The sequence below is a fragment of the Rhodovulum tesquicola genome (assembly GCF_024128855.1).
GTDB classification, from domain to species: Bacteria; Pseudomonadota; Alphaproteobacteria; order Rhodobacterales; family Rhodobacteraceae; genus Rhodovulum; species Rhodovulum tesquicola.
The window spans coordinates 1-53,595 of record NZ_JAMYDV010000018.1 but is presented as its reverse complement, the minus strand read 5'-3'; the positions used below and the strand labels follow the sequence as shown (position 1 = coordinate 53,595).

The following is a 53,595-nucleotide window of genomic DNA, read 5'->3' as shown; positions in this document are numbered from 1 at the left end:
TCGTCGCCTGCTTGTGAAGAGAAATCAGCATCCTCGCCCCGCGTCCCGAACCTCACCCAGCAACGATCTTGCCATGAAGAGCGCAGAGCGGCGAGGGTCTATGTGATCGTCCGGGATGGGACAGCTACATTCAAGAGCGCAATCAAGGAAAAGCATGGCAAGCTCAGAGTGGGTGAAACCCACCACCCCCGCCCCCCCCTCACACCGGCTCCCCGCTCGGCCCCTTGTCCTCCAGCCCCTCGATCACCTTGGCCAGCCGCAGCTGCGCATAGGTCTTCAGCACGTCGTTGATCAGCCCCTGGTAGCCCCGCCCGTTGGCGCGGTAGAACTTCGCCACCGGTTCCTCCAGCAGCAGGGTGACCTTCACCTTCTTCGGCGTCGCCGGGTAGATCTCGGGCAACAGGTGCCAGGCCTCGGGGACGTGCAGCGCCTGCATCTCGCGGCCATAGACGAACATGTGCAGCCGCATCACCGCCTCTTGTGCGGCGGCCAGGTCGCGCAGTTCGCGCTTGCCCAGCCGCCGCTCGGGGCGCGGCCGGATCGGGTGGGGGTCCATCATGTGGTCGGGGTCGAACATGTGATCGGTCATGGCGCCAGACTGCCCCAGCAGGGTTAACGCGCCCTGTGCGGGCCGTGCGCCGGGTCCGATGAAAGTCCGATGGAATTCCGATGGAAATCCGATCTGACCGGCGGCTTGACCGGGGGGCGGCGAAATCATGTTGCAAAACGGCGGCCGATGAGGCACTATCTCGTTGCGAGTTCACGACTTTCGACCACTGTCTACCTTCACTGGCTGCAGTTCCTCGATCGACACATGACTGCGCCGGCCCGCTGCAATGGTGCGAGCGGAAGACCACGAAGGAGACGACGGATGGCCACTGGCACCGTGAAATGGTTCAACGAAACAAAGGGTTACGGCTTCATCGCTCCCGATGGCGGCAAGAAGGACGTGTTCGTCCACATCACCGCCCTGGAACGCGCCGGCCTCCGCACCCTGGCCGACAACCAGAAAGTGACGTTCGACATCGAATCCGGCCGCGACGGCCGCGAAAGCGCGACGAACATCTCGCTGGCCTGATCGCCAAGGCATTGAATTGACGGCAAAAGGGCGCCCCTCTCGGGCGCCCTTTTCGCATGCCGCGTTGACCGGAAACGGGACTCGGTGTAGGCCCAAGCGGCGTGACAGGGAGCGGCCGGGGGGCTGCGCGAAAACGGTCCAGCCCGCGCCGGACCGTGCGTCGGACAAGGGGGGATATCCATGAAACTCAATCACTTGGCCGCAGCGCTGACCGCGAGCGCCGCCACGCTCTGGGCGGCCGGGGCAGCCCTTGCGCAGGACCACAGGTTCAAGCTGCACCATTTCCTCGGCGCCAATTCGCCCACCCAGACCGAGACGCTGGAGCCCTGGGCCCGCGCGGTCGAGGAGAAATCCGGCGGCAAGGTGAAGATCGAGATCTACCCCGCCATGACGCTGGGCGGGCGCCCGCCCGAGCTGATCAACCAGGTGCGCGACGGGGTCGTGGATCTGGTCTGGACCGCGAACGGCTATACGCCGGGGCTGTTCCCGCGGACCGAAGTCATTGAATTGCCGTTCGTTTATCTCAACGATCCCGGGGCTGCGAACCTTGCCCTGCACGAGATGTTCGAAACCGATCTGAAACCCGATTTCCCCGGGGTCGAGGTGATGTTCCTGCATGTCCATGCCGGCCATGCGATCGTGATGCGCGATGCCGCGATCCGCAGCCCGGCCGATTTCGCGGGCCGCAAGATGCGCATCCCCACCCGCACCGGCGCCTGGGTGCTGGAGGCGCTGGGCGCGGTGCCGGTGGCGATGCCGGTGCCCGACCTGCCGCAGGCGATGTCGAAGGGCGTCGTCGAGGGCGCGCTGATCCCGTTCGAGATCGTGCCCGCGCTGAAATTGCAGGAACAGGCCGGGCAATATGTCGAACTGGCCGACCGCACCCGGCTGGGCACGCTGTCCTTCCAGATGTCGATGAACAAGGCGCGCTGGGACAGCCTGCCGCCCGAGATCCAGCAGGCGTTCCGCGATGCCTCGGGGCCGGACTGGCTGGCCGAACTGGGGCGCATCTGGCGCGGCACCGAGGATGGCGGCATCGCCATGGCCGAGGCCGCGGGCAAGACCCATGTCACCCTGACCGACGAGGAAACCGCCGCCTTCCGCACGGTGCTGGAGCCGGTGGTGGAGCGCTGGATCGCGGATGTCTCGGCCAGGGGCATCGACGGGGCGGCGCTGGTCGACCGGGCGCGGGACCTGATCGCGAAGCACGGGACCGAGTGATGAGCGACGCCGCGCTGGCCGGGCGGCGGGGCTTCGCCGCGCTGGTCGCGGCGCTGGTCACCGGTTGGGCGCTGATCGGCGGGCTGGTGCTGGTCGCGGTGATCGCGATGAACGTGGTCTCGGTGATCGGCGGCCTGGTCTGGAAGCCCTTTGCCGGCGATTTCGAGATGACGCAGGTTGGCGTCGCGGTTGCGGTCTTCGCCTTCCTGCCCTGGTGCCAGTTGACCCGCGCCAATGTCAGCGCCGACATCTTCACCATGCGCGCTTCGCCGCGCTGGGTGGCGCGGCTGGGGCTGGTGGCCTCTGCCGTGGCGCTTGTCTTTGCCGCGCTGCTGCTGTGGCGGATGTCGCAGGGCATGGCCGACCAGCGCGCCTATGGCAGCACCACCACGATCCTGCAATTCCCGGTCTGGATCGCCTTCGTGCCGGTCCTCGTCTCGCTGGCGCTTCTGGCGCTGGCAAGCCTTGTGACGCTATTCGAGGATGCACGCGCCGCGCGCCGGGGCGCCGATGGCTGAGGCGCTGTCGCTGGGGCTGACGGGGCTTGCGGCGCTGGTCGTGCTGATCGCGCTGCGCATGCCCATCGCCTATGCGATGATCCTGGTGGGCGGCGTCGGGATCGTGGCGCTGAACGGGCCTGCGCTGATGCTGAACCAGCTCAAGACGCTGGCCTGGGGGCAGTTCTCGATCTACGACCTGTCGGTGGTGCCGATGTTCGTGCTGATGGGCGCGCTGGCGGCCCGCGCGGGGCTGTCGGCGGCGCTGTTCCGGGCGGGCAATGCCTGGCTTGGCTGGATGCGCGGCGGCACGGCGATGGCGGCGATCGCGGCCTGCGCGGGGTTCGGGGCGGTCTGCGGCTCGTCGCTGGCGACCGCCTCCACCATGGGCAAGGTCGCGCTGCCCGAGTTGAAACGCTCGGGCTATTCGGGCGCGCTGGCGACCGGCACGCTGGCGGCGGGGGGCGTTCTGGGCATCCTGATCCCGCCTTCGGTGGTGCTGATCGTCTATGCGATCCTCGTCGAGGCGAATATCGTCACGATGTTCCTGGCCGCGATGCTGCCCGCCGCGCTGGCCGTGGTGCTGTTCCTGCTGACCATCGCCGCCTATGTCGCGATCCGCCCCGGCGCGGGGCCTGCGGCGGGGGCGGCGGATCGGGCCGAGTTCCGCGCGGCCACGCTGGGCGTCCTGCCGGTGCTGGGGATCTTTGCGCTGGTGCTGGGGGGGATCTATGCGGGGTTCTACAACCCCACGCCGGGGGCCGCGGTGGGAGTGACGCTGGTCTGGCTTTACGGCGCGCTGCGCGGACGGCTGCGGCTGGGCGAGATGCGCGCCGCCCTGCTTGAGACCGCCTCGATCACCGGGATGATCTACCTGATCCTGCTGGGCGCGGAACTGATGAAGATCTTCCTGTCCCGCGCGGGCCTGCCGCAGGCCGCGGCCGAGTGGATCCTGGCAACGGGCATGGCACCGATGGCCGTTCTGGTTCTGGTGCTGCTGGCGCTGATCCTGCTGGGCTGCCTTATGGACAGCCTGTCCATGATCCTTCTGGTGGTGCCGTTCTTCTGGCCGGTGCTGGTCGCGATCAATGGCGGGCCGTGGCAGGGGGCCGAGGGCGCGGGCTTCGGGATGAGCACCGAGGATCTGAAGATCTGGTTCGGCATCCTTGCGCTGGTCGTGGTGGAACTGGGGCTGATCACGCCGCCGGTGGGGATGAATGTCTTCGTGATCTCGGCCATGGCGCGGGACACGCCGATGATCGACACCTTCAAGGGGGTCGCGCCGTTCTTCGGGGCGGAACTGATCCGGGTCGGGCTGTTGCTGGCCTTTCCGGCATTGGTGCTGTGGCTGCCGCGGATGGTCGGCGGATAGAAGGTTGCGGGGCGCAGCGGAGCGGGCTAACGGACGGCCCTGACAAGCGGAGGGGGCCATGGGTCATGTCGTTCTGGTGACGGGGGGCGCACGGTCGGGCAAGAGCACCCGGGCCGAGGCGCGGGTCTCTGCCCTGCCGGGCGAGCGGGTCTATATCGCCACCGCCCGGCCCGACGATGCCGAGATGCGCGAGCGCATCGCCCGCCATGCCGCCCGGCGCGGCGCGGGCTGGGTCACGGTCGAGGAACCGCTGGACCTGGTCGGTGCGCTTGACCGGACCGACGGGCGCGGGCCGCGGCTGGTCGATTGCCTGACGCTGTGGCTGTCGAACCTGATATTCGCGGGCCGCGACTGGGAGCCCGAGGCCGCGGCGCTGGTCGCGGCGCTGGCGCGCCAGCAAGGCCCGGTGGTGCTGGTCTCGAACGAGGTGGGCATGGGGATCGTGCCCGAGAACGCGCTGGCGCGCGCCTTCCGCGATGCGCAGGGTTGGCTGAACCAGCGCGTTGCGGGCGCGGCGGACGAGGTGGAATTCGTGGTCTCGGGCCTGCCGCTGAAGGTCAAGTAGGCCGCCCTGCGTCTATATGACTGCGGCTCATAATCATCGTGACGAAGATGAGGTGGACTGCGGGCGGGCGACAGTCTAGATGCCGCACATGACGCAGCACGCCCGACCCCCCGCCCGCCCTGCCCTGTCGCCCGTCTTCGACGCGATCCGCGATGCCGCGCGTGAACGGATCCTGATCCTCGACGGGGCGATGGGCACCCAGATCCAGAAGCTTGGCCTGAGCGAGGGCGATTTCACCGGCTGCGGCGGGGGCTGCGCCTGCCATGTGCATTCCGACAAGCCGCAGAAGGGCAATAACGACCTGCTGAACCTGACCCGGCCAGACGTGATCGAGGACATCCATTACCGCTATGCGATGGCCGGGGCGGATATCGTCGAGACCAACACCTTTTCCTCGACCGCCATCGCGCAGGCCGATTACGGGCTGGAGGATCGGGTCCTTGCCCTGAACGAGGCGGGCGCGCGGCTGGCGCGTGCCGCGATGGACCGGGCCGAGGCCGAGGATGGGCGGCGCCGCTTCGTGGCGGGCGCGCTGGGTCCGACGAACCGCACGGCATCCATCAGCCCGGATGTGAACGACCCGGGCTATCGCGCGGTCAGCTTCGACGATCTGCGGCTGGCCTATGGCGAGCAGTTGCGCGGGCTGATCGCGGGCGGCGTCGATCTGATCCTGATCGAGACGATCTTCGACACGCTCAACGCCAAGGCCGCGATCTTCGCCTGCGAGGAGGTCTTTGCCGAAACCGGCCTGCGGCTGCCCGTGATGATCTCGGGCACGATCACGGATCTGTCGGGGCGCACGCTGTCGGGCCAGACGCCCACCGCCTTCTGGCATTCGGTGCGCCATGCCCGGCCGCTGACCGTGGGGCTGAACTGCGCGCTGGGGGCGGATGCGATGCGCCCGCATCTGGCGGAACTGGCGGGCGCGGCCGACACGCTGGTCTGCGCCTATCCGAACGCCGGGCTGCCGAACGAGATGGGCGAATACGACCAGACGCCCGACGAGATGGCCGCGCTGATCGAAGGCTTCGCGAAGGACGGGCTGCTGAACGTCGTTGGCGGCTGCTGCGGGTCGACCTATGACCACATCGCGGCGATCGCGCGTGCGGTCGAGGGCCACGCGCCCCGCACGGTGCCGCAGGTCGCCCCCCGGATGCGGCTGTCGGGGCTGGAGCCCTTCACGCTGACGCCCGACATCCCCTTCGTGAACGTGGGCGAGCGGACCAATGTCACCGGCTCGGCCCGGTTCCGCAAGCTGGTCAAGGAAAAGGACTATGCCGCCGCGCTGGATGTCGCGCGCGATCAGGTCGAGAACGGCGCCCAGATCATCGACGTGAACATGGACGAGGGGCTGATCGACTCCGAGGCCGCGATGGTCGATTTCCTGAACCTCGTCGCCGCCGAACCCGATATCGCGCGGGTGCCGGTGATGATCGACAGTTCCAAATGGGAGGTGATCGAGGCCGGCCTGAAATGCGTTCAGGGCAAGCCCGTGGTCAACTCGATCTCGCTGAAGGAGGGGGAAGCGGCATTCCTGGAACAGGCGCGACTGTGCCGGGCCTATGGCGCGGCGGTCGTCGTGATGGCCTTCGACGAGGCGGGACAGGCCGATACCGAGGATCGCAAGGTCGAGATCTGCGCCCGCGCCTATCGGCTTCTGACCGAGGTGGCCGAGATGGCGCCCGAGGACATCATCTTCGACCCCAACATCTTCGCGGTGGCCACCGGCATCGAGGAGCATGACAATTACGGCGGCGATTTCATCGAGGCCGCGCGCCGCATCCGCGCCGATTGCCCGCATGTGCATGTCTCGGGCGGCGTGTCGAACCTGTCCTTCAGCTTCCGCGGCAACGAGCCCGTGCGCGAGGCGATGCATGCGGTCTTCCTGTTCCATGCCATCAAGGCAGGGATGGATATGGGCATCGTCAATGCCAGGCAGCTGGCGGTCTATGAATCTATCGACCCCGAATTGCGCGAAGCCTGCGAGGATGTGGTTCTGAACCGCCGCAAGGACGGGACCGAGCGGCTGCTGGAGATCGCGGAACGCTACCGCGGCCAGGGCGGCGGCGCGGCGCGCGAAAAGGATCTGCGCTGGCGCGAACTGCCCGTGGACAAGCGGCTGGAACATGCGCTGGTCAACGGCATCACCGAGTTCATCGAGGCCGATACCGAGGAGGCGCGGCTGGCCGCCACCCGCCCGCTGGACGTGATCGAAGGCCCGCTGATGGCGGGGATGAACGTGGTGGGCGACCTGTTCGGCGCGGGCAAGATGTTCCTGCCGCAGGTGGTGAAATCGGCCCGCGTGATGAAACAGGCGGTCGCCGTGCTGTTGCCCCACATGGAGGCCGAAAAGGCGGGCTCCGGTCGGCAGGCGGCGGGCAAGGTGCTGATGGCGACCGTGAAGGGCGACGTGCATGACATCGGCAAGAACATCGTCGGCGTCGTTCTGGCCTGCAACAATTACGAGATCATCGACCTGGGCGTGATGGTGCCCGCCGAGAAGATCCTCAAGGTCGCGCGCGAGGAAGGGGTGGACGTGATCGGCCTGTCGGGGCTCATCACGCCCTCGCTGGACGAGATGGTTCACATGGCCGCCGAGATGGAGCGCGAGGGATTTGACATTCCGCTGCTGATCGGGGGCGCGACCACCAGCCGGGTGCACACGGCCGTCAAGATCGCGCCCTCCTACCGGCGCGGGCAGGCGATCTATGTCACGGATGCCAGCCGCGCGGTGGGCGTTGTCTCGTCGCTGCTGTCCGAAGGCCAGCGCGAGGGCTATGTGACGGGCATCCGCGAGGAATATCGCGACATCGCCGAGAAACATGCCCGCGGCGAGGCAGCCAAGGCGCGGCTGCCGCTGGCGACGGCGCGGGCGAATGCGCTGCGGTTGGACTGGGCGGGCCATGTGCCGGTGCGGCCCGCGATGCTGGGCACGCGGGTTCTGGACGACTGGGATCTGGCGGAACTGGCCCGCTATATCGACTGGACGCCCTTCTTCCACAGCTGGGAATTGCGCGGGGTGTTCCCCCGCCTGCTGGACGATCCCGAGAAGGGCGCGGCGGCGCGTGCGCTTTTCGACGATGCGCAGGCGATGCTGGCCAGGATCGTGGCCGAAGGCTGGTTCCGGCCCCGCGCCGTGCTGGGGCTTTGGCCTGCCAACAGCGTCGGCGACGATATCCGGGTTTATACTGATGAGACGCGGCGCGACGTGCTGGCCACCTTCCACAGCCTGCGCCAGCAGACAGCAAAGCGCGACGGCGTGCCGAACCTCGCGCTGGCCGATTTCGTGGCGCCCGAGGGCAGCGTCCCCGATTATGTGGGCGGCTTTGCCGTGACCACCGGGGCCGAGGAAATCGGGATCGCCAAACGCTTCGAGGACGCGCATGACGATTACAGCGCGATCATGGTCAAGGCGCTGGCCGACCGTTTCGCCGAGGCGCTGGCCGAGCGGCTGCATGAACGGGTGCGGCGCGAATTCTGGGGCTATGCGCCCGACGAAGCCTTTGCGCCCGAAGACCTGATCGGCGAGCCCTATGCAGGCATCCGCCCTGCCCCCGGCTACCCGGCCCAGCCCGACCATACCGAGAAGCGCACGCTGTTCGAGTTGCTCGACGCCGAGCGCGCGGTGGGCATCCGGCTGACCGACAGCATGGCGATGTGGCCCGGGGCCTCGGTCTCGGGGCTTTACATCGGCCATCCCGAGGCACGCTATTTCGGTGTCGGCAAGGTCGAGGCCGACCAGGTCGCCGATTACGCCGACCGCAAGGGCATCCCCGTGGCCGAGGCCGAACGCTGGCTGGCGCCAGTGCTGAACTACCGGGCGGACGCGGGAACGGCACAGGCCGCCGAGTGACGCCCGCAGAGTGAGCAGCGCCGGGTCCAGCGGCGCTGCTGCACCGGGCATGGCGCCGGTTCGCGATTGAAATCGCCGCCGTGCCCGTAGCTTATTCGCAGGGATTGCCGCAGCCGGAGAGTGAGTCGCCCATGGGCCTTGAGCAGATCTTCGTCCTTGTGCTGCTGGCCGTGGTGTTCCTGAGCTTCGTCAAGGAGGTCTACCCGCCCGAGGTCACGGCGCTGGGTGCGTCTGCGGCGCTGCTGGCGACGGGGATCCTGGAGAGCCGCGATTTCCTGAAGGTCTTCAGTTCTCCGGCGCCAATCACCATCGCGATGATGTTCATCATCTCGGCTGCGCTGGAACGCACCGGCGTAGTGGCGATGCTGGGCGATCTGCTGAAACGGCAGGCGCGCGGCTCGCTCTTGCGGGCGATGCTGCTGATGATGGTGGGGGCGATGGGGGCGTCGGCCTTCATGAACAACACGCCCGTCGTGATCCTGCTGACGCCGGTGATGATCTCGGTCGCGGCCTCGGTCGGGGTGGCGCCCTCGCGGCTGCTGATCCCGCTGTCCTTTGCGGCGATCTTCGGCGGCACGCTGACGCTGGTGGGCACCTCGACCAACATCCTGATGAGCGGGGTTGCCGAACAGGCCGGCCAGCCCCCGCTGAGCATGTTCGAGATGACGCTGCCGGGGCTGGTCTTCGCGTCGGTGGGCATGCTTTACATGATGATCGCCGGGCGCTGGCTGCTGCCCGACCGCGCCTCGCTGTCAAGCATTCTGGGCCAGGAGAGCAAGCGCCGGTTCATGGCGCGCCTGCTGATCCCGCAGGGGTCGAAATATGTCGGCAAGCCGCTGAAGGAGCTGCCCTTCAACCGGGCCGAAACGCGCATCCTGGACGTGGTGCGCGGCGAGGTGTCGATGCGGCGGACCATGGCGGAACTGACGCTCGAGGCGGGCGACCGGGTGGTTCTCAAGACCGGCACGGGCGAGATCCTGGGGCTGAAGGAAAACGGCCAGGTCGAATTCCGCGACATGGACGACCAGGGCCTTGCCCCGGTGACCGCCGAGCAGACCATCACCATGGAGGCCAGCGTCGGCCCGAAATCGCATCTGCGCGGGCGGCCGATCAAGGATCTGAAGCTGCGCCGGAAATACGGCGTCTACCTGATGGCGGTGCACCGCGCCGAGCAGAACATCTCGCAGGACCTGCCCGAGCTGCGGCTGCAATTCGCCGACACGCTGCTGCTGGAAGGTCCGCCCGAGGGCATCCAGCGGCTGATGGAGGATGGTGGCATCATCAACCTGTCCGCCCCGTCCGAACGCGCCACGCGGCGGTCCAAGGCACCGATCGCCATTGCCACGATCCTGGGCGTGATGGGGCTGGCGGCGTTCGACGTGATGGACATTGCCGGGCTGGCGGTGATCGGCGCGGTGATCGTGATGATGACCCGCTGCGTCGATCCCGAGGAGGCATTCGACGCCATCGACTGGCGCATCCTGTTCCTGATCTTCGGCATGCTGGGGCTGTCGATGGGGCTGGAACAGACCGGCGCGGCGCAGGTGATCGTCAAGGGCGCGGTGGGCGCGGTCGGGGGGCTGGGGCCGCTGGCGGTTCTGGCCGCGGTCTATGTGCTGACCAGCGCGTTGACCGAGATGGTGTCGAACAACGCGGTGGCGGTTCTGGTCGGTCCCATCGTGATCGCGCTGGCGGTCGAGCTGGGCTTTGACCCGCGCCCCTTCATCCTGGCGGTGATGTTCGCCGCCTCGGCCAGCTTCGCCACGCCCATCGGCTATCAGACCAACACCTTCGTCTATGGCGCGGGGGGCTACAAGTTCAGCGATTTCATCAAGGTCGGCCTGCCGCTGAACCTGATCTTCGCGGCAACCGCGGTTCTGGTGATCCCGCTCTTCTTTCCGTTCTGACGCAGGGGCGTCGGCGCGACCGGCAAGGCGAAGGGGATCGCGGCCGACGGGAACCCTTGCCGAAATCCATATTTCGAATATTCTCGAAATATGGAAGAAGTGATTCCCACCCGCCTCGCCGCCCTCGCCCATCCGCACCGGCTGGCGATTTTCCGGCTGTTGATGCGGCGTTACCCCGACCGCGTCGCCGCCGGCGAGATTGCCGAGGCGCTGGGACTGAAGCCCTCGACGCTGTCGGCCTATCTCGCGTCGCTGATGCGGGCGCGGCTGGTGACCCAGACGCGGGACGGAACATCGCTGCGTTACTCCGCGGATGTCACGGCAGTGAGACAGACCTTCGATTACCTCTTCCTCGACTGTTGCCGTGGGCGGCCGGATCTCTGTTCGCCCATGGTCTCTCCCCTCCAGACAGGAGCCATCCCGATGGCCGACCCGAAATACAATGTGCTCTTCATCTGCACCGGCAATTCCGCCCGGTCGATCTTTGCCGAGTCGATCCTGCGCAAGGAGGCGGGTGATCGGTTCAACGCCTTCTCGGCCGGCACCATCCCCAATTCCGAACTGAACCCCTTTGCCGTCAAGGTGCTGACCGACAAGGGGCACGATGTCTCGGTGCTGCGCGCCAAGAACGTGGCCGAGTTCATCGGGCCGGACGCCCCGCATCTGGATTTCGTCTTCACCGTCTGCGACCAAGCCGCGAACGAGGAATGCCCCCCCTGGGAAGGCCAGCCCGTGACCGCCCATTGGGGCATGCCCGATCCGGTCAAGGCCGAGGGGACGGATGCGCAGAAAAGCCTGGCCTTCCAGCACGCCTATGGGGCGCTGAGAAACCGCATCGTCACCTTCGCCGCCCTGCCCTTCGCCACGCTCGACCGCGTCGCGCTGCAACAGGCGGTGGACGACATCGCCCGCGACGTGGCGGGGCTGTCGGAATGACGGTCTACGCGCTGAACGGTCTCGGCCGGATCGGCAAGCTGGCGCTGCGCCCCCTGCTGGAGCGCGGCGCACGGATCGCCTGGATCAACGACGCGGTGGGCGATCCGGCGATGCACGCGCATCTGCTGGAATTCGACACGGTGCATGGCCGCTGGCCCGCCAGTTTCGGCCATGACGCCGACAGCGTCAGCGTGGACGGCGTGCGGCTGCCCTTTGTCGGGGCGTCGCGGATCGAGGATCTGCCGCTGTCGGGCGTCGACGTGGTGATCGACTGCACCGGGGTCTTCAAGTCCGAGGCGACGCTTGCGCCCTATTTCGCGGCGGGCGTCAAAAAGGTGGTGGTCTCGGCCCCGGTCAAGGACGGGGATGCGGCGAATATCGTCTATGGCGTCAACCACGCCACCTATGACCCCGCCCGGCACCGGATCGTGACCGCGGCCAGTTGCACGACGAACTGCCTGGCCCCGGTGGTCAAGGTGGTGCATGAGGCGATCGGCATCCGGCACGGGGTCATCACCACGATCCATGACGTGACCAACACCCAGACCATGGTGGACCGGCCCGCCAAGGACCTGCGCCGGGCGCGGTCGGCGCTGAATTCGCTGGTCCCGACGACAACGGGCAGCGCCACGGCGATCACGCTGATCTATCCCGAACTCAAGGGGCGGCTGAACGGCCATGCGGTGCGGGTGCCGCTCTTGAACGCCTCGCTGACCGATGCGGTGTTCGAGGTGGAGCGCCCGGTCACGCCCGATGAGGTCAACGCGCTGTTCAGGGCCGCCGCCGAGGGGCCGCTGAAGGGCATCCTGGGCTACGAGGACCGGCCGCTGGTCTCGGCCGATTACGTCAACGATACGCGGTCGGGCATCGTGGACGGGCCATCGACGATGGTGGTCAACGGCACCCAGCTCAAGGTCTATGCCTGGTATGACAACGAGATGGGCTACGCCCACCGTCTGGTCGACGTCGCGCTGATGGTGGGGGCCAGCCTGTGAGCCGCCCCGAGGGCCTGTCGGCCTATGTCGCGGTGACCGCGGCCTATTGGGCCTTCATGCTGACCGATGGCGCGCTAAGGATGCTGGTGCTGCTGCATTTCCACATCCTGGGCTTTTCGCCGCTGCAACTGGCCTATCTTTTCGTGCTTTACGAGATCGCGGGGATGGTCACGAACCTGTCCGCGGGCTGGATCGCGGCGCGGTTCGGGCTGACCTCGACGCTTTACGCGGGGCTTGGGCTTCAGGTGGTGGCGCTGCTGGCGCTGGCGCAGCTTGATCCGGGCTGGGCGATCGGACTGTCGGTCGCCTATGTGATGGCGGTGCAGGGGGCATCCGGCGTGGCCAAGGACCTGGCCAAGATGTCGTCCAAATCCGCGGTCAAGCTGTTGGCGCCCACCGAGAATGGCGGGCTGTTCCGCTGGGTGGCGCTGCTGACCGGGTCGAAGAATGCGGTCAAGGGGCTGGGCTTCCTGCTGGGCGCGGCACTTCTGGCCACACTGGGCTTCGTCTGGGCGGTGCTGGCGATGGCGGCGGTGCTGGCCGTGATCCTTGTGGCCGTTCTGGTCGCGATGCCGCCGGGCCTGCCGAAGGGGCGCAAGGGGGCGAAATTCTCCGAGGTCTTCTCGAAATCCGCAAATGTGAACTGGCTGTCGGCGGCGCGGGTGTTCCTGTTCGGCGCGCGCGACGTGTGGTTCGTCGTCGGCATCCCGATCTATTTCTACGCGGTGCTGTCGGACGGCACGACCGAGGGCAATCGCGCCGCCTTCTTCCTGATCGGCACGTTCATGGCGGGCTGGATCATCCTTTACGGCGCGGTGCAGGCCGCAGCCCCCCGCCTGCTGGGCGCGGCAAGGCGGCCCGAGGCCGAGCTGATCGGCGCGGCACGGCGTTGGGCGCTGATCCTGCTGGCAGTGCCCGCGCTGCTGGCGCTGGCCGCCGCGTTTGCCCCCGGCCCCGCGCCCTGGCTGACCGCCTGTCTTGTCGCGGGGCTTCTGGCCTTTGGCGCGGTCTTCGCGATCAACTCCTCGCTGCATTCCTACCTGATCCTTGCCTTCACGCGGGCCGAGCGGGTGACGATGGATGTGGGCTTCTACTACATGGCCAATGCGGGCGGGCGGCTGATGGGCACGCTCTTGTCGGGGCTGACCTATCAGGCGGGGGGGCTGTCGCTGATGCTGGGCACGGCGGCGGCGATGGTCGCAGCCTCGGCGCTGGCGGCCGGGCGGCTGAGACCCGAGCCAGCGGCTGAATCCGGCTAGAGGATCGGCGCGAAGAGGCGTGCCACCCGCGCGGCGCTGCGCTGCAGCGGGTTCGCCGCCTCGGCCAGCCGCTTGGTGTGGGGCTCGCTGAGGGCGAAATCGGCCTCCAGCATCGCCGCGACCGTCCGGGCGAAATCGCGCTCGAAGACCAGCGCCGTCACCTCGAAATTCAGCCGGCAGGACCGGTTGTCAAGGTTCAGCGTGCCGACCGAGGCCATCGCCTCGTCCACCACCAGAACCTTCTGGTGCATGAAGCCGTCGGTATAGCGGTAGATGCCCACCCCGGCCTCCAGCATCTCGTCGAAATAGGCGAAGGCGGCCAGCCAGACCAGCCAGTGATCGCGCCGGGCCGCGACAAGGATGCGCACATCCACCCCGCGCAGCGCGGCCAGCGACAGCGCGGACAGGATGTCGGTATCGGGCACGAAATAGGGCGAGGCGATCCAGATGCGGTGCTGCGCGGCATGGATCGCGTTGCAGAAATACAGGCTTCCGGTCTCCAGCCGGTCGGCGGGACCGGGGGCAACGATCAGGACATCGAGATCCTGTGCCACGGCGGCGGGCTGCCAGTCGTGATCCAGCCGTTCCTCGGTGGCCCAGAACCAGTCCTCGGCAAAGATCAGCTGCAACTGCGCGACGGCCGGGCCGGATAGCGCCAGATGGGTATCGCGCCAGCGCCCGATGCGCGCGTTGCGCCCCATGTATTCGTCCCCGACATTGTGCCCGCCCAGAAAACCCTCGCGCCCGTCCACCACGACGATCTTGCGGTGGTTGCGGAAATTCACCTGGAACCGGCTGTGCGGACGGCGCAGCGAGTGGAAATCGGCCACGACCACGCCGGCCTCGCGCAGCGCGGCGTTGAACGCGGCGGGCAAGCGGTGGCTGCCCAGCGCATCGTAAAGCAGCCGGACGGTGCAGCCCGCCCGCGCCCGCGCGATCAGACGGCGCTGCAACTCGCGGCCCAGATCGTCGTCGCGCAGGATATAGGTCTGCACCAGAACGAAGCGTTCGGCCCGGTCGATGGCCTCGAATATCGCCGCATAGGTCGCGGTCCCGTCAACCAGCGGGCGCACCCCGTTGCCGGAAACCGCGCGCAGTCCCGCAATCGCCTCGAAACCTGCCAGCGCGCGTTGCAGATCCTTCGGCAGCTTAGCGGTGTCGGTGAGGCGGGCCGTCTCGAAATCCGGCAGTGCCGCGATCGAGGTCTGCGAGGACAGCCGCGCGGTCATGTAGCCCGGCAGCCGCCAATGGCCGAGGAACAGGAAGATCGGCAGCGCCAGATAGGGGGCGGCGATCAGGAACACCACCCAGCCCACCGCGCCCTGCGGCGTGCGCGAAATCCGGATCGCCCGAAGCGCCGCCCAGATCGCCGCGGCCTCGAGCGCCAGCACAAGGACGGGGATGAGAAGCTCCAGCATGGAACGATGCTGGCCCCGGGGCGGGCGGAAGGCAAGCGCAGGGTGGTCGCGGGTTCAGTCCGGCGCGTGCGCCATGTCGGCCCAGATCGGCAGGTGATCGGAACTGATCCGCGCGCGCGGGCTTTCGTGGACGCCTGCCGCGGCCAGCGCCAGCCCGCGCCCATGCGCGATCCGGTCAAGCCCGGCGCGCGGGCGGCTGGCGTGAAAGGTCTTGCCCGGCGCGACGATCCGGAAGCGGTCCGCCAGCGGCTCGAATCCGCGATCCTCGGACCATTCGTTGAAATCGCCCAGGATCACGGTGCGCGCGCTTTCATCCTCGCAGAAGCGCGCGCCGATGGCCTCGAGCTGGCGCCGTCGCCAGCGCCTGAGCAGCGCCAGATGCACGCCGACCAGCGTGATCGCGCGCCCGTCCGGCTGGCCGATCCGCACCATCACCGCGCCGCGCGGCTCGAGCCCCGGCAGGGTGATCCGCTCGCTGGCCATGACCGCGGTGCCGCGGCGCACCAGGACCGCGTTGCCATGCCAGCCTAGGCTGACGCCGTTCCGGGCCAGATCGACGACGACCAGATCGGTCTCGCGCTCGATCAGCATGCGGGGCAGCGCGGCGGGCCGGTCGCCGAGCCGCCTGTCGGCCTCCTGCAGGACGACCGCATCGGCATCGATCTCGTTGATCACGTCGAGCACGCGCCCGGCGTCGCGCTTCCAATCGAGCCCGACCGCCTTGCGTATGTTGTAGCTGGCCACGCGCAGCGCGTGCATTTGCGGGGCGGATACCGGGAACGTCGCGGCGAGGCTCATGCGCGCAAAGGTAGGCTTGCGGGCGGTCGAAAACAACCGGTGCGCAGAACTCCGGCGGCCCGAGCGCGAACCGGCCGCAATCGCCCCGGACCGTTGCGAAACGGGCACCCGTTCGGGGCTTTGCGCGACTTTGGAACCGGCAGGGCTGCGAAACATCCCCGGACTTTCCCGAATTCCGCCGCAATCGCCATGCCCGGGGCCATGATTTGGTCCAGCTTTTCGGGAACACTCCACGCATATCCGAGAAGGCAAGGTGTCTTTCGCCCCCGTTGAACCCCGAATCGCGCAACCAGGCCGCCAAGATGAATGCAGTGCCCCAGATCACGATGCCCCTGCAGCTGGATGGCCCGGCCGAGGAGTTGCAGCCCGGCACCGAGCTTCTGCACGGCCAGTACCGGATCGAGCGTTTCCTGAACTCGGGCGGGTTCGGCCTGACCTATCTGGCTCGCGACAGCCTCGACCGCATCGTGGTGATCAAGGAGTGCTTTCCCGAGTCGCTGTGCATGCGGGCCGGACAGGACGTGCATGCCCGCTCGCGCAGCTTCAGCCAGGAATTCCATTCGATCGTCGATCTTTTCATCGACGAGGCGCGGCGGCTGGCGCGGCTGAACCATCCGGGCATCGTCGGCGTGCATCAGGTGTTCTCGGACAACACCACCGCCTACATGGCGCTCGACTATATCGAGGGCAAAAGCCTGCTCGAGATCATCGAGGATCCGCGCGAGACGCCCTCGCCCCAGGCAATCCGCGAGATCCTGATCAAGGTGCTGGACGCGGTCGCCTTCGTGCATGACCAGAGCCTGCTGCATCGCGACATCTCGCCCGACAACATCCTGCTCGACCTGTCCGGCAACCCGGTCCTGATCGATTTCGGGGCGGCCCGCGAACGCGCCACGCGCAGCAGCCGGGTGCTGTCGCGTCTGCAGGTGGTCAAGGACGGCTATTCGCCCCAGGAATTCTACGTCGCCGGCATCAAGCAGGGTCCGCCCAGCGATCTCTATGCGCTTGCGGCGACCTTCTGCCACCTGATCACCGGCAAGGCCCCGCCCGACAGCCAGCAGCGGATGGCCGCGCTGGCCGCGAACGAGCCCGATCCCTACCAGCCGCTCAAGGGCCGGGTGCCGGGCTATGCGCCCGCCTTCCTCGGCGCGATCGACAAGGCGCTGAACGTGGTGCCGAAGGAACGGCCGCAATCGGCGCATGAATGGCTTGCGATGATCGAGACCGGCCCGCGGCAGGCGGCCGAGGGACGCGTCCTGCCGATGGACGAAGAGGTGATGGTGTCGATCTCGCGGCTGGTCGAGGAAACGAACCGCGCGGTGATGGAAGCCCGCAAGCGCGCCGAAAGCGAGCCGCAGGCCCGTCGCCCGGAGCCGCCGAAACTGCCCGAGCGCAAGCCCGCCTTTGCGTGGCGGTCGCTTTACGACGACGAGGACGAGGACGCGAGCGCGTCCGTGAGCACAGTTCCGGAGCCGGATGACAGCGCGACCGGGCACGAGGACGAGGACGGCGGCCGTGCAGCCAGGCGCCGCAAACGTCATCTCGGCGCGGGCGGCTTCGGCCTGTTGCTGGGACTGGCGCGCAGGCTTACCGCGCGGCCCTGAGCGGGCCGGGCGACAATCGCAGCAAGTGGAAGGCAGGGAAGGCAGAGGCATGAAGTTCCTCAGACGCAAGAACGGCGACAAACCGCACGCCGACGAGTTCAATGATTATGTCGAGCCGTTCCCCCCGCTTCGCCGCAGCACGCCCGAAGCGCCGGAGGCCGAGCCGCAAGCCACGCCGCGCGGAGCCGCGCGGGCGGTGACGCGCACCCTCCAGCCGCAGTCCTGGGATCCGGACGCCTTTCGCCAGAGGCTGGGCGAGCTTGATGTCGCGTCCGGGGAGGATATTGACGACGCCTTCTACGACGACGATCTGGACCATCCGGCGGCGGATTACGCGCAGACGCCGGGCTGGCCCGGCTCCGAAAGACCTGCGCCGCAGGGGCAGCGCCAGGCCCCCTCCGCCACCGCGACGGGCCAGCCGGGCGGCGCCCGGCCCGTTCTCTTCCCCGGCGACGACCGGGGCGCGGCACCCCATGGCCACCAGATGGCCCCGGACCACGCCACCTTCTCCGAGGGCGAACGCCAGCGCCCGCCGCCCGCCTCTGCCCGCGCCGGCCTGCCGGGATCGCCGGACGTCCAGCCGCCCCGCCCGGCCGCCCCGGCGGCCGAGTACCGCCCGGATATCGCGCACGGGCGCGCACCGGACGAGGGCGCGGCCTTCGAGGCCCCCCCGCCCGCCGCAGGCCGCGCGGGCGGCGGGGCGAACCGTGCGCGCACGCGGCTGCTGGGCTTCGGCCATGCCGGCGACCCCGTTGCGGACCCCTTTGCGCAGGATGCCGCCCCCGGCCCGTCGACAGGCGCCGTGCCCGGCTTTCCCGTCGGCTGGCTGGTGGTGGTCGACGGTCCCGGCCGCGGCGCGCATTTCACCCTGTTTGCGGGCGTCTCGCAGATCGGGCGCGGCGCGGACCAGACCGTGCGGCTTGATTTCGGCGACAGCTCGATATCGCGCTCGGGCCACGCGCTGCTGGCCTATGACGATGAGCAGGGGCAGTTCTTCCTCGGCTCGGGCGGCAAGGTCAATATCGTGCGCCTGAACGGCCAGCCGCTGCTCAGCACCGAGGAGATGTCGGATGGCGACACGATCCGCATCGGCGAAACCACGCTGCGCTTCGTGGCCTTCTGCGGCCCCGGCTTCACCTGGTCGACGGACCGGCGCGATGCCGAACACGGATGACCTGCGCCTGGACGTGGCCACCGGAATCGGCCAGGGGCGGCGCGAGCATCAGGAAGACGCGATCATCGCCGATTTCACGATCGGCGGCGAGATCGGGCTTGCGGTGCTGGGCGACGGCATGGGCGGCCATGCGGCGGGCGACGTCGCCAGCCGGATCGCGGTGACCGAGGTCTTCAGCGAACTGAAGCTGCGCAGCGACGATCCCGACCGCTTCATCCGCTATGCGCCCGGCATCCTGCGCGAGGCCACGCGCGGGGCCAATGGCAGCATCGCCGCGCATGTGCGCAGCCATGCCGCCACCACCGGCATGGGCACGACGCTTGTCGCGCTGGCGGTGGCGCGGGATCGGCTGTTCTGGCTCTCGGTCGGGGATTCGCCGCTGTTCCTGTTTCGCGACGGACAGTTGCACCAGATCAACGAGGACCATTCGCTCGCGCCGCAGATCGACCACATGATGCGTCTGGGCCTGCTCAGCGCCGACGAGGCGCGGCGCCATCCCGACCGCAACTGCCTGACTTCGGCGCTGACCGGGGCCGAGATCCACCAGATCGACTGTCCCGACCGGCCGATCGGCCTTGCGGTGGGCGACATCATCGTCGCGGCCAGTGACGGGCTCGACTCGATCGAGCGGGAACGGCTGCGCGCGCTGCTGGTCCAGTACCGGCGACGCACGAGCGCGGAGATCGCCAATGCGCTGTTCTGCGAGTTGGAAACGCTGGGCGATCCCGAGCAGGACAATGTCTGCTTTTCCGTGATCCGGGTCGTCGCCCGCGGCGGCCAGCCCGCCGTCGCACCCCATCACCCCGTCCCGGCCGAGCGGCCGCACAAGCGCGCCGCGCTTTCCCTCCTGCACCTGCGCCAGGGGGGAGCGTTTCGCGCCCTGCCGCTGGCCGCGCGATTCCTGATGACCCTGGGGAGGCGGACGCAATGATCGCGACACCCGAACCGGATGTCCTGGCGCTGCTTGACGCGACCCTTGCGTCCGATCACCTGCCGCGCAAGGCACGCGAATACGGAAAGCGGCTGTTGGGGCGGCTGAGCGCGCCGCTGCGGCTGCTGGTGACAGGACCGGCCGGAAGCGGCAAGTCCGAACTCGCGCGCCTGATTTGCGGCCGGGCCGCGCTCCCCTCGGTCGGCGCACCGGGAGAGCCCGTGGAAACGCCGTCGGTGCTGTTCCGCAACCTCGCGGTCATCGAGCTGGACTTGCCGACCCCGGGCAGCGGGATCCCCGGCGCGGGCGCGATCGAGCAGACCTCGCCCGACATCATCCTGTGGTGCACCCAGGGCTTTGCCCATGGCGAGGCACAGTTCTGGGCACGGGTGCCCGACAACCTGAAGGACCACGCCTTTCTCGTGCTGACGAAGGCCGACGCCCTGATGCGCGAAGGGGTGCTGGAGGACCGGCTCGACGATCTGCGCGAGGTGGTCGAGACCGAATTTCACAGCCTCTTGCCGATCGCGACCTTGCAGGCCGCCACCGCCATGGCGGGCACCGGGATCGCCGATCCGGCGCTGCATGTCCGCAGCGGCGCCGCCGCCCTGTTCGAGGCGCTCTCGCGCATGATCGAGCAGGGCCGCAGCGCCGATCTGGATGCCGCCAATCTGTTCGTGCGCCGCCACGGCCCGGCACGGCCCGCATCCGGACGCCCGATCCGGCCGGGCGATGGGCCGCAAGGCAGGGCAGGCCAGGACACGGCCCTGCCGCTCGGACCGCAGGCCCCCGGCCCCCACCTGCCGGGCGACGCGAGGATCTCGGCGGCGCCCGAGACGGACCTCTCGGCCCGGGCGATCCGGATGCTGGACGGCTCCTGCCGGGATTTCCCCGACCGGATCGAAGGACATGCCCGCGACGAGATCGGGTCGCTGCTGGAGCGTTGTGCCCGTGCCGCCGAGGCGCTGGGCAAGATCATCGAGGATGCGAGGCTTTCCGGCGACCTGGCGGACGACGTTCTGGAGGCCAACGAGATGATGCTGCTGCTGACCCTGGAGGAGAACGAGACCGCGGCGGCCGATGCGGTGACGCTGTTGCTGCAATTGCGGCGCGGCTTCGAGGCGCGGCTGGTCGACTGAACGGGAGGCACCGCCCAGTGAACGCCACGCGATCGCCACGCTCAGGCCATCATGGCAGGAAAAATTGTTTCTGCGGCTGCGACAACACCCAGGGACGCGGCCGGTTTCGGGCGGAGCCGGGCAGGTTCCGCGCAGTCAGCAGGGGGACCTCGAGGTGACGCTGGACGAACGCGCAGGACTCGCATTGGAAGCGGCCCGCCCGCGGACCGCCAATCCGGGGCTGCTGGCGCTGGGCATGGATGGTTTCGCCGGGTTCATCGACCGGATGGACCAGATGCGCCGCGCGCTGGCCGATCTGGCCGAGCTTGGCGATGCCACCGTCGCGCGCGGGGCGTCCCGGCTGGGCGCCCAACTCGACCTGGTCGAACCCGCGATCACCTTCATCGGCCAGGTCAAGGCCGGAAAGACGTCCCTGATCAACGCGATGGCGGGCTGGCCGGGGCTTTTGCCCGCCGACGTGAATCCCTGGACCTCGGTGGTCACCTCGATCCACATTGCGCCCGCCTGGTCGACGGAAGCGGCCGGGGCGAATTTCCGCTTCTTCGACCCCCAGGAATGGGACCGCCTGATCGAGAAGGGCGGGCGGATGGGCGAACTGGCCAGCCGCGCCGGCGCCGAGGAGGAACTGGAAAAGGTCCGCCGCCAGGTCGAGCGGATGCGCGAGAAATCCAAGGGCCGGTTGGGCCGGCGCTTCGAATTGCTGCTCGGGCAGGAACACCGTTACGGCAAATTCGACGAGGAACTGGTCGAACGCTATGTCTGCCTCGGCGACGATTTCGAGGATGACGAGGGCGAGCCGTTCGACATGCGCGGGCGCTTCGCCGACATCACCAAGTCGGCCGACCTGCATGTGTCCCATGCCAATGTGCCGTTCAAGCTGTGCCTGCGCGACACGCCCGGGGTCAACGACACCTTCCTGATGCGCGAGCAGATCACCATCGGCGCGATCCGCGACAGCCGGCTTTGCGTGCTGGTGCTGTCGGCGCATCAGGCCCTGTCCAGCGTCGACATGGCGCTGATCCGGCTGATCTCGGCGGTCAAGGCGCGCGAGGTGGTGATCTTCGTCAATCGCATCGACGAATTGCCCGATCCCGCGGCCCAGATCGCCGAGATCCGCGACTCGATCCGCGCCACGCTTGCCCGCCACGAAGGCCCGGCCGACGCGCCGATCCTGTTCGGCAGCGCGGTCTGGGGCCAGCACGCGCTGGAGGGGACGCTGGCGCAGATGAGCGCGGACAGCCGCAAGGCGCTGATCGCCTTCGCGCGCAGCGAGAACGCCTCCGGCGACGGCCCACAGGACGCGATCGAAGGCGTCTGGCGGCTGTCGGGCATCCCGGCGCTCTACCGTGCCCTGGGCGAACGTGTCGCCGAGGGCGTGGGGGGCGAGGCGATCGACCGGATCGCCCGCAGCGTCGGCAACCTGGCCCGCGGCGTGACCGCGGCGCAGCGCTCGATCGGGCTTGCGGTGGCGGGCGGTCAGGCGGTGACACTGGACGCCGCCCGGATCTCGCGCCAGCTCGACCAGATCGAGCAGCGCACGACGGCCTTGCTGGAAACCGCCTTTGCCGCCCAGCGCGAGGCCTTCGGCGTGCGGCTGGACCGGTCGCATCACAATTTCCTCGACCGCGCGACCGCGGCGCTGATCGAGCATCTGGAGAAACACGGCGAGGGCACGGTCTGGTCCTATGAACCCACGGGCCTGCGGTTGCTTCTTCGCACGGCCTGCCAGGTCTTCGGCAAGCGGATGCAGGACGACGCAAGGGCAATCCTGGAGACCGCGGCCGCCGAGGTCGCGGCGACCTACCGCGCGGCCTTCGGGCTGACCGAGGCGCTTGCGATCGAGCCGCCGGAACCGCCGCGGCTGAACCCGCCGGTCGCCATCGCCCAGACCATCGCGCTGGACGTCAAGGGAACCTGGTGGCGCCGCTGGTGGCTGCGCCGCAAGGGCTATCGCAGCTTCGCGGCCGAGTTCTACAAGATGATCCGCGAGGAAACCGCGCCGATCCTCGACGAGTTGAGCCATGACCATGCCGAGGCGATCCATGCCGATCTGCTGCGAACGCTGGCCGGGTTCCTCGAGGAACAGCGCGAGATCGTGACCGCCCTGGCCGAAAAGGCCGCGCCGACCGCACAGGACCTGGGCGCCGCGCTGGGCTATCAGGCGCGCGCGGAACGGTTGCGCCAGATCGAGACCGCCGTCGCGACGATGCGACAGGAAGCGGCCTGAGCGAGGACAGGAAGGCTAGACAGCGATGACCGACCCCCATCCCGACGATTTCGCCAAGATCGGTGCCGCTCTTGCGGCCATGGAGCCTCCGCCCCAACCATCCCCAGAACCGCGCCATGACCCGGCGCCCGTCCCGGCGAAGAAACCCTGCATCGCGCTGATGGGCGAGTTCAGCGCCGGCAAGAGCACGCTGTCGAACCTGCTGATCGGCCAGAATCCGCTGCCGGTGAAGGTGACCGCGACCCAGTTGCCGCCGGTGCGCATATCGCATGGCAGCGGGCAGGCCTGGCGCGAGGATCGCGACGGCGCGATCCATCCGCTGGACATCGAAAGGATGTCCGACGTGTCGCCCGCCGATACCCGCCTGGTCCAGCTTTTCGCCGAGGCCGACCTGCTGACGCTGTGCGACCTGATCGACATGCCCGGGATCTCGGACCCCAACATGGACTCGAGCGTCTGGGAGGGTGTGATCGGGCAGGCCGACGGGGTGATCTGGTGCACCCACGCCACCCAGGCCTGGCGCCAGAGCGAGGCGGCGGTCTGGGACGAGTTGTCGGACCGGCTGGGCAAGACGAGCATCCTGTTGCTGACGCGCTGCGACAAGCTGCTGACCGAGGAGGATCGGGCGCGCGTGCTGAAACGCGTGCGGCGCGAGACCGAGGGGCTGTTCGCCGCAAGCTTCCCGATCTCGCTGACCGAGGCGGTCGAGGGGCGCACGGACCCGGCGCTCTGGGCCGCCAGCGGTGCCGAGGCGTTCGGCCAGTGCCTTGTCAGGCTTCTCCAGGACATGCAGACCGGTGTCCCCGGCGCGGCCGGGACCGCAGCGATGCCCGCCGCTGTCTCGCTTTCCCCGCCAGAGGCTGCACCCGAAACCGAACGACCGGAACCCGACCTGTCCGCGTCCGAGGGCGTGCGCCCGCGGCGTGTGACCACGGGCCGCGCCCCCGCTCGCGCGGGCCGCCCGACCGACAACGACATGCACCGTTTCGGCCTGCTCTGACGGCGCGGGGCGGCCTTTCGCGCCGGGCCACGGCGCAAGGCGCGGGAGCGTCGCCCGCGTCCCGCAAGCAGGGGATGTGTTTTGGGTGTGGAAGGCGTGGAAATATCGACTAGACTGCGCGCGATGGTGCCCACCGAGCGAATGAAATCCCTGCGCAGATCGACCCCCGGTTGCCGGTCGCTTGTCTATGTCGACCTGAAGGCGCGGCTTGTGCTGTGCAGCGATTCAGACCTGCCGGTCCCGCCGCAGGAGGCGCTGGACGCCCTTTGCCTGCGGGGGGCGCGGCTGTTGACCGGATCGCTCCGTGCGGCCGCGGATGCGGCGCTGGCGGAACCGGTCGCCGAGGCGGTAGCGGTTCAGGGCGGCCGGATCGAGGTTTATCTGTGCACCCCCGCCGCGCCCGACGAGGCGCTGTGCGGCGTGCTGGAGGCAAGCGCCGATCCGCATGTGGCCCTGGACATCCTGCGGCGCGGGATCGACACGATCCTGCCCGAAGACGCCGCCCGCAGCCCGGCCGACCTGCAAAAGGGGTCGTGAGGTGAGCGATCTGGACCGGCTCAACAACAAGCTTGCCAAGCTGAAGGGCAGCGACGAGGGCCATGTCGTGGCCGGGGTCACCGAGGGCATCGTCTCGGTCCTGCTGACCGAGATCGAGGAGACGATCCTGCCCCGCGAGATGGTGCTGACCAACGAACGGGGCGAACGCTTCGTCCTGATCGTGACCGGCCGCCGCCTGCTGGCACTGGACGGCCCCGGGGTCGAGGGACCCGGGCAGGCGGACGGGGACGATGCCGCCGCGCGCATCGTTGCCGATTTCATCGGTCCCTTCCGCGCCTTTCTGGACCATGCCCGCGAGATCGGGATGGATGCCGGGCGCCCCCATATTCGGATCGACCCCACGATGATCGGCTGTTCGGTCGAGACCCTGGCCGCCGCCCTTGCGGGACCGGACAATGGCCCATCGGCCGACCCGGTGGACGCCGCACTGGACCTCGCGCTTGCGGGGCTGCGGCTCGCCGGGGGCGAGATTGTCGGGCGCAGCGGCGCGGCCGATCTTGTCGCCCGACTCGATCCCTTCGCCGCGGCCGGCGCGGCGGGGCTGGCACAGGTGGCCGGGGGCGAGGCCGATGCGCCCTCCTGTCTGTTCCTTTCCGGCGCCGGGCAGCAGGGCATGCTCCTTGCGCGGGTCGCATTCCGCGGCGAGGCGGCCCTGATCCTGGCCCCGGCAGAGGCAAGCGGCGACCTGATCGCGCTCTGCCGCGGAGAACGGCCCGAGACGGCAGCATCCTGACCGTTCCGCTCCGCGCGTTGCCCTCTGGCATCGGGCATGGCTTGACAGCCCGTTCGCAGGGAATTAACCCCGTTCCGTCTTGGTTCATCCGTGCCTTCAGGGGCCGGGTGATGAAAAGGGAACACGGTGCGGCCCCCGGGCCCATGCCGTGGCTGCCCCCGCAACTGTAAGCGGAGAGCGCGGCTGACAACGCCACTGGGCCCCGCGCCCGGGAAGGCCAGCCAAGCGACGACCCGCAAGCCAGGAGACCTGCCAGGACGATCACCCGGTCCCGTCGCGGGGTGCGATGCGGGCAGCGGTCCTTCCGCAGTGGTGACGCCTCACCGTCTGCGGGAAGGCATGCCTTTCCAAGGACTTGCAGTCAGAACAGGCCAGCCGGGCGCACCGGCGGCCAGCGAACGGACACGGGACAGACATGATTCGCAAGACAATCGCCCTGGGACTCGGCGTGACCGCGCTCACCCCCCTTGCCGCATATGCGCAGCAAAGCCTGCTGCTGGACGAGATCACGGCCACCGCCAGCCTCGTACCGATCGAGATCAACCGCACCGGCACCACCGTCGAGACGCTGGACGCCACCGACATCGCCCAGGGCGGGCTGAGCATCGGACAGACCCTGGCGCTGTTGCCCGGCGTGTCGATCACCACGAATGGCGGGTTGGGGGCCACCTCGACCCTGCGGCTGCGGGGTCTTGGGGGCAGCTATATCGGCGTGCGTATCGACGGTATCGACATGACCGACCCCTCCAGCACGCAGACCGCGTTCAATTTCGGCACGCTGACCGCCGGCCTGCCTGACCGGATCGAGTTGCTCAAGGGATCGCAATCGGCGCTTTACGGCTCGAACGCCATCGCGGGCGTGGTCGATATCACCACCTGGCGGCCGGATGCGCCGGGCTTCTCGGGGCGGGCCAATGTCGAGGCGGGCAGCTTCGGCACGGCCGCGGCCACTCTCAATCTGGGCCAGAAGGGCGCGCGCGGCGAAATGGCGCTGACCTTCTCGCGGCTGACGACGGACGGGTTCTCGGCGCGGAGCTCGGATGACGAGAAGGACGGGTTCGACCAGACGCAACTGATCCTGTCTGCCGCCTATGACGCGACCGAGGACCTGCGGCTCGGCTTTTCGGCACTCTATTCCGATGGCACGTCGGAATTCGACCGGTCGACCGCCGATCCCAGCGGCGAGATCGACCAGACCCGCCGTGGCCTGCGCAGCTTTGCCGAGTTTGCGACGGGTGCGATCGAGCACGAATTGGCGCTTTCCTGGGTCGAGACCGAGCGCTTCGATGCGGGCGGCTTCACCAAGCATTTCGTCGGCGAGCGCACCCGGCTGGACTATCTCGGCCGCGTGGACCTGAGCGCCGATCTTACGCTGGCCTTCGGTGCGGACTGGACCGAGGAGAAAGCCACGCTGGACGGCGTGCGCTACGACGCCGACAGCGCCGCCGCGTTCGGCGAACTGCAATATGCCGTCTCGCCCGCGCTCGACCTGGCGCTGTCGCTGCGCCATGACAGCTATTCCGATTTCGACGACCAGCTGTCGGGCCGCGCCGCGCTGGCCTGGCGGATGCGGGATGACGTGATCCTGCGGGCGGTGGTCGGCACCGGCTACCGGGCGCCCTCGCTCTACGAACGCTTCGGCCCCTTCGGCAGCGCCACACTGGAGCCCGAGAAAAGCCGCAGCGCCGAGATCGGGATCGAGAAACGCTATGGGACGGACAGCTTTGCCAAGGCCACGGTATTCCATACGGAAATCGACGATCTGATCGACTATGATTTCGGCACGAGCGCCTACAACCAGGTGCCCGGCACCACCACCAGCAAGGGGATCGAACTGTCGGGCCGCCATGCGGTCTCGGACCGGGTGGCACTGTTCGGCGCCTATACCTATACCGACGCCACCAACCCGGATGGCCGCATGGTCCGGGTGCCGCGCCACGATCTGAGCCTCGGCGTCGAAGCCGGGCTGACCGACCGGCTGGACGCCCAGATCGGGATTCAGGCCGTGGCCGACCGGACCGATACCAATGACTGGCCCAATCCGCCCTCGAACATTGCGGATTACACGCTGGTCAATCTCGGCCTGTCCTATGCGGTGACCGACAGCGCCCAGGCCTATCTGCGCGTCGAGAACCTATTCGACGAAAGCTACGAACCGGTGCGCGGCTACAATGGCGCCGGGCGCTCTGTCTTCGTTGGCCTGCGTGCGTCCTTCTAGGCTGATCCCCCTCGCCGCCGCCCTGGTTCTTGCCGGGGCGGCAGCACTGGCCGAGGCGCCGCGGCGCGTGGTCTCGATCAACCTGTGCACCGACCAGTTGGCGATGCTGATCGCGCAACCCGGCCAGCTCGTCTCGGTCAGCAGGCTGGCGGCAGACCCACGGTCCTCGGCCATGGCTGAAGCGGCGCGCGCCTATCCTGCCAATCGCGGCGGCGCCGAGGAGATCCTGCTGCTGCGCCCCGATCTGGTGCTGGCGGGGCGGTTTTCCGACCCGGCCACGGTCTCGATGCTGCGCCGTCTGGGCATCGCGGTCGAGCAGTTCGAGATCACCCGCCGGATCGACGAGATCCCCGGCCAGATCCGCCAGGCCGGGCGGCTTCTGGGCCGCGAGGACCGCGCCGAAGCCCTGATCGCGGAATTCGAGGCACGCCGCGCGGCCCTGGCCCCGGCGCCGGGGGTGCGGCCCGTCGCGGCGATCTTTCATCCCAACGGCTTCACCCAGGGCGCGGACACGCTGTCCGACGATATTCTTGCCCATGCGGGCTTCGACAATCTTGCAGCACGGCTGGGTCGCAGGGGGGGCGGTCGGCTGTCGCTCGAGGATCTGGTGATGGCCGATCCCGACCTGCTGATCGTCGCGCGCCCCTACCCCGCCACCTCGCGCGCCGAGGAGGTCGTCGCCCATCCCGCTCTGCATGCGACCGGAGCCGCCCTTCACCCCGAATTCACCGGCCCCGACTGGACCTGCGGCACGCCGCTGGTGCTTGATGCCGTCGCGCGCCTGGCCGAACGCCGCCGCGCCCTTGCCGGAGAGTGAGATGCACAGGCTGTCTTCTTCTTGGCCCAAATACCCTCTTGCAACGCCTGCCACGCCGACCGCCGCCAGGGAAAGGGCGCGCCCGTGACCCGCGCGCTGATGATCCAGGGAACGGGCTCGAATGTGGGCAAGTCGATCCTTGTCGCCGGGCTCTGCCGTGCGGCGCGCGCGCGCGGGCTGTCGGTCGCGCCCTTCAAGCCGCAGAACATGTCGAACAATGCCGCCGTCACCGCCGATGGCGGCGAGATCGGCCGGGCGCAGGCCTTGCAGGCGCTCGCCGCCGGGCGCGATCCGGTGACCGACATGAACCCCGTCCTGATCAAGCCCGAAACCGACCGGGCCGCGCAGATCGTCGTCCAGGGCCGGGCCCGCGGCGCCTGGCGGGCCGCGGATTTCGCGGGCGAGCGGCCGGGGCTGATGGGCGCGGTTCTCGACAGCTTTCACCGGCTTGCGGCCAGCGCCGATCTGATCCTGGTCGAGGGCGCGGGCAGCCCGGCCGAGGTGAACCTGCGCCGGGGCGACATCGCCAACATGGGCTTTGCGCGCGCGGCGGGCGTGCCGGTAGTGCTGGTCGGCGATATCGACAGGGGCGGCGTGATCGCCCAGATCGTCGGCACGCAGGCGGTGCTGGACCCGGCGGATGCCGCGATGATCCGGGGCTTTGCGGTCAACAAGTTCCGCGGCGATCCGCGGCTGTTCGAGGACGGCTATGCGGCGATCGAGCGGGCAACCGGCTGGCGCGGCTTCGGCCTTGTGCCGTGGTTTGCGCTGGCCCATCGCCTGCCCGCCGAGGATGCGGTCGATCTGGGGGGACCGACCGGCACGGGGACATTCCACATCGCCTGCCCGATGCTGTCGCGGATCGCGAATTTCGACGATCTGGACCCGCTGAAGCTGGAGCCTTCGATCCGGCTGAGCATGATCCCGCCGGGCAGCCCCTTGCCCGGCGATGCCGACCTGGTGATCCTGCCGGGCACGAAATCGACCCGCGGCGATCTGGAATTCCTGCGCATGCAGGGCTGGGATATCGACCTGATGGCCCATGTCCGGCGCGGCGGGCGGGTGCTGGGGCTGTGCGGCGGATACCAGATGCTGGGGCGGCGGATCCTCGACCCCGAGGGGCGCGAGGGCCCGGCGGGCGAAACCGCGGGGCTGGGCCTTCTGGATGTCGAGACGGTGATGGCGGCGGACAAGACGCTGACCCGCGTGGCCGCCACCCATGACGCAACCGGCGCGCCGCTGGAGGGCTACGAGATCCATATCGGCCGCACCGAAGGTCCTGACCGCGCCTGCCCCTTTGCCCGGATCGAGGGTCGGCCCGAGGGCGCGGTCTCGCCCGATGGGCGGATCGTGGGCACCTATCTGCACGGGCTGTTCGCCGAAGACGGGTTCCGCCGCGCCTGGCTTGACGCGCTGGGGCTGGCGCCCGGCCCGCTATCCCATGGCGCGGCCGTCGAAGCGGCGCTGGACGCGCTGGCCGAGCATCTGGAACGGCATCTCGACATTGAGGCGCTGTTAACCATCGCGGGTGTACCCCGAACGGGACAAGGCCCCGCATAGGGCCGGGACAGCCGGTCCCGGTCGGAAGGGGGCAGCCGCGAAAAGGCATTCCGGTGACGCAGCGCCTTCTGATCGTCACGACCGCGCGCAACGAGGGTCCGTTCCTGCTGGAATGGCTGGCCCATCACATTGGCGCGGGCGCAAGCGATATCCTTGTCTATTCTAACGATTGCGAGGACGGGACCGACGCGCTGCTGGACGCGCTGGCGGCGGCGGGCGTGCTGGCCCATGTCGCGCATCAGGCACCCGCAGGGCAAAGCGTGCAATGGCAGGCGCTGCGCGCCGCCGGGGCGCATCCCCTGCGCAAGGCCGCCGACTGGGTGCTGGGCATCGACCTTGACGAGTTCGTCAATATCCACGTCCCCGGCCACCGCTTTGCCGACCTGATCGCAGCCCTTCCCGAGGGCACCGACGCCATCGCCCTGCCCTGGCGGTTCTTCGGCGACAATGGCGTCTGCGGCTTCGAGGATCGTCCGGTCACCACGCAGTTCACCGCCGCGATGGCGCCCGATTGCGGCTATCCGGTCTCGGCCACCTTCTTCAAGTCGCTGTTCCGCAGCGCGGGGCCGTTCGACCGGCTGGGCGTCCACCGCCCGCGCCACAAGCCCGGGGCGCGCCCGGTCTGGGTCGACGGATCGGGCACGCCGCTGCCCTCGGCCATTGCCGCCGATCCCGCGCGGCTGTCGCTGATGGGTCGCGAGGGGGCGCGCGGGCTGGCCGAGATCAACCATTACGCGGTGAAATCGGCCGAAAGCTTCATGCTCAAGCGTGCCCGCGGCCTGCCGAACCGGGCGTCGAAGCCCGTCGACCTGGCCTATTGGGTCGAGCGCAATTTCAACACGGTCGAAGATCGCAGCATCGCCGCGATGGCGCCTGCCACCGCCGCGGCGCTGGCACGGCTCAGGGCCATCCCGGGCGTGCCCGCGCTGCATGCGGCGGCGGTCGCGTGGCACCGGGCGGCATTCCAAAGGGTTGTCGCGGAGCCGGTGGAACACGCGCTTTACGCCCATCTGCTGCTGGCCGGGGGCAGCCGCAGCATCGCGCCCGATCTGCGCGCCCATGTCTTCGCGGGCTATCATCGCGCCCTGCGCGCCGCGGCGGCTGGATGAACATGCGCGCCCCGCCCTCGGCGCATCAATCGCGCCTGCTGCGGCGACACCTGCGCGCCCGGCCCCTCGGGGCGCGGCTTTGCCTCGACGCCATCGCCCGGACCGGGGAGGAGGGCTGCGCGGTCCGGGTCGTGTTTCCTGCGGGCACGCCCCTCGAAGCGGTCGGCGCGGCCGGGGCGACGACGATGCACGACATCCGCGTGATCGGCGGCGGGCTGGTGGTGGCGCTGGCCGTCCCGGGCGAGGGAACGGCGGTCACGCTGCGCCTGGACGGGCAAGAGGTCACGGTCGAACCGCGCCCGGCCGAGACCGCGCTGTTCGCCGGGCTGAACACGCTGGTCGCCATCCGCAATGGCGAGAGCGCCGCGCAGACCGCCGACTGGCTGGCCTGTCACATGCGCGATCACGGGGCCGAGGCAGCGCTGATCCTGGACCGCAGCCCGGGCGGGGACGATGCCTTTGCCGACGCGGTGGGCATGGCGCTTGCGGATCTGCCCGGGCTGAGGCGGCTGGTTCTCGTGGATCTGGATCGGCCGCTCGGCCGGCCCGACCTGCCGCCTGCCAGCCATCCCGTCCACGCCCCGGATGCACCGGGCAAGCAGCGGATGGTCCCGCCCCCGCCCGATCCATGGACCGCGCCGCTGGGCCAGGGTCAGCTTTACGAATGGCTGCGCCACGCCTTTCTGGACGAGGCCCGCGCGGTCGCCAATCTGGACCTCTGCGACCTTCTGGCCCCTGCCCCCGGTGCATCGGTTTTCGACCGGGCCACCGATGCGCCCTCGGGCACCATCCTGCTGACCGGCCGCCATGCCTATCCCTGGCGGCTGCGCGACCCCGACGCGCCCGGCTTCGCGGATCATGGCTGCGTGAGCTTCGACCGCCCGCCCTCGGTGCGGCGCTGGTGCGTGGCGCCTGCCAAGGCCGGACCCGGCGCCGTCTGGCGCGCGAGCCGGGTGACAGGAACCATGCCTCGGCTCGCGGAACTGGCAGCGTTCTACCGCTGCATGGCGCTGCTCCATCCCGGCCACCCGGTCTCGCGCCTCGTGCCGCGGTCGAGCCTTGTCGAAGAGCCCGCGCTGGTCGCCCTGGCCGAAACCCGGTTCGGGCAGGCGCCGCTGCGCATGCCGCAGATCGCGTCGCCCCGCATCGACCCCGGCGCCAACCGCACCGCCATCGTGACCACTATGAAGAACGAAGGCCCCTTCATCCTGGACTGGCTGGCCTATCATCGCGCCATCGGGGTGCAGGATTTCCTGATCTACACCAATGACTGCACCGACGGCACCGACCGCATGCTGGCGCTGTTGCAGGAGCGCGGGATCGTGCAGCACCGCGACAATCCCTATCGCGCCATGGGCCTGAAGCCCCAGCACGCCGCCTTGCAGGCCGCGCCGGACGAGCCGGTGATCCGTGCCGCGGACTGGCTGATCTGCATGGATGTGGACGAATATCTCAACATCAAGGCGGGCGACGGGACGCTCATGGCGCTGTTTCAGGCGATGGGCGGGGCGAACATGATCTCCTGCACCTGGCGGCTGTTCGGCAATGCCGACATTCATGCCTTTGCCGATGCCCCGGTGATCGGCCAGTTCACCCGCTGCGCGGCCGAGATGACGCGCAAGCCGCACCAGGCCTGGGGGTTCAAGACGCTGTTCCGCAATGCCGGGTTCTTTCGCAAGCTGGGCGTGCACCGGCCCAAGGGACTGACCCCGCAGCTTCTGGACCGGATCGCCTGGGTCAACGGATCGGGCCGCCCCCTCCCGCGCGAGATGTATCGCAGCGCCTGGCGCTCGACCGCCGAGACGGTGGGCTACGACCTTGTCCAGCTCAACCATTACGCGGTGCGTTCGGCCGAAAGCTTTCTGGTCAAGCGCGACCGCGGCCGGGTGAACCATGTCGAGCGCGACCAGGGGCTGGCCTACTGGTTCCGGATGAACCACAACGCCGAGGAGGACCGGAGCATCCTGCGCATGATCCCGGCGATGGAGGCCGAACGTGCCCGCCTGCTGGCCGACCCCGCGATTTCCGCGGCGCATGCGGCCTGCGTCGCCGCGCATCGCGCGAAGATCGCCACACTCAGGGCACAGCCCGACCAGGCGGCCTTTTACAGCGACCTGACCGGCCCGCGGATGCAGCGGCTGTCACGCATGCTGGGCCATTTCGGCACGAACGTGTTCCTTGCCGGTCCCGAATCGATCCCCGATGCGGTGGTGCAGGCCGACCTGGAGCCGGGCTTCTTCTTCACCGTCGACCGCGTGGAGGCCCGACATTGACCCATCTGCCACTAACAACCCCGCTTCCCAGGATCGCAAGCCTCTGGATCGGGCCGCGGCTGTCCTGGCTGGAACAGCTCTGCCTGAAATCCTTTGCCGATGCCGGGCACGAGACGACACTTTACAGCTATGCGCCGATCGACAACGTCCCGGAGGGCGTGCGGACGGCGAACGCTGCCGAGATCCTCCCCGCAGGACGGGTGCTCCGCCACGCGAGGACCGGCAGTCCCGCGCTGCATGCCGACCTGTTCCGGCTGAATCTTCTGAAGCGCACCGACCAGATCTGGGTCGATGCGGACATGTACTGCCTGCGCCCCTTCGTCTTCGACGGCGCTCATGTCTTCGGCTGGGAAAAACCCGGACGGGTCTGCAACGCGGTGCTTGGCCTGCCACCGGATTCGCCCGCACTGAACGGGCTTCTCGACTTCCTGGCCGACGACCACGCCATCGCACCCTGGCTGCCCCCCGACCGCCAGGCCCGACTGCGCGCCGCCGCCGGGGCCGGGCAGCCGGTGCCCGTGGCCGAACAGGAATGGGGCCTGACCGGACCTGCCGCCCTGACCCATTTTCTGCGCGAGAGCGGCGAGATCGCACATGCCCGGCCAGAAACCGTATTCTACCCGGTTGCCTTCAGAAAACGGAACCACCTTGTCCTCGGCCGCTTCGACCCCGAGCGCGACGACTTCACCGAGGCAACCCGCGGCGTCCACTTCTGGGCCCGGCGGATGAAGCCCCGCCTGCAGGAGAAGGAAGGCAACACCCCGAGGCGCGGCAGTTTCATGGCCCGCTGCATTGCGCGTCACGGGATCGCCCCGGCGCTTGCCCCGATCCCGCCGCGCCCGAACACAGCCGAGGCCGAGGCCGCAGAGCTGGATTGTTCCGTGTTCGACCGGGACGATCTGGTGAACATCATCCTGCAACGATCCGAGGTTCTGGCGGACATCCCCGACGCGGGCAGGCTGGTCAAGGCATGGAGCACGGGCGAAACCCGCGGAATCGAGGCCGTGGTCGCTGATCGCGGCGCGCGCATCGCCCGCGATGCCGCGGCGGTCGTCGCCCGGGAGTTCGCCGCCCTGCGGCCGCATCTCGACCCTGTCGCGCCCGGCCGTATCGCGGATATCGGCTGCGGCTATGCGTTTTTCGATCTGTTTGCGGCCCGCGCCTATGGCGCCGAGCTGACGCTGATCGACCTGGAGGCGAACGCTCATCGCCATTTCGGCTTCGAGACGGAAGGTGCGGCCTATTCCGACCTCGGGCGCGCCCGCGCCTTCCTGATCGCGAACGGCGTGGATTCGGGCCGCATCCGGACCCTCAACCCTGCGCGCGCCGATCCCCTGACGCTCCCGCAGGTCGAGCTGGCGGTCAGCTTCCTGGCCTGCGGTTTTCACTTCCCGGTCGATGCCTATATCGCGTTCTTCCGTGACCGGGTCGCGCCGGGGGGCCGGATTCTGCTCGATCTGCGGATGAGGAACTTCAAGCCGCAGGCGCGTCTGCTCGAGACACTCGGCACGCTTTGCGTGATCCGCGAAAGCCGCAAATCCGCGCGCGTCCTGATCGAGCGCAGCCGCCCGGCCTGACCGCCGGAACGCCACGGCAAGGGCGCGGATTCGCCGCTTGCCGTTCTCTGGCCGGGCGGCATAGCATGCCGCCGTTCCACGCGGGCCGAACGGGCCTGCCCGGAAGAACGACGGGGAGAGGAAGATGAACGCGAAAAGCACCCTTCTGGCCGCGGCCGCCGTGCTGGCGCTGGCCGGAACGGCCGGGGCCGATCCGGTCAAGGTCGGCATGATCACCACGCTGTCGGGCGGCGGCGCGAGCCTGGGGATCGACACGCGCGACGGCTTCATGCTGGCGGTGAACCGGGCGGGCAATCCCGATCTGAGCGTGGTGATCGAGGACGACCAGCAGAAGCCCGACATCGCGGTGCAGATCGCCGACAAGATGATCCAGTCCGACAAGGTCGACGTGCTGACCGGTATCGTCTGGTCGAACCTCGCCATGGCGGTGGTGCCGGCCGCGACCGCGCAGGGCAAGGTCTACCTTTCGACCAATGCCGCGCCCTCGCAACTGGCGGGCAAGGGCTGCCACCCGAGCTATTTCTCGGTCAGCTACCAGAACGACAATTTGCACGAGGCCGCGGGCGCCTATGCCGCGCGCGCCGGGATCACCAGGGCCTTCATCATGGCGCCGAACTACCCCGCGGGGCAGGATTCGCTGGCCGGGTTCAAGCGGTTCTACGAGGGCGAGGTGGTGGCCGAGGTCTATACCCAGCTTGGCCAGACCGATTACGCGGGCGAGATCGCGCAGATCCGCGCCTCGGGTGCCGATGGCGTGTTCATCTTCCTGCCCGGCGGCATGGGGATTTCCTTCGTCAAGCAATATGCCGATTCCGGTGTGGGGCTGAAACTGATCGGCCCCGCCTTCAGCTTCGACCAGTCGATCATCCAGGCGATGGGCGATGCCGCGCTGGGCGTTCTGAACGGCGCGAACTGGTCGCCCGACCTGGACAACGCGGCCAATGCGGCCTTCGTCGAGGCGTTCCGGGCGGAATATGGCCGCCTGCCCTCGGTCTATGCGGCCTATGGCTATGACACGGCGAACCTGCTTCTGTCGGCGATGGACAAGGCCAGCGTCAGCGACGCCGACGCCTTCCGCGCCGCGCTGCGCGAGGCCGATTTCGCCTCGGTCCGGGGCAAGTTCTCGTTCAACGCCTCGCAACATCCGGTGCAGGACCTGTTCATGCGCGAGGTGGTGCGCGAGGGCGACATCCTGACCAACCGGATCGTGGGTGTCGCGATCGAGGATCGCGGCCACGCCTACGAGGACGAGTGCAAGATGTAACCGGCGCGGGCGGGTGCCGCGCGCACCTGCCCCAGCGAGGGACCGCCCCTTGTCCTTGATGCTTCTGATCGAGCAGGCGCTGAACGGCCTGCAATACGGCGTCATGCTGTTTCTGATGGCGGCGGGCCTGACGCTGGTCTTCGGCGTTATGGGGCTGATCAACCTTGCCCACGGATCGCTTTACATGATCGGCGCCTTTGCCTGTGCCGCGGTGGCTGCCGCGACCGGCAATTTCTGGCTGGGGCTTGCCGCCAGCCTGGCCGCCGCAGCCGCGGCGGGCGCGCTGATGGAACTGACCGTGATCCGGCGGCTTTACGCGCGCGATCATCTGGACCAGGTGCTGGCGACCTTTGCGCTGATCCTCGTGTTTTCCGAGGGCACACGCTGGGCCTTTGGCTCGTTCCCGCTTTATCTCGACATCCCGCGCGCGCTGGCGGGCCCGGTCCGGCTGCCCGGCGGGATCGACTATCCGCTGTACCGGCTGGTGCTGATCGGGGTGGGACTGAGCGTGGCGGCGGGGCTGTTCTGGCTGATCGGGCGCACGCGGCTGGGCATCCGGATCCGCGCGGGCGAGGCGGATCGCGAGATGATCGGGGCGCTGGGCGTCGACATATCAAGGCTTTACACCATCGTCTTCGCGTTGGGCGCGGCGCTGGCGGGGCTGGCGGGGGCACTGGTCGGCGCGCTGCAATCGGTGCAGGTGGGCATGGGGGAACCCGTGCTGATCCTGGCCTTCGTGGTGATCGTGATCGGCGGGATCGGGTCGATCAAGGGGGCGCTGGTCGGCGCGATCCTTGTTGGAATGACCGACACGCTGGGCCGGTTCCTGCTGCCGATCGCGTTTTCGACCTTCATGGAGCGGTCGCAGGCCACCTCGGTCGGGGCGGCGCTGGCCTCGATGCTGATCTACATCCTGATGGCGCTGGTGCTGGTGGTGCGCCCCGGCGGCCTGTTCGGGCGGGCCTGAGATGCGGCGCGAGACGGTCCTCAACGCGGTTCTGGCACTGGGCCTGCTGGCGGTGCCGCTGGCCGCACAGGCGATGGGCGAGCCCTTCATCGTGACGCTGGCCACCAAGGTTGCGATCCTTGCGCTGGCGGGCGTCGGGCTGAACATCGCGCTGGGGCTGGGCGGCATGGTCTCGCTGGGGCATGCGGCGTTCTTCGGGATCGGCGGCTATGCGATGGCGGTGCTGGCCGCGCCGGTGCAGGCCTATGAGCCGCTGATGACCTGGCCCTTCGAGTTGGCGGGCACCAAATCGATGCCGGTGATCTGGGTGGCGGCGATGGTCGCAGGCGCGCTGGGGGCGCTGGCGATCGGGGCGCTGAGTTTGCGCACCAGCGGGGTCTATTTCATCATGATCACGCTGGCTTTCGGCCAGATGCTCTACTATTTCGCGATCTCCTGGCCCGCCTATGGCGGCGAGGACGGGATCTCGGTCTATGTGCGCAACGGCTTTCCGGGGCTGAACACGCTGGACCCGATCCAGTTCTTCGCGCTGGCCTATGGCGTGCTGATGGCGGCGCTGATGGTGTCGTGGATGCTGGCGCGGTCGGGCTTCGGGCTGGCGCTGGCGGGGGCGCGGCAGAACCCTGTGCGCAGCGCCGCGCTGGGCATCAGGCCCTATTCGGTCAAGCTGACGGCGTTTGTCATTTCGGGCGCGATCACGGCGCTGGCAGGCGCGCTGTTCGCCGATCTCAACCGCTTCGTCAGCCCCTCGATGCTGAGTTGGCAGACCTCGGGCGAGATCATGGTCTTTGTCATCCTGGGCGGTGTGGCGCGGCTGTTCGGGCCGGTGGCGGGGGCGGCGCTGTTTATCCTTCTCGAACATTGGCTGGGGGGTTTCAGCGAATACTGGAAGCTGTTCCTTGGGCTTGCGCTTCTGGGAATTGTCCTTTTCGCACGCGGGGGGCTGATCGGAACCCTTGCGGGGCGCGAGGTTGCGCATGACTGAGCCGGTGCTGGAGGTGCGCGACCTGCACCGCGCCTTCGGTGCGTTGAAGGCCACGGATGGCGTGTCGCTGACCTTGCGGCGATCCGAGATCCACGCGCTGATCGGGCCGAACGGGGCGGGCAAGTCCACGCTGATCGGGCTGATCGCGGGCAATCTGAAACCCGATGCCGGGCAGGTTGTCCTGAACGGGCGCGACGTGACGCAGGCGGATGTGGCCGCCCGCGCCCGGGCCGGGCTGGCGCGCAGCTTTCAGGTTTCGGCGGTGGCGGGCGAACTGACGGTGTTGCAGAACGTGGTGCTGGCGGTGCAGGGCGCGCGGGGGCAAAGCTTCCGGTTCTTCCGCCCGGCGCTGGCCAATGCCGGGCTGCGCGCGGCGGCCGAGACCCATATTGCCCGCACGGGCCTGTCCGACCGGCTGGCGGTCCCGGCGGGCGATCTGGCGCATGGCGAAAGGCGGCGGCTGGAACTGGCGATGGCGCTGGCGCTGGCGCCGCGCGCCTTCGTGCTGGATGAACCGATGGCGGGCATGGGGCCCGACGGCGCGCGCGAGATGACCGCGCTGCTGGACGATCTGCGCCACGAGGCGCCGATCCTGCTGGTCGAGCATGACATGGACGCGGTCTTTGCGCTGGCCGACCGGGTCAGCGTGCTGGTTTCGGGCCGGATCCTCGCCAGCGGCACGGTGGCCGAGATCCGCGCCGATCCGGAAGTGCAGCGCGCCTATCTGGGCGAGGAGCGGCTGGAATGAGCGCGCTGTTGCAGATGCGCGGCATCACCGCCTTCTACGGCCATTCGCAGGCGCTGTTCGGCGTCGATCTGGACATGGCCGAGGGCGAGGTCGTTGCGCTGATGGGGCGCAACGGCATGGGCAAGACCACGACGATCCGCACGCTGACCCGGCTGATGCCGCATCGCGAGGGTTCGATCCACTTTGCCGGGCAGCCGCTTGAGGGGATGGCGCCGCATCGCGCGGCTCGGCTGGGGCTAGGGCTGGTGCCAGAGGGTCGGCGGGCCTTTCGCGGGTTGAGCGTGACCGAGAACCTGATCGCCGCCGCGCGCCCCGGCCATTGGGATCTGGCGCGGGTCCATGCGCTGTTCCCGCGGCTGGCCGAGCGGGCCGGGCAGGATGCGGGTTCGCTGTCGGGGGGCGAACAGCAGATGCTGGTGATCGGGCGCGCACTGATGACGAACCCGCGGCTTCTGATCCTTGACGAGGCGACCGAGGGGCTGGCGCCGCTGATCCGGGCCGAGATCTGGGCCGCGATCCGGGCGCTCAGGTCCGAAACGGGGCTGTCTATCCTTGTCGTGGACAAGTCGCTGAAGGAACTGGTCCAGATCGCCGACCGCGCGGTGATCCTGGAAAAGGGCCGCACCGTCTGGACCGGGGAAATGGCCGGGATGACGCAGGCGCTGGCCGACCGCTATCTGGGCGTCTGACGCCGGGGCGAGGGATACCCCCGCCCCGGCAATCTCTCAGGCGTCGTCGGCCTCGTCCATGAGGACGCTGTCGGTGTGCAGCTCCAGCCAGATCGCGTTCACCACGGCGAAAAGCGCGGCGAGCGGCAGGCCAAGCATCCAGGCGAAATACCACATCTTGCGGCTCCTTTCTCAGTAAACGCTATCGCTGTTGTCCATCACGTCGCGGGCCGTGACCTTGCCCCACAACACCTTGTAGACCCATGCCGTGTAGACAAGGATCAGCGGCATGAAGATCACCGCCGAGACCAGCATCACGAACAGCGTCAGATGCGAGGACGAGCTGTCCCAGACCGTGAGCGACGAATTCGGGTCGATGCTGGAGGGCAGGATGAACGGGAACATCGTCAGCCCGACCGAGGCGATGATGCCGGTGATCGAGAGTTTCGAGGCCAGCATCGTCAACCCCTCCTTCCGCGCACGGAACCCCAGCACGGCCAGGGCCGCCCCGAGGAAGGCCATCACGGGGGCCACCACGATCCACGGCCGCTCGGCATAGGCCGCCATCCACGACCCGCCCCGCGCCACATCGCTCATCAGCGGGTTAGAGGGGCCATCGGGCGCGACCGCGCCGGTGAAGGCGTAGGCATCGACGCCCGCCGCCAGCCAGAGCCCGGCCAGCGCATAGGTGGCGATGGTGGCAAATGCGGCGTAGATGCCGAATTCGCGGGCACGGTCGGCCACCAGCCCCTCGGACTTGAACACCAGCCAGGCCGCGCCGTGCATGACCAGCATCGACACCGAGACCAGCCCCGCGAGCAGCGCATAGGGGTTCAGCAGGCCGAAGAAGCCGCCCTCGTAGATCGGCATCAGGTCTTCGGTCAGCCGGAACGGCACGCCTTGCAGCACGTTGCCGACCGCCACGCCAAAGACCAGCGCCGGCACGAAGCCGCCGACGAACAGCGCCCAGTCCCAGGCGCTGCGCCAGGTTTCCGACTCGCGTTTCGAGCGGTACTTGAACCCCACCGGCCGCAGGATCAGTGCGGCGAGGATCAGGAACATCGCCATGTAGAAGCCCGAGAAGCTGACCGCGTAAAGCGGCGGCCAGGCGGCGAAGATCGCGCCGCCGCCCAGGATGAACCAGACCTGGTTGCCTTCCCAGACCGGGCCGACCGTGTTGATCGCCATGCGGCGTTCCAGGTCGGTCCGGGCGACGAAGGGCAGCAGCGTGCCCACGCCCAGATCGAACCCGTCGGTCAGCGCGAAACCGATCAGCAGCACGCCCAGAAGCGCCCACCAGATCACGCGCAGAACCTCGAAATCCACGAATTCATGCAGGATCATTGGTCTTACTCCGCCGGTTGCTGGCTGGTGCGGCCCGACAGACGGTCATTGTGCCGCCGGTTCCACGCCTCGGTTTCGGACACGTCCATGAACGGGCCCTTGCGGATGTATTTGATCATCAGCCCCATCTCGATGATGAACAGGATCGAGTAGAAGGTGACGAAGCCCGCCAGCGTCAGGGCGACCTGGGTCACGCTGAGATGGCTGACCGACAGCGCGGTGGGCAGCACGCCGTCCACCGTCCAGGGCTGGCGGCCGAACTCGGCCACGAACCAGCCCGCCTCGGCCGCGATCCAGGGCGTCGGGATGGCGAAAACCGCCGCCCAGAGCGACCAGCGCGGAAAGCGCATGCCGTAGAAATTGGCGCGGATGAAGAAGAACAGCATCACCCCGATGAACATGAAGCCCAGCCCCACCATCACCCGGAACGCCCAGAACAGCGGCAGCACGCCCGGAATGGTATCCTCTGCCGCCATGGCGATCTGTTCGGTCGTCGCCTCGCGCGGGTCATCGACATAGCGTTTCAGCAGGAACGCATAGCCCAGATCGGCGCTGTGTTCCTCGAACCCCGCGATCATCTCGGGGGTCGCCGCGCCCTTGGCCGCGCGGATCTCCATCAGCGCGTCATAGGCGACGATCCCGTTCAGGATGCGGACCTCCGCCTCCTTCACCAGATCGTTGATGCCCGGCATTTCCTCGGTCAGCGACCGGGTGCCGAGAAGGCCCATCGCGACGGGGATCTGCACCGCGTATTTGGTCTCGCGCGCCTCGCGGTCGGGGAGGCCGACCAGCTTGAAGGGCGCAGGGGCTTCGTAGGTTTCCCACATCCCCTCGACGGCGGCGAGCTTCATCTTCTGCGAATGGGTGGCCGAATAGCCGGACTCGTCGCCCAGCACCACGACCGACAAGGCCGAGGCAAGGCCGAAACTGGCCGCGACCGCGATGGAGCGGCGCGCCAGCGCCTCGTGCCGGCCCTTGATCAGATACCAGGCCGAGACGCCGAGCACGAAGACCGAAGCGGTGACGTAACCGGCCGAAACCGTATGCACGAACTTGGCCTGGGCGACATGGTTGAACATGACATCGAAGAACGAGGTCATCTCCATCCGCATGGTCACCGGGTTGAAGACCGCGCCGACCGGGTTCTGCATCCAGCCATTGGCGATCAGGATCCACAGCGCCGAGAAGTTCGACCCGATCGCCACCAGCCAGGTGACGACGCAGTGGGTGACCTTCGACATCTTGTCCCAGCCGAAGAACATCAGCCCCACGAAGGTCGCCTCGAGGAAGAAGGCCATCAGCCCCTCGATGGCGAGCGGCGCGCCGAAGATGTCGCCGACATAATGGCTGTAATAGGCCCAGTTCATGCCGAACTGGAATTCCATGGTGATGCCGGTGGCCACCCCCAGGACGAAATTGATCCCGAACAGCGTGGCCCAGAACTTGGTCATTTGCCGCCAGATGGGGCGGTTGGTCATGACATAGACCGTCTCCATGATCGCCACGATGACCGACAGGCCAAGCGTGAGCGGCACGAAGAGAAAGTGAAACATGGCTGTCATGGCGAACTGGAGCCGGGACAGCTCGACGATGTCGAGTTCCATGGTGGCGGGCCTCCTTGGCCGTTACCCGTGCGATTCCCAAAGATACACGATTTGTGCACCTTTAGACTTGTTCTAGGTATACATTCGTGTGCGGACTTTGACCTGAATCAAAAACGCATGTCCGAGATGCAACTTCAGACCATGCGAATCAGCCGCTCGGCCCAGTCCCGTTCAGCCTTGCGATGCGAGGCGATCAGAAGCGTCGCCCGGGGCAGGAAATCGCGGATGCCCGCCAGAACGCGGATCGCGGTGGGGCGGTCCAGCCCCTCGGTGGGTTCGTCGAGCAGCAACAACTGCGGGTGGCGCAGGAGTGCCCGGGCCAGCGCAAGCCTGCGCTGTTCACCGCCCGACAGACCCGCGCCATTCTCGGACAGCTTCGCATGCAACCCGCCGCGGCCTGCGACCGTGCTGGACAGCGCCACCGCTTCGAGCGCGGCCAGCGCGTCGCTCTCGTCCAGCCCCGGGGCACCCAGCGCGAGCATGTCGAAGAAACTCGTGCCCAGCAGCATGCTGCGCTGGGGCAGATAGGTCACCTCGGCGCGAAGCTGGCTTTCGGGCAGATCGCGGAGGGGACGGCCGGAAACGAGGATCTGGCCGCGATCGGGCTGGATCAGACCGGCGGCCAGCGCCAGAACCGTGCTCTTGCCCCGGCCCGACGCGCCGGTCAGCGCCACCTTCTCGCCCGGCGCCATGCTCAGGGCGAAACCCTCGACCACCGGGTTCTCGGCGCCGGGATGGCGATAGGCGATATCGCTCATCTCCAGCGCCGGGGCCTCGGGGCGCGGCGGCGCGGCAGGGGTGGCGGGAACAGCGGCCACGCCATTCGTCGGTAACAGGCGCCGCACCCGGCGCGCGGCGTCCAGCATCCGGCCCAGATCGGCGAGCCCCCGGCGCACCGGCTGCACCGTCTCGGACAGCGCCAGCGCCGCGAAGAAGCCCAGCGCCGCCTGCGCGGGCGAGATCGTGCCGCGCGCGACCAGCGCGCCGCCCAGCCACAGCGCGATCCCCGCAGAAATCGTCGTGGTCAGCGCCAGCATCAGCCCCGCGCGGCGTTCCAGCCGGTCCACCGCGCCCAGGTTCTCACGCAGGCGCGTCTCGGCCGCACCAACCGCCGCCGTCTGGTCGGGCAGGCGGCCATAGACCACCAGATCGTCGCGCGCGCGCAACAGGTCGATCAGCCGGATGCGGAAGGCCTGCAACGCCTTTTCGGCCCGGCGCGAAGGGGCCAGCGCGTGCCGCCCGGTCCAGAGCAGCACAAGCCCCGTGCCCAGCGTGAAACTCACGACGATCCAGACCGCCAGCACCAGGTCGGTCAGCCACCAGATCGCCAGGAAGCTGGCCAGATAGACAGTCACCGCCGCAATCGCCGGGATGAACAGGCGCAGGGAAATGCCGTCCAGCGCATCGACATCGGCCACCAGGCGGTTCATCGTCTCCGCCCCCCTCAGCCGCGCCAGCCGCTGGAAGGGCAGCCCCAGCACCCCGCGCAACAGCCGAACGCGGATATCGGTCAGGCTTTTCAGCGTCGCGTCATGGGTCAGAAGCCGTTCGCCATAGCGCGCCGCGGTCCGGGCGAGCGCCAGGAAACGCACCCCGGCCGAGGGCTGGAAGACGTTGAACGCGATGCCGATCCCGGCCAGCCCCGCCACCCCCGCCGCGGTGATGAACCAGCCCGACAGGCCCAGCAGCGCAACGCCCGCCACCAGCACCGCCACCGCCAGAACGGTGCCGCGGATCAGGGCCGCGCGTTGTGCCCGCCAGATCAGCAGCATGACATGGAAGATATGGCTCATGCGGCCTCCTCCGCCCGCATGGCGATCTGGCGGTCCATCCTTGCGGCCAGGACCGGGTCATGGGTCGCCACGATCAGCGCCGCACCGCCCGCGACCAGCCCCAGAAGCCCCTCGGTCACCAGCGCGGCGGTTTCCTCGTCCAGATCGGCGGTGGGTTCGTCGGCCAGCAGCAGGTCGGGATGGGCATGCGCGGCGCGCGCCACGATCAGCCGCCGCGCCTCGCCGCCCGAGACGCCCATGCCGAACTCGCCCAACTGGGTGTTCAGCCCGCGCGGCAGGGTCGTCACGATGCGGTCGGCGGCGGCCAGTTCCAGCGCCGCGGGCAGCGGCAGAGCGCGCCCCGGCCGGACCGCCAGCGTCAGGTTCTTGCGCAGGCTGCCCGACACGAAGCGCGGCTGCTGCGGCAACCAGCCCAGCCTGCCCCGCCAGGCATCCGCGTTCTCGGGCGCCAGAACGGTGTCGCCCAGCCGGATCTCGCCCTCGGTCGGCACCGCCATCCCGGCGATCAGCCGCAGCAGTGAGGACTTGCCGATGCCGCTTGGCCCGGTGATCGCCAGCGTCTCGCCGGGGCCGAGGTCGAAATCGGGAAAGCGGATCAGCCGTCCGCCGGGCGGGCGATAGGCCAGACCCCGGACCGAAAGCGTATCGGCGGTGTCGATCGGCCGGGCCGTCGCGCCGACGCCCAGGAACGAGCTTTCGCCCCGGGATTCCAGTTCGTCCAGCTCTCGTGCCACGGCGCTGGCATCTGCCTTGTCATGCCAGGCCGCGGACAGGTCACGCAGCGGCTGGAAGAAATCGGGGGCCAGCAGCAGCAGGAACACCCCCTGCGCCACCGTCAACGGCGCCCCCCAGGTGCCGAAATTCAGCTCGCCCAGCAGGCTGAAGCCGACATAGACCGCCACCATCGCCACCCCGATCGCGGCGAACAGTTCCAGCACGGTCGAGGAAAGGAACGCGATGCGCAGAACCTCCATCGTGCGGTGGCGCAGCCGGTCGGCCGCATCGCGAAAGCCCTCCACCGTGCGCTCGGAGGCGTCGAGCAGCCGGATATCGACCAGCGCCGTCAGCCGTTCGAGCAGCAGCACGTTCATGTTGGCAAGCTCTTCCATCTGCCGCTCGCTTGCCTTCTTGGCGGCGATGCCGACCAGCGCCATGAAGACCGGGATCAGCGGCCCCGCGACCAGCAACACCAGGCCCACCGCCCAGGAGAACCAGAACGACACCACCAGGATCACCAGCGGCAAGACATTCGCGCGACGCTTGGCGACGGCATAGCGGGTGAGGAACGGCGTCATGGCCGCCAGCTTCTCGGCGGCCAGCGTGGCGGTCCGCGCTGCGGGGGGGCGCGCGGCGTCGTCTGTGGCGCGGCGCGCCTCGCGGGTGACCAGCCGCGCGCGTTCCAGCGCCAGAACCGTGTCGGCCGCGCTGAACGCCATCGCGCCCGCCCGGTGGTCGAGCAGGGCCCGCATCAGGCCCACGGCGATGAAGACCAGAGCATAGAGGGCCACATGGCCGCCGACCCTGTCGGGCTCCAGCATGTGCCCGATCGCCAGCGCCACCGCGCCCGCCTGCACCAGCCACAGCAACGAAGCCCCGGTCGCAAGAGCGCCTGCGCGTTCGAGCCTGCTCATCACCGGGGCCGTCATCCGGGCCAGCCGCTTCGCCGCGGGATCGTCCTTCTTCGCGCGTTTCCGGCCCAAGCCCTGCCCCGCTCGTCTGTTCGCACCCGTCCCCCTGCCTTGCGCGCAAGAGGCTTGCCTGATCTTTAACAGGCTCTATGCTGGATAGAACCCGTATGTGAGATAAACCATTATCCGCGACGGCTGGCAAAGAGAACCGCCGATGAGGTTGACGACACGCACCAATATCGCGATGCGCGCGCTGATGTATTGCGCCGTGAACAGCGGGCGCACGGTGCGCAAGTCCGACATTGCCTCGTCCTGCAACACCTCGGAAAACCACATGGCGCAGGTGATCAACACGCTGGCCCATCACGGCCTGGTCAAGACCACGCGCGGCCGCAATGGCGGGCTGACGCTGAAGCGCCCGCCCGAGGACATCACCGTGGGCGAGGTATTCCGTCATCTGGAATCGGGCGTGCCCTTTGCCGAGTGCTTCGACCCGGCGACCAACACCTGCCCGATCTCGTGCTGCTGCAAGCTGCAAGGCACGCTGCACAAGGCGATCGACGCCTTCTACCGCACGCTGGACGAGGTGACGCTGGCCGATCTGGTGACGGACAACCAGGGCCTGGCAAGGGCGCTGATGCTGATCGAGCCGGAAGATACTCGCGTCGCCAGCGCCTGACACGCGGAGGGCGAGGGTCCCCGGATCGGACCGATGCGCGTGGTCCGGGCCTAGCCAGCGCCCTATCGGGCGGCTAGAACCGCTCCAGATCCCGCAACCGGAGCGCCCCGACCGTGACCGCCCCCCTTGCCTCCTCCCCGGCCACCTTCCTGCGCGGCCTGTTCGATGCCGCCGTCGCCGCCGCCGACCCGATGCGCACGGTGCCCGCGGCGCTGCCGCCGAAACCGCCGGGACGGGTTCTGGTGATCGGCGCCGGCAAGGCGTCGGCGCGGATGGCCGAAGCGGTGGAATCGGCCTGGGGCCCCTGCGAGGGGCTGGTCATCACCCGCTACGGCTATGCCCGTCCGACGCAGGGCATCGAGATCGTCGAGGCGGCGCATCCGGTGCCTGACGCGGCAGGCGTTGCGGCGACCGACCGGATGCTGGCGCTGCTGGACGGGGTCGGCGAGGACGATTTCGTCCTGGCGTTGATCTCGGGCGGGGGGTCGGCCCTGCTGATCCGGCCCGCAGGCGCCATCACGCTGGTCGAGAAGCAACGGGTCAATGCCGACCTCCTGGCCTCGGGGGCCCCGATCGGGCAGATGAACACGCTGCGCAAGCATCTCAGCCGGGTCAAGGGCGGCCAGCTTGCCGCCGCGGCGCATCCCGCACGGATGCTGGCCCTGATGATCTCGGACGTGCCGGGCGACGATCCGGCCTCCATCGCCTCGGGACCGACGGTGGGCGATGTCACCACGCCAGCAGACGCCCGCGCCATTCTCGACCGCTGGGCGATCACCCCGCCCGCCTCGGTCGCCGCGGTGCTGGCGGGCGAAACCGGCGTGCTGCGCCCCGACGATCCCCGCCTCGCACGCATCGAGAACCGGGTGATCGCGGCACCGTCACAATCGCTGGCGGCGGCGGCCGGGATCGCCCGCGCGTCGGGCTGTCGGGTCGAGATCCTGGGCGATGCGCTGGAGGGCGAGGCGCGCACGCTGGCCGCCGACCATGCCGCGCTGGCGCTGGCCCGGCAAGCCGCGATGGCGCCCGACGCGGCGCCCCTCGTGCTGCTGTCGGGCGGCGAATGCACGGTCACGCGGCGAGGCGACGGGATTGGCGGGCCGAACGCGGAATATGCGCTGGCCATGGCCGCGGCGCTGGAAGGCGCGCCCGGCATTCACGCCATTGCCTGCGACACCGACGGGGTGGATGGCGCGGCCGAGGTCGCGGGCGCGGTGATCGGCCCCGACACCCCCGCCAAGGCCCGCGCGGCGGGGCGCGACATGGCCGAGGCGCTGGCCGACAATGACAGCCACGGGTTCTTTGCCGCGCTGGGCGATCAGGTGATCCCCGGGCCCACCCTGACCAATGTCAACGATTTCCGGGCGATCCTGATCCTGCCACCGGCCTGAACCCCCGGCAGGGCGCCCAAAACCTGTGCATCCCGCCGCGCCAACAGGCGAATGCGTCGGCTCCGCCTTGAACAGGCGCACGCTCCGCGCAACTCTGGCCGGAATTGCAACAGCCGGACCGCCATGACCACACCGCCGCAGACCCTGCGCATGAAGCTGGCCGATCTTGTCGGCAGGATCTATCCCGACCACGACTGCGCGCATCTGGTCGCCCGCATCGTCGAGGCGTTCTGGCCCGAGGGCAGCCATCCGCGCAGACGCGCGCGCATGCCCTCGAACCGGCTGTGGTCGGCGGCCGACAGCATGGTCATCACCTATGGCAACAGCATCGTGGACGGCCAGCACAAGCCGCTGGACCTGCTGAACGACTTCCTGCACCGCTTTCTTGCGGACACGGTAAGCTCGGTGCATATCCTGCCCTTCTTTCCCTTCACCTCGGATGACGGCTTTGCGGTGACCGATTACCGCTCGGTCAATTCCAGCCTGGGGGACTGGTCCGATATCAGCCGCATCGCGCGGGATTTCCGGGTGATGTCGGATCTGGTGCTGAACCATGTCTCCAGCCAGTCGACATGGTTCAATGCCTATCGTCAGGGCCATCCGCCTTACGACCGCTTCTTCTTCGAAGCCGATCCCGAAGACGACCTGTCCACCGTGGTCCGTCCGCGCACCAGCCCGTTGCTGCGCGAGGTCGAGACCGCGATGGGCACGCGCCATGTCTGGTGCACCTTCAGCCATGACCAGGTGGACCTGGACTTCCGCAACCCCGAGGTGCTGCTGGAATTCCTGCGGATCATGCGGCTGCATGTGGATAACGGCATCCGCATCCTGCGGCTGGACGCGGTGGCCTTCCTGTGGAAGGAGCCGGGCACGCCCTCGATCCACATGCCGCAGACCCATGCCATCGTGCAATTGATGCGCGTGCTGTGCGATTTCGCGGTCGAGCCCGTCGTGCTGCTGACCGAGACCAACGTGCCCAATGTCGAGAACCTGTCCTATTTCGGCAATCGCAACGAGGCGCATGCGGTCTACAATTTCTCGCTGCCGCCCCTGATCCTGCACGCGATGCTGTCGGGATCGGCCCGGCATCTGCACCGCTGGCAGACCACGATGCCGCCTGCGCAGCTGGGCGGCGCCTATCTGAACTTCACCGCCTCCCATGACGGGATCGGGATGCGCCCGGTCGAGGGGCTGTTGCCCGATGAGGAAATCGGCGCCGTGCTGGGCGCGATCCGTGCCTTTGGCGGCGAGGTGTCAATGCGCACGCTGAATGGCGGCGGCGAGGCGCCCTACGAGTTGAACATCACCTGGTTCGACGCGATGAAGGGCAGCTTTGCGGGCGAGGACGGCCACCAGATCGAGCGGTTCCTGTGTTCGCAGTCCATCGTGATGGCGCTGGAAGGGGTGCCCGCCTTCTACATCCACGCGCTGCTGGCCACGCCGAACGATCACGCGGGCGTCGAGCGGACCGGCGTCAAGCGCGCGATCAATCGCCATCGCTGGGATTATCCGACGCTCCTGGCCCTGCTCGAGGACGCGGACAGCCCGCAGGCGAATGTGCTGCGCCAGATGAGGCGGCGCATCGCGATCCGCCGCGCCCAGCCTGCCTTTCATCCCAACGCGACGCAGTTCACACTGCATCTGGATCACCGGCTGTTCGGACTGTGGCGCCAGAGCCTCGACCGCGACCAGTCGATCTTTGCGCTGCACAATGTCAGCGCCGAAGAGGTTTCGGTCTCGCCCATGGCGATCAACCTTATCGGCGGCGAGACCTGGGTGGACCTGCTGTCGGGCGAGACGATCTCGCCCACCGGCCCCGACATTCCCTTTGCACCCTATCAGTGCCGCTGGATTTCGAACCGGGGCTGACAGGGGGATCGGGTTCAGGGCCGACCGCCCTGCCCCTCGCGGTCGCGATCACGCTCGCGCGGGGGGCCGCGCCGGACCACCCGTTCCAGCCGGTCGGCAAAGGCGGCGCGTTCCTCGGGGCTCATCGCCGCCACGCGGTCGAGCGTCAGCCCGCGCATCAGCGCCGCATGATCCTGCACCCGCGCCTGCTGGGCCTCGACCACGGCGACCACCCGGGCATGGTCATAGGGGTCGGCCCGAAGCGCATCCTGCAACTCGCGGAAGCCCTGGCGCACCGCCGCGCGGTTCTCGCGCAGGCGCGGCGCCTCGGCGCGGTAGGCGGCGCGCAGCGCCTCGCGGTCGGGCTCGCTCATCGCGCGGCTGTAGGGGCCGAAATCGCCCGGCAAGAACCCGGCCCGCGGCGGCCCGTCCCGCCCGAATTTCAGCACCGCGCCGCCCACGATCCCCAGAACCAGCAGGTTCAGCGCCAGGCTTGTCACCAGCGCCACGCGAACCCAGGTGGGCGTGCGGGGCGGCGGGGCGGTCTTGTCGGTTCCAGCCATGCTCAACCCTCCGTCAGATAGGCATCAAGGCCGGGCATCAGGTCGGAGACATCGTAACCCCCGCCCAGCATCGTTGCGGTAACCGCGTCAAACCCGCCCGGCGCGGCATAGCCGATCCAGACGCCCATCAGCCCGGCCGTCGCCAGCCCGCCCATCGCCGGCCAGCCGCCGATCACGCCAAGGAGCCGGGCGAGCCCGCCGCCCATCGGCCGGGCAGGTGGCACGGGGGCCGGGGCGGCGCGCGCCTCGGCCTCGGCCATCGCGTCCCCCATCACCCGGGCCAGCAGCGCCGCCGACGGTTCTGGCCGGTCGGTGCGGGCCGCCGCGAACAGCGCCTCGATCTCGGTGTCGTTCATCTGCCGGTCAGTCATCCTCGAACCCCAATTCGCTGCGCCGCCCCGCCAATGCAGAGGCCAGCGCCCTCTTGCCCCGGGCGGTCAGGCTTTCGACCGCCTCGACGCCGATCTCCATGATCCCGGCGATCTCGGGGTTGGACAGCCCCTCGATATGGCGCAGGATCACCGCCTGTCGCTGCCGTTCGGGCAGGGCGGCCAGCGCCGCATCCAGCGCATCGACCCGTGCCTGCGCGATCATCCGCGCCTCGACGCCCGGCGCATCGTCCTCGGGCTCGGGCACCTCGTCCAGCCCCTGCCCGCGCCGCCGCCGCAGCCGGTCGGTGCACAGATTGGTGACGACACGGTACAGCCATGTCGTCACCTTGGCCTCGCCCATGCGCCACTCGGGCGCGATCCGCCAGAGCCGCAGCATCGCCTCCTGCGCGACGTCCTCGGCCTCGGCCGCATCGCGCAGAAGCCGCGCGGCATAGCCCAAGGCGCGCGGCGTCAGCCGCAGCGTCAGGGCACGCGCCGCCCGCGCGTCGCCCCGGCCATAGGCCACAAGCAAGACCTCGTCGGACTCGCCGCTCTCGGCATCGAAAGGCATCAGCATCCTTGCTCCGGCCTAGCGCCTGATGCGGCGCACGGCAATCGCGACGGGGCACCGAAGGCCCCGCCGCGGCCTCTTTCAGCGCGTGGCCCGCCGGGCCCCGACGCGGTCGCCGAACCGTTCCGCCGCGGCGTCGAACTCTTCCTTGCTGATCACGCCATCGCCATCGGTGTCGATCCGGTCGAAGATCATCTGCGGACCGGGTCGTGCGGCCAGTTCCTCGGCGCTGAGCATGCCGTCGCCATCGGCGTCCAGCATCTCGACCAGGGACCGGGCGCGGTCGGCGCGTTCCTCATCCGTCAGCCGCGGATCGCCGAAGCCGCCATAACCCATCGGCCCCGAGCCATCCATGCCGCCGAACATGCCATAGCCGCCGCCCTGCATTCCCGGCCCCGCGCCGTAGTGGTAACCACCCTTCCGGCCATTCCCGCGCCAGTCGCGATCCCCCCGGCCGCGCGGCCCGGACATCTCGGCGCGGCGTGGCGCCGGACCCAGATTCTGCGCCTCTTCGGCGGAAATCAGGCCGTCGCCATCGACATCCAGTTCGGCGAACCGTGCCCGCGCCCGCGCGGTGAACTCGTCCAGGCTGATCGCGCCGTCGCCATCCGCATCGAGCCGCTGGAACAATGCCGCACCGCGCGTTCCCGCCGCGGCCGCGCCCTGCGCTGCCCCGGCCTGCTGCCCGGCACCGCCCTGCTGCGCGGCTGCGGGAACCGCGAAAACCAGCATCGCCGCCGCGCCAAGCGCCAAAATCGAAACGCGCCCTTTTCCGTCCGTCATGGAACTTCTCCTTGTTCGTGTCTCTTGCCTGTGACCTCGGGGCGTTTCCGCCCATCGTCGAACCTGTTACGGACAAGCCCCGGGGTTCCGTCGCGACGACGCAGGAGTTTTTTGCGACATCCCGCCGCAAGGACAGTCGGTCCTCTTTCAACCACATGCGGAGTCACTAGCTTGAGACTGCACGCAAAGCCGGAGGCGTGCCCAACATGACCGCAACTGATCACTCGATGTTCGACATGCACCCGAGGCCCATCGGCACAGCGATTCTGCGCGGCTGGTGCAAGCGCTGCCCCAATTGCGGCGCGGGCCCGATGATGTCGGGCTATCTGAGCGTGCGCGAGCACTGCCCGGTCTGCATGGAAGAATTGCACCACTACCATTCCGATGACGGGCCGGTCTATCTGACCGTTCTGATCGTGGCCTTCCTGGCCTCGCCCCTTGTTCTCTGGGCGCATCTGGCCTTCCAGCCCGATCCCTTGGTTCTGGCCTCGGTTTTCACCATTGGCTGCATCGGGCTGGCGCTATACCTTCTGCCCAGGCTGAAGGGTGTGATGGTGGCGTTGCAATGGGCGAGGAGGATGCACGGATTCGGGAGCGGGAGCTGACGGACCCGCCGATCCGCGACGCGGCAACGGTGATCGTGCTGCGCGATGCCGACACGGCGCCCCGGGTGCTGATGGGCCAGCGCGGCGCCTCGGCCGCCTTCATGCCGAACAAGTTCGTCTTTCCCGGCGGCGCGGTCGATCCGGTGGACACGACGGTGCCCTTGGCGCATCCCCTCGCCCCTGGCTGCGCGGCGCGACTGTGCGCCGAGGCGGATCCTGCACTGGCCCCCGCGCTGGTCGCGGCCGGCATTCGCGAGTTGTGGGAGGAAACCGGCCTGATCCTCGGCCGCCCCGGCAGTTGGGAAAGCCCCGCACCCAGGGGCTGGCGGGGATTCTCGGAAACCGGCCATCTGCCCAGCGCCGAGGGCTTGCATTTCATCTTTCGCGCGATCACCCCGCCCGGCCGCCCGCGCCGGTTCGATGCGCGCTTCTTCCTGGTCGAGGCCGAGGCGGTGGCGAACGATCTCGACAATTTCTCGCGCGCCGAGGACGAGTTGGGGCTTCTGCAATGGATCCCCTTGACCGAAGTGCGCCGCTTCAACCTGCCCTTCATCACCGAGGTGGTGCTGGCAGAGGTCGCGGGCCTTCTCGGCTCCGGCCTCTCTCCCGCAAGCGTGCCCTTCTTCGACAACCGCAGCCCGCGGTCGAGTTTCGCCCGCCTGCGCTAGCCTCCGTGATCGCGGTGCGAACTGACCGCGCCTGCAGCCCCCCCGCGTGGCATTCGCCGTTCGAGTGATGTGCCCGATTGGCCGTGACCTGAGATCAGCGACGGGATATTTCCTTCGGCTGCGACCGGGGTCCGACCGAGCGAAGGGACGGACGATGAGGCGAACCAGATGAGGTGGTCCCCGTTTTCTGGACAGATTTGCGGCGTTGCTAAGCTTGCCTGTTGATCATGCCGCCGCCTTCAGGTCTTGGCCCTGATGGGCCTCAACCGGTGTCCTTCCGCCAAGCGCCGAATGGG

At 68.7% G+C, this 53,595-nt stretch carries 46 protein-coding genes and 1 riboswitch; of the genes, 34 read left to right on the top strand and 12 right to left on the bottom strand.

Features of this window, described 5'->3' with window-relative positions:
- Window positions 1–199 precede the first annotated feature (199 nt).
- Window positions 200–589, bottom strand: a complete 390-nt coding sequence (locus tag NHN26_RS13815) for a BrnA antitoxin family protein (protein WP_253089987.1) — start codon at window positions 587–589, stop codon at window positions 200–202.
- Window positions 590–871: 282 nt separating this feature from the next.
- Between NHN26_RS13815 and NHN26_RS13810 the strand changes: the two genes are divergently transcribed.
- From NHN26_RS13810 to arsJ, 10 genes are all read left to right on the top strand, one after another.
- Window positions 872–1,078, top strand: coding sequence for a cold-shock protein (locus tag NHN26_RS13810; protein WP_132693150.1), 207 nt, complete (start codon window positions 872–874; stop codon window positions 1,076–1,078).
- Window positions 1,079–1,258: 180 nt separating this feature from the next.
- Window positions 1,259–2,299, top strand: a complete 1,041-nt coding sequence (locus NHN26_RS13805) for a TRAP transporter substrate-binding protein (RefSeq protein ID WP_253089986.1) — start codon at window positions 1,259–1,261, stop codon at window positions 2,297–2,299.
- Window positions 2,299–2,817 carry a TRAP transporter small permease gene (locus NHN26_RS13800; RefSeq protein WP_253089985.1) on the top strand — a complete coding sequence of 173 codons (519 nt, stop codon included), beginning with the start codon at window positions 2,299–2,301 and terminating at the stop codon, window positions 2,815–2,817. Before NHN26_RS13805 ends, NHN26_RS13800 begins: the two co-directional genes overlap by 1 nt.
- Window positions 2,810–4,168 carry a TRAP transporter large permease gene (locus NHN26_RS13795; protein ID WP_253089984.1) on the top strand — a complete coding sequence of 453 codons (1,359 nt, stop codon included), beginning with the start codon at window positions 2,810–2,812 and terminating at the stop codon, window positions 4,166–4,168. The genes NHN26_RS13800 and NHN26_RS13795 overlap by 8 nt, the downstream gene beginning before the upstream one ends.
- A gap of 58 nt (window positions 4,169–4,226) precedes the next feature.
- On the top strand, window positions 4,227–4,733 hold the full coding sequence (cobU, locus tag NHN26_RS13790) for a bifunctional adenosylcobinamide kinase/adenosylcobinamide-phosphate guanylyltransferase (RefSeq protein ID WP_253089983.1): 507 nt from the start codon (window positions 4,227–4,229) through the stop codon (window positions 4,731–4,733).
- A gap of 88 nt (window positions 4,734–4,821) precedes the next feature.
- Window positions 4,822–8,586: a methionine synthase gene (gene metH, locus NHN26_RS13785; protein WP_253089982.1), complete on the top strand. Its 3,765-nt coding sequence runs from the start codon at window positions 4,822–4,824 to the stop codon at window positions 8,584–8,586.
- 131 nt (window positions 8,587–8,717) lie between these two features.
- Window positions 8,718–10,493 carry an SLC13 family permease gene (locus tag NHN26_RS13780; protein ID WP_253089981.1) on the top strand — a complete coding sequence of 592 codons (1,776 nt, stop codon included), beginning with the start codon at window positions 8,718–8,720 and terminating at the stop codon, window positions 10,491–10,493.
- Between the two features lie 90 nt (window positions 10,494–10,583).
- Window positions 10,584–11,429 carry a metalloregulator ArsR/SmtB family transcription factor gene (locus tag NHN26_RS13775; protein ID WP_253089980.1) on the top strand — a complete coding sequence of 282 codons (846 nt, stop codon included), beginning with the start codon at window positions 10,584–10,586 and terminating at the stop codon, window positions 11,427–11,429.
- Window positions 11,426–12,424 (top strand): ArsJ-associated glyceraldehyde-3-phosphate dehydrogenase, encoded by a 999-nt coding sequence (locus NHN26_RS13770; protein ID WP_253089979.1) that lies wholly within the window; start codon window positions 11,426–11,428, stop codon window positions 12,422–12,424. The genes NHN26_RS13775 and NHN26_RS13770 overlap by 4 nt, the downstream gene beginning before the upstream one ends.
- Window positions 12,421–13,683 (top strand): organoarsenical effux MFS transporter ArsJ, encoded by a 1,263-nt coding sequence (gene arsJ / locus NHN26_RS13765; protein ID WP_354595939.1) that lies wholly within the window; start codon window positions 12,421–12,423, stop codon window positions 13,681–13,683. Before NHN26_RS13770 ends, arsJ begins: the two co-directional genes overlap by 4 nt.
- Here the strand turns inward: arsJ and cls are convergent.
- Both cls and NHN26_RS13755 read right to left on the bottom strand, forming a co-directional pair.
- Window positions 13,680–15,101 carry a cardiolipin synthase gene (gene cls, locus NHN26_RS13760; protein WP_253089978.1) on the bottom strand — a complete coding sequence of 474 codons (1,422 nt, stop codon included), beginning with the start codon at window positions 15,099–15,101 and terminating at the stop codon, window positions 13,680–13,682. The genes arsJ and cls overlap by 4 nt on opposite strands.
- Window positions 15,102–15,155: 54 nt before the next feature.
- Window positions 15,156–15,860: an endonuclease/exonuclease/phosphatase family protein gene (locus tag NHN26_RS13755; RefSeq protein WP_253089977.1), complete on the bottom strand. Its 705-nt coding sequence runs from the start codon at window positions 15,858–15,860 to the stop codon at window positions 15,156–15,158.
- Window positions 15,861–16,225: 365 nt separating this feature from the next.
- Between NHN26_RS13755 and NHN26_RS13750 the strand changes: the two genes are divergently transcribed.
- The 19 genes from NHN26_RS13750 (at window position 16,226) to NHN26_RS13660 (ending at window position 39,472) form a co-directional block, all read left to right on the top strand.
- On the top strand, window positions 16,226–17,503 hold the full coding sequence (locus NHN26_RS13750; protein ID WP_253089976.1) for a serine/threonine-protein kinase: 1,278 nt from the start codon (window positions 16,226–16,228) through the stop codon (window positions 17,501–17,503).
- 49 nt (window positions 17,504–17,552) lie between these two features.
- Window positions 17,553–18,677, top strand: coding sequence for an FHA domain-containing protein (locus NHN26_RS13745; protein WP_253089975.1), 1,125 nt, complete (start codon window positions 17,553–17,555; stop codon window positions 18,675–18,677).
- A complete protein-coding gene (locus tag NHN26_RS13740) occupies window positions 18,661–19,608 on the top strand; it encodes a PP2C family protein-serine/threonine phosphatase (RefSeq protein WP_253089974.1) in 948 nt (315 codons plus the stop codon). The genes NHN26_RS13745 and NHN26_RS13740 overlap by 17 nt, the downstream gene beginning before the upstream one ends.
- Window positions 19,605–20,747, top strand: coding sequence for a hypothetical protein (locus tag NHN26_RS13735; RefSeq protein ID WP_253089973.1), 1,143 nt, complete (start codon window positions 19,605–19,607; stop codon window positions 20,745–20,747). The genes NHN26_RS13740 and NHN26_RS13735 overlap by 4 nt, the downstream gene beginning before the upstream one ends.
- 154 nt (window positions 20,748–20,901) lie before the next feature.
- Window positions 20,902–22,974, top strand: a complete 2,073-nt coding sequence (locus NHN26_RS13730) for a dynamin family protein (RefSeq protein ID WP_253089972.1) — start codon at window positions 20,902–20,904, stop codon at window positions 22,972–22,974.
- A gap of 25 nt (window positions 22,975–22,999) precedes the next feature.
- The gene (locus tag NHN26_RS13725) at window positions 23,000–23,974 is read left to right on the top strand and encodes a dynamin family protein (protein ID WP_253089971.1); all 975 of its coding nucleotides are present in this window, start codon (window positions 23,000–23,002) and stop codon (window positions 23,972–23,974) included.
- 141 nt (window positions 23,975–24,115) lie between these two features.
- Entirely contained in the window at window positions 24,116–24,511 is a 396-nt protein-coding gene (locus NHN26_RS13720) for a hypothetical protein (protein WP_253089970.1), read from the top strand.
- Between the two features lies 1 nt (window position 24,512).
- The gene (locus NHN26_RS13715) at window positions 24,513–25,265 is read left to right on the top strand and encodes a hypothetical protein (protein ID WP_253089969.1); all 753 of its coding nucleotides are present in this window, start codon (window positions 24,513–24,515) and stop codon (window positions 25,263–25,265) included.
- A 63-nt stretch (window positions 25,266–25,328) separates the two neighbouring features.
- Window positions 25,329–25,535: riboswitch (cobalamin riboswitch) on the top strand.
- Between the two features lie 145 nt (window positions 25,536–25,680).
- Entirely contained in the window at window positions 25,681–27,483 is a 1,803-nt protein-coding gene (locus tag NHN26_RS13710; protein WP_253089968.1) for a TonB-dependent receptor plug domain-containing protein, read from the top strand.
- A complete protein-coding gene (locus tag NHN26_RS13705) occupies window positions 27,470–28,300 on the top strand; it encodes an ABC transporter substrate-binding protein (RefSeq protein ID WP_253089967.1) in 831 nt (276 codons plus the stop codon). The genes NHN26_RS13710 and NHN26_RS13705 overlap by 14 nt, the downstream gene beginning before the upstream one ends.
- Window positions 28,301–28,399: 99 nt before the next feature.
- Window positions 28,400–29,860 carry a cobyric acid synthase gene (locus NHN26_RS13700; protein ID WP_253089989.1) on the top strand — a complete coding sequence of 487 codons (1,461 nt, stop codon included), beginning with the start codon at window positions 28,400–28,402 and terminating at the stop codon, window positions 29,858–29,860.
- A 53-nt stretch (window positions 29,861–29,913) separates the two neighbouring features.
- On the top strand, window positions 29,914–30,969 hold the full coding sequence (locus tag NHN26_RS13695) for a glycosyltransferase family 2 protein (RefSeq protein ID WP_253089966.1): 1,056 nt from the start codon (window positions 29,914–29,916) through the stop codon (window positions 30,967–30,969).
- Entirely contained in the window at window positions 30,966–33,242 is a 2,277-nt protein-coding gene (locus NHN26_RS13690; protein WP_253089965.1) for a glycosyltransferase family 2 protein, read from the top strand. The genes NHN26_RS13695 and NHN26_RS13690 overlap by 4 nt, the downstream gene beginning before the upstream one ends.
- The gene (locus tag NHN26_RS13685; protein WP_253089964.1) at window positions 33,239–34,819 is read left to right on the top strand and encodes a class I SAM-dependent methyltransferase; all 1,581 of its coding nucleotides are present in this window, start codon (window positions 33,239–33,241) and stop codon (window positions 34,817–34,819) included. Before NHN26_RS13690 ends, NHN26_RS13685 begins: the two co-directional genes overlap by 4 nt.
- 124 nt (window positions 34,820–34,943) lie before the next feature.
- Window positions 34,944–36,083 (top strand): ABC transporter substrate-binding protein, encoded by a 1,140-nt coding sequence (locus tag NHN26_RS13680; protein WP_253089963.1) that lies wholly within the window; start codon window positions 34,944–34,946, stop codon window positions 36,081–36,083.
- Window positions 36,084–36,132: 49 nt separating this feature from the next.
- A complete protein-coding gene (locus NHN26_RS13675; RefSeq protein WP_253089962.1) occupies window positions 36,133–37,050 on the top strand; it encodes a branched-chain amino acid ABC transporter permease in 918 nt (305 codons plus the stop codon).
- Between the two features lies 1 nt (window position 37,051).
- Window positions 37,052–38,035 (top strand): branched-chain amino acid ABC transporter permease, encoded by a 984-nt coding sequence (locus NHN26_RS13670; RefSeq protein WP_253089961.1) that lies wholly within the window; start codon window positions 37,052–37,054, stop codon window positions 38,033–38,035.
- Window positions 38,028–38,783 (top strand): ABC transporter ATP-binding protein, encoded by a 756-nt coding sequence (locus tag NHN26_RS13665; protein ID WP_253089960.1) that lies wholly within the window; start codon window positions 38,028–38,030, stop codon window positions 38,781–38,783. The genes NHN26_RS13670 and NHN26_RS13665 overlap by 8 nt, the downstream gene beginning before the upstream one ends.
- Complete coding sequence (locus tag NHN26_RS13660; protein ID WP_253089959.1) at window positions 38,780–39,472, top strand: ABC transporter ATP-binding protein; 693 nt, start codon at window positions 38,780–38,782, stop codon at window positions 39,470–39,472. The genes NHN26_RS13665 and NHN26_RS13660 overlap by 4 nt, the downstream gene beginning before the upstream one ends.
- Before the next feature lie 36 nt (window positions 39,473–39,508).
- Here NHN26_RS13660 and cydX read toward each other — a convergent pair whose 3' ends face one another.
- The 5 genes from cydX to cydD form a co-directional block, all read right to left on the bottom strand.
- Window positions 39,509–39,628 (bottom strand): cytochrome bd-I oxidase subunit CydX, encoded by a 120-nt coding sequence (gene cydX, locus NHN26_RS13655; RefSeq protein ID WP_132693175.1) that lies wholly within the window; start codon window positions 39,626–39,628, stop codon window positions 39,509–39,511.
- Window positions 39,629–39,643: 15 nt separating this feature from the next.
- The gene (gene cydB / locus NHN26_RS13650; RefSeq protein WP_253089958.1) at window positions 39,644–40,795 is read right to left on the bottom strand and encodes a cytochrome d ubiquinol oxidase subunit II; all 1,152 of its coding nucleotides are present in this window, start codon (window positions 40,793–40,795) and stop codon (window positions 39,644–39,646) included.
- Between the two features lie 5 nt (window positions 40,796–40,800).
- On the bottom strand, window positions 40,801–42,399 hold the full coding sequence (locus NHN26_RS13645; protein WP_253089957.1) for a cytochrome ubiquinol oxidase subunit I: 1,599 nt from the start codon (window positions 42,397–42,399) through the stop codon (window positions 40,801–40,803).
- Between the two features lie 134 nt (window positions 42,400–42,533).
- Window positions 42,534–44,192 carry a thiol reductant ABC exporter subunit CydC gene (gene cydC / locus NHN26_RS13640; protein ID WP_253089956.1) on the bottom strand — a complete coding sequence of 553 codons (1,659 nt, stop codon included), beginning with the start codon at window positions 44,190–44,192 and terminating at the stop codon, window positions 42,534–42,536.
- Window positions 44,189–45,892: a thiol reductant ABC exporter subunit CydD gene (gene cydD, locus NHN26_RS13635; protein WP_253089955.1), complete on the bottom strand. Its 1,704-nt coding sequence runs from the start codon at window positions 45,890–45,892 to the stop codon at window positions 44,189–44,191. The genes cydC and cydD overlap by 4 nt, the downstream gene beginning before the upstream one ends.
- Before the next feature lie 142 nt (window positions 45,893–46,034).
- Between cydD and NHN26_RS13630 the strand changes: the two genes are divergently transcribed.
- The 3 genes from NHN26_RS13630 (at window position 46,035) to NHN26_RS13620 (ending at window position 49,759) form a co-directional block, all read left to right on the top strand.
- The gene (locus NHN26_RS13630; protein WP_132693179.1) at window positions 46,035–46,499 is read left to right on the top strand and encodes an RrF2 family transcriptional regulator; all 465 of its coding nucleotides are present in this window, start codon (window positions 46,035–46,037) and stop codon (window positions 46,497–46,499) included.
- A gap of 113 nt (window positions 46,500–46,612) precedes the next feature.
- Window positions 46,613–47,890: a glycerate kinase type-2 family protein gene (locus NHN26_RS13625; protein WP_354595938.1), complete on the top strand. Its 1,278-nt coding sequence runs from the start codon at window positions 46,613–46,615 to the stop codon at window positions 47,888–47,890.
- 123 nt (window positions 47,891–48,013) lie between these two features.
- A complete protein-coding gene (locus NHN26_RS13620) occupies window positions 48,014–49,759 on the top strand; it encodes a sugar phosphorylase (protein WP_253089954.1) in 1,746 nt (581 codons plus the stop codon).
- Between the two features lie 14 nt (window positions 49,760–49,773).
- On the opposite strand, the gene NHN26_RS13615 is transcribed toward NHN26_RS13620, so the two are convergent.
- The 4 genes from NHN26_RS13615 to NHN26_RS13600 all read right to left on the bottom strand — a co-directional run bounded on the left by NHN26_RS13615 (window position 49,774) and on the right by NHN26_RS13600 (window position 52,026).
- A complete protein-coding gene (locus NHN26_RS13615) occupies window positions 49,774–50,301 on the bottom strand; it encodes a periplasmic heavy metal sensor (RefSeq protein WP_253089953.1) in 528 nt (175 codons plus the stop codon).
- Window positions 50,302–50,303: 2 nt separating this feature from the next.
- On the bottom strand, window positions 50,304–50,672 hold the full coding sequence (locus NHN26_RS13610; protein ID WP_253089952.1) for a hypothetical protein: 369 nt from the start codon (window positions 50,670–50,672) through the stop codon (window positions 50,304–50,306).
- On the bottom strand, window positions 50,665–51,249 hold the full coding sequence (locus tag NHN26_RS13605; protein ID WP_132693182.1) for an RNA polymerase sigma factor: 585 nt from the start codon (window positions 51,247–51,249) through the stop codon (window positions 50,665–50,667). The genes NHN26_RS13610 and NHN26_RS13605 overlap by 8 nt, the downstream gene beginning before the upstream one ends.
- Window positions 51,250–51,324: 75 nt before the next feature.
- Complete coding sequence (locus NHN26_RS13600) at window positions 51,325–52,026, bottom strand: EF-hand domain-containing protein (RefSeq protein ID WP_253089951.1); 702 nt, start codon at window positions 52,024–52,026, stop codon at window positions 51,325–51,327.
- 206 nt (window positions 52,027–52,232) lie between these two features.
- On the opposite strand from NHN26_RS13600, the gene NHN26_RS13595 reads away from it, so the two are divergent.
- Both NHN26_RS13595 and NHN26_RS13590 read left to right on the top strand, forming a co-directional pair.
- Window positions 52,233–52,631 carry a DUF983 domain-containing protein gene (locus NHN26_RS13595; RefSeq protein WP_253089950.1) on the top strand — a complete coding sequence of 133 codons (399 nt, stop codon included), beginning with the start codon at window positions 52,233–52,235 and terminating at the stop codon, window positions 52,629–52,631.
- Window positions 52,592–53,299: an NUDIX hydrolase gene (locus NHN26_RS13590; RefSeq protein WP_253089949.1), complete on the top strand. Its 708-nt coding sequence runs from the start codon at window positions 52,592–52,594 to the stop codon at window positions 53,297–53,299. Before NHN26_RS13595 ends, NHN26_RS13590 begins: the two co-directional genes overlap by 40 nt.
- Window positions 53,300–53,595: the final 296 nt, after the last annotated feature.

What these genes read in the sequence shown, in the direction of transcription:
- NHN26_RS13815 (WP_253089987.1), bottom strand. Translation starts at nt 589, where the DNA reads ATGACCGATCACATGTTCGACCCCGACCACATGATGGACCCCCACCCG.
- NHN26_RS13810 (WP_132693150.1), top strand. Translation starts at nt 872, where the DNA reads ATGGCCACTGGCACCGTGAAATGGTTCAACGAAACAAAGGGTTACGGC.
- NHN26_RS13805 (WP_253089986.1), top strand. Translation starts at nt 1,259, where the DNA reads ATGAAACTCAATCACTTGGCCGCAGCGCTGACCGCGAGCGCCGCCACG.
- NHN26_RS13800 (WP_253089985.1), top strand. Translation starts at nt 2,299, where the DNA reads ATGAGCGACGCCGCGCTGGCCGGGCGGCGGGGCTTCGCCGCGCTGGTC.
- NHN26_RS13795 (WP_253089984.1), top strand. Translation starts at nt 2,810, where the DNA reads ATGGCTGAGGCGCTGTCGCTGGGGCTGACGGGGCTTGCGGCGCTGGTC.
- cobU (WP_253089983.1), top strand. Translation starts at nt 4,227, where the DNA reads ATGGGTCATGTCGTTCTGGTGACGGGGGGCGCACGGTCGGGCAAGAGC.
- metH (WP_253089982.1), top strand. Translation starts at nt 4,822, where the DNA reads ATGACGCAGCACGCCCGACCCCCCGCCCGCCCTGCCCTGTCGCCCGTC.
- NHN26_RS13780 (WP_253089981.1), top strand. Translation starts at nt 8,718, where the DNA reads ATGGGCCTTGAGCAGATCTTCGTCCTTGTGCTGCTGGCCGTGGTGTTC.
- NHN26_RS13775 (WP_253089980.1), top strand. Translation starts at nt 10,584, where the DNA reads ATGGAAGAAGTGATTCCCACCCGCCTCGCCGCCCTCGCCCATCCGCAC.
- NHN26_RS13770 (WP_253089979.1), top strand. Translation starts at nt 11,426, where the DNA reads ATGACGGTCTACGCGCTGAACGGTCTCGGCCGGATCGGCAAGCTGGCG.
- cls (WP_253089978.1), bottom strand. Translation starts at nt 15,101, where the DNA reads ATGCTGGAGCTTCTCATCCCCGTCCTTGTGCTGGCGCTCGAGGCCGCG.
- NHN26_RS13755 (WP_253089977.1), bottom strand. Translation starts at nt 15,860, where the DNA reads ATGCACGCGCTGCGCGTGGCCAGCTACAACATACGCAAGGCGGTCGGG.
- NHN26_RS13750 (WP_253089976.1), top strand. Translation starts at nt 16,226, where the DNA reads ATGCCCCTGCAGCTGGATGGCCCGGCCGAGGAGTTGCAGCCCGGCACC.
- NHN26_RS13745 (WP_253089975.1), top strand. Translation starts at nt 17,553, where the DNA reads ATGAAGTTCCTCAGACGCAAGAACGGCGACAAACCGCACGCCGACGAG.
- NHN26_RS13740 (WP_253089974.1), top strand. Translation starts at nt 18,661, where the DNA reads ATGCCGAACACGGATGACCTGCGCCTGGACGTGGCCACCGGAATCGGC.
- NHN26_RS13735 (WP_253089973.1), top strand. Translation starts at nt 19,605, where the DNA reads ATGATCGCGACACCCGAACCGGATGTCCTGGCGCTGCTTGACGCGACC.
- NHN26_RS13725 (WP_253089971.1), top strand. Translation starts at nt 23,000, where the DNA reads ATGACCGACCCCCATCCCGACGATTTCGCCAAGATCGGTGCCGCTCTT.
- NHN26_RS13720 (WP_253089970.1), top strand. Translation starts at nt 24,116, where the DNA reads ATGAAATCCCTGCGCAGATCGACCCCCGGTTGCCGGTCGCTTGTCTAT.
- NHN26_RS13710 (WP_253089968.1), top strand. Translation starts at nt 25,681, where the DNA reads ATGATTCGCAAGACAATCGCCCTGGGACTCGGCGTGACCGCGCTCACC.
- NHN26_RS13700 (WP_253089989.1), top strand. Translation starts at nt 28,400, where the DNA reads ATGATCCAGGGAACGGGCTCGAATGTGGGCAAGTCGATCCTTGTCGCC.
- NHN26_RS13690 (WP_253089965.1), top strand. Translation starts at nt 30,966, where the DNA reads ATGAACATGCGCGCCCCGCCCTCGGCGCATCAATCGCGCCTGCTGCGG.
- NHN26_RS13680 (WP_253089963.1), top strand. Translation starts at nt 34,944, where the DNA reads ATGAACGCGAAAAGCACCCTTCTGGCCGCGGCCGCCGTGCTGGCGCTG.
- NHN26_RS13670 (WP_253089961.1), top strand. Translation starts at nt 37,052, where the DNA reads ATGCGGCGCGAGACGGTCCTCAACGCGGTTCTGGCACTGGGCCTGCTG.
- NHN26_RS13665 (WP_253089960.1), top strand. Translation starts at nt 38,028, where the DNA reads ATGACTGAGCCGGTGCTGGAGGTGCGCGACCTGCACCGCGCCTTCGGT.
- NHN26_RS13660 (WP_253089959.1), top strand. Translation starts at nt 38,780, where the DNA reads ATGAGCGCGCTGTTGCAGATGCGCGGCATCACCGCCTTCTACGGCCAT.
- cydX (WP_132693175.1), bottom strand. Translation starts at nt 39,628, where the DNA reads ATGTGGTATTTCGCCTGGATGCTTGGCCTGCCGCTCGCCGCGCTTTTC.
- cydB (WP_253089958.1), bottom strand. Translation starts at nt 40,795, where the DNA reads ATGATCCTGCATGAATTCGTGGATTTCGAGGTTCTGCGCGTGATCTGG.
- NHN26_RS13645 (WP_253089957.1), bottom strand. Translation starts at nt 42,399, where the DNA reads ATGGAACTCGACATCGTCGAGCTGTCCCGGCTCCAGTTCGCCATGACA.
- cydC (WP_253089956.1), bottom strand. Translation starts at nt 44,192, where the DNA reads ATGAGCCATATCTTCCATGTCATGCTGCTGATCTGGCGGGCACAACGC.
- NHN26_RS13630 (WP_132693179.1), top strand. Translation starts at nt 46,035, where the DNA reads ATGAGGTTGACGACACGCACCAATATCGCGATGCGCGCGCTGATGTAT.
- NHN26_RS13620 (WP_253089954.1), top strand. Translation starts at nt 48,014, where the DNA reads ATGACCACACCGCCGCAGACCCTGCGCATGAAGCTGGCCGATCTTGTC.
- NHN26_RS13615 (WP_253089953.1), bottom strand. Translation starts at nt 50,301, where the DNA reads ATGGCTGGAACCGACAAGACCGCCCCGCCGCCCCGCACGCCCACCTGG.
- NHN26_RS13610 (WP_253089952.1), bottom strand. Translation starts at nt 50,672, where the DNA reads ATGACTGACCGGCAGATGAACGACACCGAGATCGAGGCGCTGTTCGCG.
- NHN26_RS13605 (WP_132693182.1), bottom strand. Translation starts at nt 51,249, where the DNA reads ATGCTGATGCCTTTCGATGCCGAGAGCGGCGAGTCCGACGAGGTCTTG.
- NHN26_RS13600 (WP_253089951.1), bottom strand. Translation starts at nt 52,026, where the DNA reads ATGACGGACGGAAAAGGGCGCGTTTCGATTTTGGCGCTTGGCGCGGCG.
- NHN26_RS13595 (WP_253089950.1), top strand. Translation starts at nt 52,233, where the DNA reads ATGACCGCAACTGATCACTCGATGTTCGACATGCACCCGAGGCCCATC.
- NHN26_RS13590 (WP_253089949.1), top strand. Translation starts at nt 52,592, where the DNA reads ATGGGCGAGGAGGATGCACGGATTCGGGAGCGGGAGCTGACGGACCCG.